Source organism: Pseudoxanthomonas sp. CCNWLY206-1 (assembly GCF_039710385.1).
Classification (GTDB): Bacteria; Pseudomonadota; Gammaproteobacteria; order Xanthomonadales; family Xanthomonadaceae; genus Pseudoxanthomonas_A.
Genome location: NZ_JBDKXI010000001.1, coordinates 812,767 through 866,885, shown reverse-complemented (window position 1 = coordinate 866,885; position 54,119 = coordinate 812,767). Strand labels below are relative to the sequence as shown.

General features: G+C 62.0%; 58 protein-coding genes, 2 tRNA genes and 1 pseudogene (1 of these 61 running past the window's edge). 46 read left to right on the top strand and 15 right to left on the bottom strand.

Features of this window, described 5'->3' with window-relative positions:
- The 13 genes and pseudogenes from AADW18_RS03680 to AADW18_RS03620 form a co-directional block, all read left to right on the top strand.
- Positions 1-615: the 3' portion of a UDP-glucuronic acid decarboxylase family protein gene (locus tag AADW18_RS03680; protein ID WP_337341984.1), read on the top strand. Its footprint begins 423 nt before the window's first position; 615 of the gene's 1,038 nt are visible here — the last part of the coding sequence; its start codon lies off the left edge, out of view; the stop codon is at positions 613-615.
- Positions 602-1,753, top strand: coding sequence for an NAD-dependent epimerase/dehydratase family protein (locus tag AADW18_RS03675; protein WP_337341983.1), 1,152 nt, complete (start codon positions 602-604; stop codon positions 1,751-1,753). The genes AADW18_RS03680 and AADW18_RS03675 overlap by 14 nt, the downstream gene beginning before the upstream one ends.
- Entirely contained in the window at positions 1,750-2,850 is a 1,101-nt protein-coding gene (locus AADW18_RS03670) for an NAD-dependent epimerase/dehydratase family protein (RefSeq protein ID WP_337341982.1), read from the top strand. The genes AADW18_RS03675 and AADW18_RS03670 overlap by 4 nt, the downstream gene beginning before the upstream one ends.
- The gene (locus tag AADW18_RS03665) at positions 2,847-3,809 is read left to right on the top strand and encodes a zinc-binding dehydrogenase (protein ID WP_337341981.1); all 963 of its coding nucleotides are present in this window, start codon (positions 2,847-2,849) and stop codon (positions 3,807-3,809) included. Before AADW18_RS03670 ends, AADW18_RS03665 begins: the two co-directional genes overlap by 4 nt.
- Positions 3,806-4,834, top strand: a complete 1,029-nt coding sequence (locus AADW18_RS03660; protein WP_337341980.1) for a Gfo/Idh/MocA family oxidoreductase — start codon at positions 3,806-3,808, stop codon at positions 4,832-4,834. The genes AADW18_RS03665 and AADW18_RS03660 overlap by 4 nt, the downstream gene beginning before the upstream one ends.
- The gene (locus tag AADW18_RS03655) at positions 4,824-6,035 is read left to right on the top strand and encodes a glycosyltransferase family 4 protein (RefSeq protein ID WP_337341979.1); all 1,212 of its coding nucleotides are present in this window, start codon (positions 4,824-4,826) and stop codon (positions 6,033-6,035) included. The genes AADW18_RS03660 and AADW18_RS03655 overlap by 11 nt, the downstream gene beginning before the upstream one ends.
- A 116-nt stretch (positions 6,036-6,151) precedes the next feature.
- Positions 6,152-7,288, top strand: coding sequence for a glycosyltransferase (locus AADW18_RS03650; RefSeq protein ID WP_337341978.1), 1,137 nt, complete (start codon positions 6,152-6,154; stop codon positions 7,286-7,288).
- Entirely contained in the window at positions 7,281-8,372 is a 1,092-nt protein-coding gene (locus AADW18_RS03645; protein ID WP_337341977.1) for a glycosyltransferase, read from the top strand. Before AADW18_RS03650 ends, AADW18_RS03645 begins: the two co-directional genes overlap by 8 nt.
- Entirely contained in the window at positions 8,369-9,511 is a 1,143-nt protein-coding gene (locus tag AADW18_RS03640; protein ID WP_337341976.1) for a glycosyltransferase, read from the top strand. Before AADW18_RS03645 ends, AADW18_RS03640 begins: the two co-directional genes overlap by 4 nt.
- Positions 9,477-9,761, top strand: a complete 285-nt coding sequence (locus AADW18_RS03635; RefSeq protein ID WP_337341975.1) for a hypothetical protein — start codon at positions 9,477-9,479, stop codon at positions 9,759-9,761. Before AADW18_RS03640 ends, AADW18_RS03635 begins: the two co-directional genes overlap by 35 nt.
- Before the next feature lie 37 nt (positions 9,762-9,798).
- Positions 9,799-10,584 (top strand): TIGR04290 family methyltransferase, encoded by a 786-nt coding sequence (locus AADW18_RS03630; RefSeq protein ID WP_337341974.1) that lies wholly within the window; start codon positions 9,799-9,801, stop codon positions 10,582-10,584.
- 245 nt (positions 10,585-10,829) lie between these two features.
- Positions 10,830-11,906 (top strand): annotated as a pseudogene (locus AADW18_RS03625) (ATP-binding protein); the annotation flags it as partial.
- Between the two features lie 9 nt (positions 11,907-11,915).
- Positions 11,916-12,305: a response regulator gene (locus tag AADW18_RS03620; RefSeq protein WP_337342115.1), complete on the top strand. Its 390-nt coding sequence runs from the start codon at positions 11,916-11,918 to the stop codon at positions 12,303-12,305.
- Positions 12,306-12,764: 459 nt separating this feature from the next.
- Here AADW18_RS03620 and AADW18_RS03615 read toward each other — a convergent pair whose 3' ends face one another.
- From AADW18_RS03615 to AADW18_RS03590, 6 genes are all read right to left on the bottom strand, one after another.
- Positions 12,765-13,226, bottom strand: a complete 462-nt coding sequence (locus AADW18_RS03615; RefSeq protein WP_337341973.1) for an RES family NAD+ phosphorylase — start codon at positions 13,224-13,226, stop codon at positions 12,765-12,767.
- Between the two features lie 233 nt (positions 13,227-13,459).
- Entirely contained in the window at positions 13,460-13,771 is a 312-nt protein-coding gene (locus AADW18_RS03610) for a hypothetical protein (RefSeq protein ID WP_337341972.1), read from the bottom strand.
- A 301-nt stretch (positions 13,772-14,072) separates the two neighbouring features.
- A complete protein-coding gene (locus AADW18_RS03605; RefSeq protein WP_337341971.1) occupies positions 14,073-14,312 on the bottom strand; it encodes a hypothetical protein in 240 nt (79 codons plus the stop codon).
- A 320-nt stretch (positions 14,313-14,632) separates the two neighbouring features.
- Positions 14,633-15,907 (bottom strand): BON domain-containing protein, encoded by a 1,275-nt coding sequence (locus AADW18_RS03600; protein WP_337341970.1) that lies wholly within the window; start codon positions 15,905-15,907, stop codon positions 14,633-14,635.
- 169 nt (positions 15,908-16,076) lie between these two features.
- Positions 16,077-16,295, bottom strand: coding sequence for a hypothetical protein (locus tag AADW18_RS03595; protein ID WP_337341969.1), 219 nt, complete (start codon positions 16,293-16,295; stop codon positions 16,077-16,079).
- Positions 16,296-16,302: 7 nt separating this feature from the next.
- Positions 16,303-17,613: a sigma-54 dependent transcriptional regulator gene (locus AADW18_RS03590; RefSeq protein WP_337341968.1), complete on the bottom strand. Its 1,311-nt coding sequence runs from the start codon at positions 17,611-17,613 to the stop codon at positions 16,303-16,305.
- Between the two features lie 140 nt (positions 17,614-17,753).
- Between AADW18_RS03590 and AADW18_RS03585 the strand changes: the two genes are divergently transcribed.
- Complete coding sequence (locus tag AADW18_RS03585) at positions 17,754-18,467, top strand: hypothetical protein (RefSeq protein ID WP_346842723.1); 714 nt, start codon at positions 17,754-17,756, stop codon at positions 18,465-18,467.
- A gap of 120 nt (positions 18,468-18,587) precedes the next feature.
- On the opposite strand, the gene AADW18_RS03580 is transcribed toward AADW18_RS03585, so the two are convergent.
- Together AADW18_RS03580 and AADW18_RS03575 are read right to left on the bottom strand one after the other, a co-directional pair.
- Entirely contained in the window at positions 18,588-19,247 is a 660-nt protein-coding gene (locus tag AADW18_RS03580) for a DUF6766 family protein (protein ID WP_337341966.1), read from the bottom strand.
- A 3-nt stretch (positions 19,248-19,250) separates the two neighbouring features.
- Positions 19,251-19,907, bottom strand: a complete 657-nt coding sequence (locus tag AADW18_RS03575; protein ID WP_337341965.1) for a DUF4142 domain-containing protein — start codon at positions 19,905-19,907, stop codon at positions 19,251-19,253.
- Positions 19,908-20,133: 226 nt separating this feature from the next.
- Between AADW18_RS03575 and AADW18_RS03570 the strand changes: the two genes are divergently transcribed.
- The 4 genes from AADW18_RS03570 (at position 20,134) to AADW18_RS03555 (ending at position 24,667) form a co-directional block, all read left to right on the top strand.
- Positions 20,134-21,120, top strand: a complete 987-nt coding sequence (locus AADW18_RS03570) for an SDR family oxidoreductase (RefSeq protein WP_337341964.1) — start codon at positions 20,134-20,136, stop codon at positions 21,118-21,120.
- A gap of 36 nt (positions 21,121-21,156) precedes the next feature.
- Entirely contained in the window at positions 21,157-22,617 is a 1,461-nt protein-coding gene (locus AADW18_RS03565; protein ID WP_337341963.1) for a cytochrome ubiquinol oxidase subunit I, read from the top strand.
- Positions 22,614-23,624, top strand: a complete 1,011-nt coding sequence (gene cydB / locus AADW18_RS03560) for a cytochrome d ubiquinol oxidase subunit II (RefSeq protein ID WP_337341962.1) — start codon at positions 22,614-22,616, stop codon at positions 23,622-23,624. Before AADW18_RS03565 ends, cydB begins: the two co-directional genes overlap by 4 nt.
- Before the next feature lie 143 nt (positions 23,625-23,767).
- On the top strand, positions 23,768-24,667 hold the full coding sequence (locus AADW18_RS03555; RefSeq protein WP_337341961.1) for an SDR family oxidoreductase: 900 nt from the start codon (positions 23,768-23,770) through the stop codon (positions 24,665-24,667).
- Between the two features lie 62 nt (positions 24,668-24,729).
- Here AADW18_RS03555 and AADW18_RS03550 read toward each other — a convergent pair whose 3' ends face one another.
- Positions 24,730-24,912, bottom strand: coding sequence for a hypothetical protein (locus tag AADW18_RS03550; protein WP_337341960.1), 183 nt, complete (start codon positions 24,910-24,912; stop codon positions 24,730-24,732).
- Positions 24,913-25,365: 453 nt separating this feature from the next.
- Here AADW18_RS03550 and AADW18_RS03545 point away from each other — a divergent pair, with 453 nt between their 5' ends.
- Together AADW18_RS03545 and AADW18_RS03540 are read left to right on the top strand one after the other, a co-directional pair.
- The gene (locus AADW18_RS03545) at positions 25,366-25,878 is read left to right on the top strand and encodes a ferritin-like domain-containing protein (protein WP_337341959.1); all 513 of its coding nucleotides are present in this window, start codon (positions 25,366-25,368) and stop codon (positions 25,876-25,878) included.
- Between the two features lie 66 nt (positions 25,879-25,944).
- Positions 25,945-26,196, top strand: a complete 252-nt coding sequence (locus tag AADW18_RS03540) for a hypothetical protein (protein WP_337341958.1) — start codon at positions 25,945-25,947, stop codon at positions 26,194-26,196.
- A gap of 144 nt (positions 26,197-26,340) precedes the next feature.
- On the opposite strand, the gene AADW18_RS03535 is transcribed toward AADW18_RS03540, so the two are convergent.
- Positions 26,341-27,078: a hypothetical protein gene (locus AADW18_RS03535; RefSeq protein WP_337341957.1), complete on the bottom strand. Its 738-nt coding sequence runs from the start codon at positions 27,076-27,078 to the stop codon at positions 26,341-26,343.
- Between the two features lie 218 nt (positions 27,079-27,296).
- Here AADW18_RS03535 and AADW18_RS03530 point away from each other — a divergent pair, with 218 nt between their 5' ends.
- The 3 genes from AADW18_RS03530 (at position 27,297) to AADW18_RS03520 (ending at position 30,601) form a co-directional block, all read left to right on the top strand.
- The gene (locus AADW18_RS03530; protein ID WP_337341956.1) at positions 27,297-28,400 is read left to right on the top strand and encodes a DUF3182 family protein; all 1,104 of its coding nucleotides are present in this window, start codon (positions 27,297-27,299) and stop codon (positions 28,398-28,400) included.
- On the top strand, positions 28,384-29,178 hold the full coding sequence (locus tag AADW18_RS03525) for an alpha/beta fold hydrolase (RefSeq protein ID WP_337341955.1): 795 nt from the start codon (positions 28,384-28,386) through the stop codon (positions 29,176-29,178). Before AADW18_RS03530 ends, AADW18_RS03525 begins: the two co-directional genes overlap by 17 nt.
- Before the next feature lie 154 nt (positions 29,179-29,332).
- The gene (locus AADW18_RS03520) at positions 29,333-30,601 is read left to right on the top strand and encodes a mechanosensitive ion channel domain-containing protein (protein WP_337341954.1); all 1,269 of its coding nucleotides are present in this window, start codon (positions 29,333-29,335) and stop codon (positions 30,599-30,601) included.
- Between the two features lie 43 nt (positions 30,602-30,644).
- Here AADW18_RS03520 and AADW18_RS03515 read toward each other — a convergent pair whose 3' ends face one another.
- The gene (locus AADW18_RS03515; RefSeq protein ID WP_337341953.1) at positions 30,645-31,538 is read right to left on the bottom strand and encodes an alpha/beta hydrolase; all 894 of its coding nucleotides are present in this window, start codon (positions 31,536-31,538) and stop codon (positions 30,645-30,647) included.
- 258 nt (positions 31,539-31,796) lie between these two features.
- A complete protein-coding gene (locus tag AADW18_RS03510; protein WP_337341952.1) occupies positions 31,797-31,928 on the bottom strand; it encodes a hypothetical protein in 132 nt (43 codons plus the stop codon).
- A 246-nt stretch (positions 31,929-32,174) separates the two neighbouring features.
- Here AADW18_RS03510 and AADW18_RS03505 point away from each other — a divergent pair, with 246 nt between their 5' ends.
- Both AADW18_RS03505 and AADW18_RS03500 read left to right on the top strand, forming a co-directional pair.
- A complete protein-coding gene (locus tag AADW18_RS03505; RefSeq protein WP_337341951.1) occupies positions 32,175-32,783 on the top strand; it encodes a GyrI-like domain-containing protein in 609 nt (202 codons plus the stop codon).
- 283 nt (positions 32,784-33,066) lie between these two features.
- Complete coding sequence (locus AADW18_RS03500; protein WP_337341950.1) at positions 33,067-33,378, top strand: hypothetical protein; 312 nt, start codon at positions 33,067-33,069, stop codon at positions 33,376-33,378.
- 1,198 nt (positions 33,379-34,576) lie between these two features.
- Here the strand turns inward: AADW18_RS03500 and AADW18_RS03495 are convergent.
- Both AADW18_RS03495 and AADW18_RS03490 read right to left on the bottom strand, forming a co-directional pair.
- A tRNA-Glu gene (locus tag AADW18_RS03495) sits at positions 34,577-34,652 on the bottom strand.
- Between the two features lie 52 nt (positions 34,653-34,704).
- Positions 34,705-34,780: transfer RNA gene (locus AADW18_RS03490), tRNA-Ala, on the bottom strand.
- A gap of 140 nt (positions 34,781-34,920) precedes the next feature.
- Between AADW18_RS03490 and AADW18_RS03485 the strand changes: the two genes are divergently transcribed.
- From AADW18_RS03485 to AADW18_RS03385, 21 genes are all read left to right on the top strand, one after another.
- A complete protein-coding gene (locus AADW18_RS03485) occupies positions 34,921-35,679 on the top strand; it encodes a beta-ketoacyl synthase chain length factor (RefSeq protein WP_337341949.1) in 759 nt (252 codons plus the stop codon).
- Positions 35,672-36,460, top strand: coding sequence for a lysophospholipid acyltransferase family protein (locus AADW18_RS03480; protein ID WP_337341948.1), 789 nt, complete (start codon positions 35,672-35,674; stop codon positions 36,458-36,460). The genes AADW18_RS03485 and AADW18_RS03480 overlap by 8 nt, the downstream gene beginning before the upstream one ends.
- Positions 36,447-36,707: a phosphopantetheine-binding protein gene (locus tag AADW18_RS03475; protein WP_337341947.1), complete on the top strand. Its 261-nt coding sequence runs from the start codon at positions 36,447-36,449 to the stop codon at positions 36,705-36,707. The genes AADW18_RS03480 and AADW18_RS03475 overlap by 14 nt, the downstream gene beginning before the upstream one ends.
- A 23-nt stretch (positions 36,708-36,730) precedes the next feature.
- A complete protein-coding gene (locus AADW18_RS03470; RefSeq protein ID WP_337341946.1) occupies positions 36,731-36,985 on the top strand; it encodes an acyl carrier protein in 255 nt (84 codons plus the stop codon).
- A 22-nt stretch (positions 36,986-37,007) separates the two neighbouring features.
- Positions 37,008-37,574, top strand: a complete 567-nt coding sequence (locus AADW18_RS03465; RefSeq protein WP_337341945.1) for a hypothetical protein — start codon at positions 37,008-37,010, stop codon at positions 37,572-37,574.
- Entirely contained in the window at positions 37,567-39,288 is a 1,722-nt protein-coding gene (locus AADW18_RS03460; RefSeq protein WP_337341944.1) for an AMP-binding protein, read from the top strand. The genes AADW18_RS03465 and AADW18_RS03460 overlap by 8 nt, the downstream gene beginning before the upstream one ends.
- Complete coding sequence (locus AADW18_RS03455) at positions 39,278-40,081, top strand: glycosyltransferase family 2 protein (protein WP_337341943.1); 804 nt, start codon at positions 39,278-39,280, stop codon at positions 40,079-40,081. The genes AADW18_RS03460 and AADW18_RS03455 overlap by 11 nt, the downstream gene beginning before the upstream one ends.
- Positions 40,078-41,025, top strand: a complete 948-nt coding sequence (locus tag AADW18_RS03450) for an acyltransferase (RefSeq protein ID WP_337341942.1) — start codon at positions 40,078-40,080, stop codon at positions 41,023-41,025. Before AADW18_RS03455 ends, AADW18_RS03450 begins: the two co-directional genes overlap by 4 nt.
- Positions 41,006-42,562, top strand: coding sequence for an aromatic amino acid ammonia-lyase (locus tag AADW18_RS03445; RefSeq protein ID WP_337341941.1), 1,557 nt, complete (start codon positions 41,006-41,008; stop codon positions 42,560-42,562). The genes AADW18_RS03450 and AADW18_RS03445 overlap by 20 nt, the downstream gene beginning before the upstream one ends.
- Positions 42,552-42,980 (top strand): acyl-CoA thioesterase, encoded by a 429-nt coding sequence (locus tag AADW18_RS03440; protein ID WP_337341940.1) that lies wholly within the window; start codon positions 42,552-42,554, stop codon positions 42,978-42,980. The genes AADW18_RS03445 and AADW18_RS03440 overlap by 11 nt, the downstream gene beginning before the upstream one ends.
- A 59-nt stretch (positions 42,981-43,039) precedes the next feature.
- A complete protein-coding gene (locus AADW18_RS03435; protein WP_337342114.1) occupies positions 43,040-43,693 on the top strand; it encodes an outer membrane lipoprotein carrier protein LolA in 654 nt (217 codons plus the stop codon).
- Positions 43,694-43,790: 97 nt separating this feature from the next.
- Positions 43,791-46,079: a hypothetical protein gene (locus tag AADW18_RS03430; RefSeq protein ID WP_337341939.1), complete on the top strand. Its 2,289-nt coding sequence runs from the start codon at positions 43,791-43,793 to the stop codon at positions 46,077-46,079.
- Complete coding sequence (locus tag AADW18_RS03425; RefSeq protein ID WP_337341938.1) at positions 46,076-47,038, top strand: class I SAM-dependent methyltransferase; 963 nt, start codon at positions 46,076-46,078, stop codon at positions 47,036-47,038. Before AADW18_RS03430 ends, AADW18_RS03425 begins: the two co-directional genes overlap by 4 nt.
- Positions 47,035-48,273, top strand: a complete 1,239-nt coding sequence (locus AADW18_RS03420; RefSeq protein ID WP_337341937.1) for an NAD(P)/FAD-dependent oxidoreductase — start codon at positions 47,035-47,037, stop codon at positions 48,271-48,273. Before AADW18_RS03425 ends, AADW18_RS03420 begins: the two co-directional genes overlap by 4 nt.
- Positions 48,261-48,812 carry a DUF3261 domain-containing protein gene (locus AADW18_RS03415; RefSeq protein WP_337341936.1) on the top strand — a complete coding sequence of 184 codons (552 nt, stop codon included), beginning with the start codon at positions 48,261-48,263 and terminating at the stop codon, positions 48,810-48,812. The genes AADW18_RS03420 and AADW18_RS03415 overlap by 13 nt, the downstream gene beginning before the upstream one ends.
- Complete coding sequence (locus AADW18_RS03410) at positions 48,809-49,999, top strand: beta-ketoacyl-ACP synthase (RefSeq protein ID WP_337341935.1); 1,191 nt, start codon at positions 48,809-48,811, stop codon at positions 49,997-49,999. Before AADW18_RS03415 ends, AADW18_RS03410 begins: the two co-directional genes overlap by 4 nt.
- Before the next feature lies 1 nt (position 50,000).
- Positions 50,001-50,456 (top strand): hotdog family protein, encoded by a 456-nt coding sequence (locus AADW18_RS03405; protein WP_337341934.1) that lies wholly within the window; start codon positions 50,001-50,003, stop codon positions 50,454-50,456.
- Entirely contained in the window at positions 50,453-51,187 is a 735-nt protein-coding gene (gene fabG / locus AADW18_RS03400) for a 3-oxoacyl-ACP reductase FabG (protein WP_337341933.1), read from the top strand. The genes AADW18_RS03405 and fabG overlap by 4 nt, the downstream gene beginning before the upstream one ends.
- Positions 51,184-52,443, top strand: a complete 1,260-nt coding sequence (locus AADW18_RS03395) for a beta-ketoacyl-ACP synthase (RefSeq protein ID WP_337341932.1) — start codon at positions 51,184-51,186, stop codon at positions 52,441-52,443. Before fabG ends, AADW18_RS03395 begins: the two co-directional genes overlap by 4 nt.
- Positions 52,444-52,473: 30 nt before the next feature.
- Positions 52,474-52,908: a hypothetical protein gene (locus AADW18_RS03390; protein ID WP_337341931.1), complete on the top strand. Its 435-nt coding sequence runs from the start codon at positions 52,474-52,476 to the stop codon at positions 52,906-52,908.
- 64 nt (positions 52,909-52,972) lie between these two features.
- Positions 52,973-53,425, top strand: coding sequence for an excinuclease ATPase subunit (locus tag AADW18_RS03385; protein WP_337341930.1), 453 nt, complete (start codon positions 52,973-52,975; stop codon positions 53,423-53,425).
- A gap of 52 nt (positions 53,426-53,477) precedes the next feature.
- Here AADW18_RS03385 and AADW18_RS03380 read toward each other — a convergent pair whose 3' ends face one another.
- On the bottom strand, positions 53,478-53,834 hold the full coding sequence (locus AADW18_RS03380) for a DUF1428 domain-containing protein (protein WP_337341929.1): 357 nt from the start codon (positions 53,832-53,834) through the stop codon (positions 53,478-53,480).
- Positions 53,835-54,119 lie beyond the last annotated feature (285 nt).

Below are 54,119 nucleotides of genomic sequence, written 5' to 3'. Positions count from 1 at the left end.
CATCCACAGAAAGAAGGCTACCGCGGCGCGGTCAACACCACGGGGCCGCGCGCCTGCTATGACGAAGGCAAGCGCTGCGCGGAAACACTGTTCTTCGATTTCCATCGTCTGCACGGCGCCGATATCAAGGTCGCGAGGATATTCAACACCTATGGTCCGTGCATGCGCGCGGATGACGGCCGCGTGGTTTCCAATCTGATCGTGCAGGCATTGCGGAACCGGCCGATGACCATCCACGGGGACGGCAGTCAAACGCGATCGTTCTGCTATGTGGACGATCTGATCGAAGGGGTGATGCGACTGATGGATTCGCCGCCCGGCTTCACCGGCCCCGTCAATCTGGGCAACCCGTATGAAGTCACCGTGCTGGAGCTGGCGGAACGGATTCTCGACATCACCGGTTCGCGGTCACGGCTGATCCGCAAACCGATGCCGATCGACGATCCCACCCGTCGCTGCCCGGATATTGGCCTCGCCCGCGAGACATTGGGGTGGTCGCCTACCGTGTCACTGGATGAAGGTCTGCAGCGCACCGTGGCCTGGTTCGAAGCCAATCTCAGCGACGTCCGTTCGAAGACCATGACAGTAGTGGAGGAAAATCGTGATTGCGCGTGAATGGCGGAACGGCCACGGCGGCCGAGAACGAGTACTGATCACTGGCGGCGCTGGCTTTGTCGGCTCGCACCTGGCCGACGAGTTGCTGGCGCACGGCTATCAAGTCCGCGTGCTCGACAATCTATCCGTGCAGGTCCATGGCGATGCGATCGCCCGGCCGGAATATTTGCATGACGACGTCGAATTGATACGCGGGGATGTGCGCGACCCGCTGGCCGTGCGTCGCGCACTGCAAGGTGCCGATGTGGTGTTCCATTTCGCCGCGGCGGTCGGCGTGGGCCAAAGCATGTATGAAATAGAGCGCTACACCGACGTCAACAATCGTGGCACGGCAGTGCTGCTCGAAGCGTTGGCGGCCTCGCCAGTGCGCCGCTTGGTGGTGGCCTCCAGCATGAGCGTCTACGGCGAGGGTATGTACCGCGACGCGGACGGCGCTACGGTATGCCCGCCCCAGCGCGCACCGGATCAATTTTCGCGCGGGGAATGGGAGCTGTACGACGACCAGCGTCGACCGCTGGCGCCGATTCCCACGCCGGAATCCAAGGCAGTGGCGCCTTCGTCGATCTATGCACTGTCCAAGCTGGATCAGGAGCGCATGTGCCTGATGATCGGCCAGACATACAGCGTGCCTACGGTGGCGTTGCGTTTCTTCAATATCTATGGCACCCGGCAAGCGTTATCCAATCCTTACACCGGGGTGCTCGCGATCTTCGCGGCGAGATTCCTCAACCGCCGTCCGCCATTGGTCTTCGAAGACGGTCTGCAGCGTCGCGACTTCGTCAATGTGCGCGACGTCGCCCGTGCTTGCCGACTGGCATTGGAAAAACCGGAAGCCGCGGGCCGGGTGATCAATATCGGCAGCGGGAAAGCGCTCACCATTGTGGAAGTCGCCGAGCAAATGGCGCAGGCGCTGGGCATCGACGACCTTCCGCCGGAGATCACCCGCAAGTTCCGCGCGGGTGATATTCGCCATTGCTTCGCCGATATTTCGCTGGCTGCCGAAGTGCTGGGCTACCGCCCGCAGGTGTCCTTGGCTCAAGGCTTGGACGAACTGGTGGAATGGATGCTGGGGCAGCAGGCTTTCGACCGGGTGGAGGTGGCCAGCGCTGAACTCGCACGGCGAGGATTGCAGTTATGAGCACCGGGAGCGTGGACGAGTTTGCATTGCCGCTATCCAGCGCAAGCCAAGCACCGGTACTGATCACCGGCGGCGCTGGATTCATAGGTACCAATCTGGCGGCACGACTATTGGAAAGCGGCCGTCAAGTATTGATTTTCGACAATCTGTCGCGGGCCGGCGTTGAGCGCAACCTTCGTTGGCTCCGCGAGCAATATCCCGACCGGGTGCAGGTGGAGATCGCGGATGTGCGCGACTATCACTTGGTTCGTGCGGCGGTTTCGCGATGCTCGCAGGTGTTCCATTTTGCTGCCCAGGTGGCGGTGACGTCGAGCCTGGAGGATCCGCGTACCGACTTCGATATAAATTTGCATGGCACCTTGAACGTACTGGAAGCAGTACGGTCGGCGCGGCGGCCGCCATCACTGGTATTTACGTCGACCAACAAGGTGTACGGCGCGTTGGACGACGTGGCGCTGGACGCGACCGGCACACGTTATCAACCCCGGGACACGCGCCTGCGTGACACCGGCATCGGCGAGGCGCGACATCTCGATTTCCACAGCCCTTATGGCTGCTCGAAAGGCGGCGCGGATCAGTACGTTCTGGACTATGCGCGCAGCTTCGGTCTTTCCGCGGTGGTGCTGCGCATGAGCTGCATATACGGGCCGCATCAGTTCGGCAATGAAGATCAGGGCTGGGTAGCGCATTTCCTGATCCATGCACTGGAAGGGCGCCCGCTGACGCTGTACGGCGACGGCAAGCAGGTGCGCGACATTCTGTTCGTCGAAGATCTGGTGGATGCATTGCTGCTGTGCCAGGCGTGCATGTCGAGGCTGAGCGGGCGCGCGTTCAACATGGGTGGCGGTCCGGCCAATACCGTCAGTCTGGTCGAGTTGCTGGAACGCATTGGCACGTTGACCGGCAGCAAGCCCGCCGTCACGCGGGCGCCGTGGCGTACTGGAGATCAGCGCTATTACGTCTCCGATACCTCCGCGTTTTCCGCCGCTACCGGCTGGTCGCCGCAGGTGCCGGCCACCGAAGGCGTGGCTCGCCTGCACGCCTGGCTGCAAACCGAGCGCGGTACCGTCATCCCAGCACGGACCCATGCTGCATGAGCACCATGCAGGCTGCGGTTTTTCAGGGAGCAGGCCGAGTCGCGTTGGAGCGGCACCCTATGCCGGTACCCGCGCGCGATCAGGTGCGTGTGCGGTTGCAGGGATGCGGCGTGTGCGCGTCCAACCTGCCGGTTTGGGCTGGCAGGCCGTGGTTCGAATATCCCTTCGCAGCCGGCGCTCCCGGACACGAGGGCTGGGGCGAAATAGATGCGGTGGGTGCCGATGTGGATGGCTGGCGGGTAGGCGACCGAGTGGCGCTGCTATCCGGTAATGCGTATGCCGAGTACGACCTGGCCGCATCCGATGCGCTCGCACGATTGCCCGCTGCATTGGAAGACTATCCGTTGCCTGGCGAACCGCTGGCGTGTGCGATGAATATCCTGCGCCGCAGCGATATTCAGGCCGGCGAAACTGTTGCGGTGGTGGGTGTGGGCTTCATCGGTGCATTGCTGGTCCAGCTCGCCAGCCGCGCCGGCGCGAAGGTCATCGCGCTGTCGCGCCGGCCATATTCCCAGCGCGTCGCGCGCGAAAACGGCGCTGTCGAAACGCTCTCCACCGACGACCCGCATGCGGCCATCGGCGCGGTACATGAGCTCACCGGCGGTGCCGGTTGCATGCGCGTCATCGAAGCGGCAGGTGAGCAGGTGACGCTGGACATCGCCAGCGGCATCAGTGCCGAAGGCGGCAGATTGATCATCGCCGGCTATCACCAGGATGGCTTGCGCCAAGTGAACATGCAGCAGTGGAACTGGCGTGGATTGGATGTGGTGAACGCGCATGAACGCGATGCGCGAGTCGCCGCCGCCGGGTTGCAGCGCGCCATCGATGCGGTCGCCTCAGGTCAGCTGGATCCGCGTCCACTGCTGACGCACACATTTACTCTGGATAGGCTGAGCGATGCCTTCAACGCCATGCAGCAGCGGCCGGAGGGTTTCCTGAAAGCAGTGGTGAGCGCATGAACGCACAGCTGAGCGGACAACGGCTGAATGCAACGCCGAAAATGCCTCGGCTGGGCTTCCTGGGCGTGGGTTGGATCGGCCGTCAGCGCATGCAGGTACTAGCCGACAACGGGGTTGCCACGGTGGCGGCCATCGCCGATGCGCAACCGGAAGCCGCACGTGCAGCGGCCAACTACGTGCCGCACGCGCGGATAGCGGAGGACTTGGCCGAGCTTCTGGCGCATGAAGACTTGGACGGATTGGTAATCGCCACGCCCAGCGGCGCGCACGCCACGCAAGCGACGATGGCGTTGGAGCGCGGCATCGCGGTGTTCTGCCAAAAGCCGTTGACCCGTACCGCTGACGAAGCAGAGCAGGTGTTGGCGGCCGCACGGCGTGCCGACCGCTTGCTGGATGTTGATTTCAGCTATCGCTGTGTGTCCGGTGTCGCTCTGCTTCGCGACTTGGTGCAGAGCGATGAGCTGGGTGATCTGTACGCCATCGATCTGACCTTCCATAACGCCTATGGGCCGGACAAGCCCTGGTTCTACGATTTATCGCAAAGCGGCGGCGGCTGTGTGATGGATCTGGGTATCCACCTGGTAGACCTGGCGATGTGGATCAGTGGTAGCGGCGGTCATCAGGAACTCGTTTCCACGCTCTATTCGCAAGGCCGTCCACTGCAACGTCCCGTGCAAGCGGTGGAGGACTACGCTACAGCGCAATGGCGCCTGGACAACGGTGCCAGCGTTCGCCTGGCTTGCTCTTGGCGGCTGCCGGCCGGCCAGGACGCCGTGATCGAAGCCGCCTTCTATGGCACGCGTGGCGGTGCCGCACTACGCAACGTCGGGGGCTCGTTCTACGACTTCACGGTCGATCGCTTCGACGGTACCACTCGGCAACGGTTGGCTGATCCGCCCGATGCCTGGGGTGGACGCATGCTGGTGCAATGGGCGCATCAACTGAGTCTGGATCCTCGTTTCGATACGCGCGCCGAGCATCTGCTCGGCGTCGCCCGCACGGTGGACGCGATCTATGGGCGCTGACGCACGCTTGCCTGAAGCGCGATTGATCGAGGCGCGCTCGATTGGCGCGCGCTCGCTGCGTATCTTGATGACGGCCGACACCGTGGGCGGTGTCTGGCAGTACGCGTTGGAGCTGAGCCGCCAACTGTGTGCGCTGGGAGACGAAGTTGCCCTGGCGACCATGGGCGGCGAGCCCAGTGGCGACCAGCGCCGTGAAGCTGCGGAAATTCCTGGCCTGACGCTATACCCCAGCGCCTATAAGTTGGCCTGGATGGAACAGCCGTGGAATGACGTGGAACGGGCTGGCGAGTGGCTGCTGAACCTGGCGGCGCAATGGCGGCCGGATGTGGTGCATCTGAACGACTACAGCCACGGTGATTTGCCGTGGTCAGTGCCGGTGCTGATGGTCGGACACTCCTGCGTGCTTTCCTGGTGGCATGCGGTGCATGGCACGGATGTGCCTGACTCATGGGCTCGGTACCGTCAACGCGTCCGTGCGGGGTTGCAGGCGGCCGATTATGTCGTGGCTCCCAGCCAGGCGATGCTGGACGTGCTGCTTCGCCATTACGGCCCGCTGCCGGAATGTCGGGTGATCGCCAACGGCCGCAGCGATGGTGAGCGCCCAGCGAAAGGCGAGCACGCACCGAAAGAAGAGCCGCTGATCTTCGCCGCAGGCCGGCTATGGGACCCGGCGAAAAACCTCGCCGCACTGGCTGAAGTAGCGGAGCGATTGCCGTGGCCGGTGTGCATCGCCGGTAGTCAACACCACCCTGATGGTGGGGAAGTGCAATTGCCCCATGTCCATCTGCTTGGATCATTGCCATCGGCAGAGGTTCGCCGCTGGCTGGAGCATGCGCCGATATACGCGTTGCCGGCGCGCTACGAGCCCTTTGGATTGTCCGTACTGGAAGCGGCGCTGGCGGGATGCGCGCTGGTGCTGGGTGATATTCCCAGCTTGCGCGAAGTCTGGGGCCGGGCCGCGCTCTATGTGCCACCCGACGATCACGATCTATTGGAGCGCACGCTGCTCAGGCTGATCGATCACCCGGAAGAGCGTATCGAGTACGCCACGCGCGCGCGCCGCCGCGCGGCACGTTACTGCCCGGAAAAGATGGCGGATCGCTATCGTCGGCTTTACCTCGCATTGGCGGGCCTGCGAGGGGAGTCCTCGCTGCCGCCGAAGCCGATCAGCCTGCCTGCGGCAGCAGGAGCGAGCCTATGAAAAGCATGCCTGACAAGAGCGCGTCCAGTAAGAGCGTGCCCAAAAAAAGCATGCCCAATAAGAGCATGCCTAACAAGAGCATGCCCGATAAGAGCATGCCGACAAAGAGCGCGCCTATGAAATTCGTGCTGTTCTACCACTCGCTGGTTTCGGACTGGAATCATGGCAACGCGCATTTCCTGCGCGGCATCGTCAGCGAACTACTGGCGCGTGGTCATCGTGTCGATGTGTATGAACCGCGCGACGGCTGGAGCCGCCAGCAACTGGAGAAGGAGCATGGCCACAAGGCCGTGGAGGAATTCCAGCGCCATTTTCCGCAGCTGCGTAGCCAGCTTTACGACCTGCACACACTGGACCTGGAAGAGGCATTGGACCAGGCCGATGTGGCGTTGGTGCACGAATGGAACGCGCCGGCGCTGGTGGCCGGCGTAGGGCGCCATGCCCCCACGGGGTGCAGGGTGCTCTTCCACGATACCCACCACCGCTCGGTCAGCGCACCCGAAGAAATGGCGCGCTACCCACTGGATCACTACGACGGCGTGCTGGCCTTTGGCGAAGCGGTGCGCCAGCAGTATTTGCGGCTCGGCTGGAGCCGCGATGCCTGGACCTGGCACGAAGCGGCCGACGCGCGCGTGTTCCGCCCGCAGCCCCCCGGAACACCGGACGGCGATCTCGTCTGGATCGGTAACTGGGGCGACGAAGAGCGCAGCCGTGAGCTGGACGAATTCCTGATCCAACCGGTACGACGATTGGGCTTGTCAGCGAGGGTCCATGGCGTGCGTTATCCGGAGCAGGCCTTGGATGCATTGGCGCGGGCCGGCATCGACTATCGTGGCTGGTTGCCCAACTATCGGGCGCCTGAAGTCTTCGCACGCTTCCGGGTGACTGCGCATGTGCCGCGGCGTCCGTATGTACGCGCGCTACCCGGTATCCCTACCATCCGCGTGTTCGAGGCGTTGGCCTGCGGCATTCCGCTGGTATGTGCACATTGGCCGGACGCGGAAGGCCTGTTCACACCCGGCCGCGACTATCTGGTCGCCGCCACTGGCGAAGAGATGCAGCGTCACCTGCACGACGTGGTGAACGATCCCGCGTTGGCCTCCCACCTCGCCGAACACGGGCTGCGCACCATCCGGAGCCGCCATACCTGTGCACACCGCGTGGACGAGCTGCTGTCCATCCTGGCTGCGTTAGGTGCGCCGGCCCTGCGTACCCCCGCCACACAAGAAGTACGGAGCATGAGTCATGTCTAGTTCGATGCATATCGCTTTTTTTGGATCCAGCCTGGTGTCCTCTTACTGGAACGGCGCCGCCACTTACTACCGCGGCATCATCCATGCGCTGCATCAGCGCGGCCATCGCGTCACTTTCTTCGAACCTGATGCGTTCGAGCGGCAGCAGCACCGCGATATGGATAACCCGGACTGGGCCGAGGTGGTCGTTTATTCCGCGGACACCGAAGTGGGTGTGCATCGCGCACTGGAACAGGCAAAGGGCGCGGATGTCGTGGTCAAGGCCAGCGGCGTCGGGATATTCGACAGGTTGCTGGAACGCGAGGTATTGGCGCTGCGCTCTTCCACCACCACGGTAGCGTTCTGGGATGTGGATGCACCGGCGACACTGGAGCGCGTCGCGGCGGACAAGGCCGATCCCTTCCGCTCGCTGATTCCACGCTATGACCTGGTGTTAACGTATGGCGGCGGCCCGCGAGTAGTGGAAGCGTACCGGGCACTGGGTGCGCGTGATTGCGTGCCGGTCTACAACGCGCTGGATCCCGCCACGCATCATCCCGCCGCGGCCGATCCGCGTTTCGCCGCCGATCTCGGTTTCCTTGGTAATCGTTTGCCGGATCGCGAGGCGAGGGTAGGGGAGTTCTTTTTTGACGCCGCGCGGAGGGCGCCTGAGCAGCAATTTCTGCTGGGTGGCAGCGGGTGGGACGATCACCTGCCGGAAAACGTGCGTCGGCTGGGGCACGTTTCCACCCGCGATCACAATGCATTCAACTGCAGCGTTCGCATGGTGCTGAACGTCAATCGCGACAGCATGGCGCGGTTCGGCTGGTCGCCGCCGACGCGGGTGTTCGAAGCGGCGGGCGCGGGCGCCTGTCTGATCGTCGACGCCTGGGAAGGCATCGAGGACTTCCTGACGCCTGGAGAAGAAGTACTGGTGGCCCAGGACGGCGCGCAGGTAGCCGATTATCTTCGCGGCATCGGCCCGGAGCAGGCCCGCGAAATAGGTGAGCGCGCACGTCAGCGGCTGTTGGCGCAACATACTTACGCACAACGCGCGGAGCAGGTGGAGCAACTGCTGGAAGCGCGGCTGCCGGTGGCAGCATGAGCGGTGCAATGGACATCGTGGTGCTTGGCCTGAGCCTGCGTTCCTCTTGGGGCAACGGCCACGCCACCACCTATCGTGCACTCATCCAGGCGCTGGAACAGCGCGGCGACCGCGTGCTGTTCCTGGAACGCGACGTGCCCTGGTATGCCGATCATCAGGACCTCAGCACCGAACTGCCCGGACAGCTGGCGTTGTATCGCGACCTGGAAGAACTGAAGCATGTCCACGCCAAGGCCGTCGCCGAAGCCGACATGGTGATCGTGGGTTCGTTCGTGCCGCAAGGCATCGGTGTAGGCGCCTGGGTGCAATTGACCGCTACCGGCATCGTCGCTTTCTACGACATCGACACTCCGGTGACGCTGGCGATGCTCGCGCGCGGCGATTGCAGCTATCTGGATCCGCTGCTGATCCCGCGCTACGACCTGTATTTGTCCTTCACCGGCGGTCCGTCGCTGCAGACACTGCAGCAATGCTATGGCGCTCCGCTGGCGGTGCCGCTGTATTGCTCGGTCGATCCGACGCGCTACTACCCGGAGCCGTTCGAGCCCGAATTCGACCTTGGCTACATGGGCACTTACAGCGACGACCGCCAGCCGGTGCTGGAACGCTTGCTGCTACAGCCTGCGCGAGAGTGGTCGTCCGGGCGTTTCATTGTGGCCGGTCCGCAATATCCGGACACCATCCGCTGGCCACCCAATGTCGCCCGCATCGATCACTTGGCACCCGCGCAACATCGCGGCTTCTACAATCGCCAGCGCTTCACGCTCAACGTGACCCGCGCGGACATGGTGGCGGCCGGCTGGTCGCCCAGCGTGCGCCTTTTCGAAGCGGCCGCGTGCGCCACGCCGATCGTCTCCGATCCGTGGGACGGGCTGGACAGCCTGTTCCGACCAGACCACGAAATCCTCATCGCCGATTCCAGTCATCAGGTACTGGAGTGGATACGTGATCTTCCCGAAGAGCGAAGGTGTTCGATCGGGAGGAACGCACAACAGCGCGTGCTGGCCGAACACACGGCCGAGCATCGCGCGCAGACGTTGCATGAGTACGTCGACCGGACTGTACAACGCCGGTTGCCATACCGATCACAAAGGAGAACAGACCATGCCTACCAAGCACGAAGCGAAGCAGACCGTTGACCACGATGAAATCAAGCGTTGGGCCGAGGCGCGCGGCGGCCGGCCGGCAACCGTGAAGGGCACCGAGGAGAGCGGCGAAGAGGCCGGCATATTGAGGATCGCCTTTCGCAACGACGAGTCGCTGGAAACGATCGAATGGGATGAGTTTTTCGAGAAATTCGAAGAGGAAGGACTCGCGTTCCTGTATCAGGAGCAGACCAGCGACGGCAGTCAGAGCCGGTTCTTCAAACTGGTGGAGCGCGAGGAATAACGTCGGCTCCGGTCCAATAGCGCAGATGGAGGACAGGGTGGAAGCGGTGAGGCATGAGAGATATCGGGACACAGTGCAGGCGCAGATCGGCGAGCTGTCGCCATGGTTCCACAATCTGCACCTGCCGGGCGGCGTGCAGACCGCGCCGGGACATCCGTTCGGGGATTTTCCCGCTTTCAAGTGGAAACAGATCGCGCCCCATGTTCCGGAGGATCTGCGTGGCTGGAGCGTGCTGGACATCGGCTGCAACGCCGGCTTCTACAGTTTCGAACTAGCCAGGCGCGGCGCGCGGGTCACCGCCATCGATGTCGACCCGCATTATCTTTGCCAGGCACGCTGGGCGGCGCGGCAGCTGGGATTATCCGACCGGGTGGAGTTCCGGCAGATGCAGATCTACGACCTGATCAGGCAGCCGGACCGCTACGATCTGGTCTGGCTGATGGGCGTGCTGTACCACCTGCGTCATCCACTGCTGGCGCTGGACATCGTGCGCCGCAAGACGCGGCGCCAGCTGATGTTCCAGACCCTGACCATGCCAGGCGAGCAAACCGACGCGGTGCCGGAAGATCTTGGTATCGATGAACGGGAACGGCTGCGCGGCGCTGGATGGCCGGCCATGGCCTTTATCGAAAAACGGTTGGCTGGCGACCCCACCAACTGGTGGGCGCCCAACCACGCCTGCGTGGAGGCCATGCTGCGCAGCGCGGGTTTCCAGGTGGAAGCTCGCATTGCGCATGAAACCTACCTCTGCCACCCCGCGGCCGACAGCTCCGGCATTCCCGCGATGATCGAAGCCGAGTTGCGCGCGGCGACGGGGATCTGAGCGGCAGACCCTGTCGCGCCTGCCGTCGGAACAGGAACGCCAAGGCGTTGAGGTCGTTTAGCCCTCCGGACGGGCGGCTATCGACACGTGCCGCCGCGTTGACTTTGTTTTTACGTCCTGGGCACCAGTCTTGGTGATCTGCAGCCAGGAGCCATCGAATGACCTATAGCAGTGAACGTAGTGCCGTGGCGGCAGCGCTCGATCCACGGCCCAGCGATCTGCTCGCCGATGAGCGCCAGTTCAAGATGCTGGTCGATGGCGTCACCGACTATGCGATCTACATGCTCGACCCAGCCGGGCATATCGCCAGCTGGAATGCCGGTGGCGAACGCATCAAAGGGTACCAAGCGCCCGAAGTGCTGGGCCAGCATCTTTCTCTGTTCTACACCGAGGAAGATCGTGATGCGGGCGAGCCCGAACGCGCCCTGTCGATAGCCACGGAAGAAGGAAGATACGAAATGGAGGGCTGGCGGGTACGCAAGGACGGCACCCGCTTCTGGGCCAACGCCGTGCTGGACGCCATCTGGGAGCAGGGCAAATTGGTGGGTTTCGCCAAGATTACCCGCGACATCACCGAACGGCGGGATGCCGAGAAGGCGCTGCTGGACGCGCACCAGGTGCTGCTGAAATCGCAAAAGATGGAAGCCGTGGGTCAACTGACCTACGGACTGGCGCACGACTTCAACAACCTGCTTACCGTCATCGTCAATAGCCTGGACAGGCTGGCTTGCGCCGATGGTCTCTCCGCCCAGCACCACCGACAGGTCGCCGCCGCCCAGCGCGCTGCCGCACGAGGCTCGCTATTGACGCGGCAAATGCTGGCTTTTTCGCGCGGACAGATGCTGCGGCCGAAGTGCTGCGACGTCAACGCGCTTATCCAGGGCTCGGAGGAGTTGTTGCGGCGGGCCTGCGACGAACACACGGACATGTCGGTAGAACTGCAGCCGCAGCTGCCGTATGTGGAGATCGACGAGGTGCAGTTCGAAAGCGCGCTACTCAACCTGATCATCAACGCCCGCGACGCCATGCCGCAGGGTGGGTGCGTTCGCATCATCACGCGTGCGGGCTATCCGGCATCGGAATCCCACGCGGGGGAACCGCCCGCTGCGCCAATGGTGAGCATTTCGGTCAGCGATGAAGGAGTAGGCATGACGCCGGAAGTCGCCAGCAAGGCGTTCGAGCCGTTCTTCACCACCAAGGAAATCGGCAAGGGCAGCGGGCTGGGTCTGAGCCAGGTATATGGATTCGTCACCCAGTCCGGCGGTAAAGTCGAAATCGACAGCGTCCCTGGCGTTGGCACCACCGTTACCTTGTGGCTACCCGTCTACGAAATGGCTAACGACAGTACTACCGATCGCAAGCTGAAGATCCTCATGGTGGATGACGACGAGAACATCCTGGAGGTGGTCGAAGAAACGCTGCGCGACCTGGGTTTCGACGTGATCGCGGCACGACACGGCACCGAAGCATTGGAGCTTCTGCAACAGCATGACGATATCGATGTGCTGTTCACCGATGTGGCGATGCCCGGCAATCTTTCCGGCGTCGAATTGGCCCGCCGCGCGCGGGAAACACATCCCCAGCTGATGATCCTGCTGGCTTCCGGCTATGCCAGCAGCTCATTGCCCGATCTGCCAACACGGTGCGAATTCGTTTCCAAACCGTATCGGGTCACCGATTTATCAAGGAAGATCGCGGAGATGATGCAGCGCGAGCTGTGAATCAACCATCCCATTCCTCGTAGAGCGGAGCTCGCTCCGCTGCCTTTGATCCGGTATTCGTGACGAAGAGCAGCCGAGCAAGCTCGGCTCTACGGAAGACGAATTCCCTGTGGGGGCGACGTAAGTAGCGACGTTGATTGCCGGCAGTAGGACAAACAGATGATGCAAGATCGCCCTCGTAGAGCGGAGCTTGCTCCGCTGCTCTTTGATCCGGTGTTCGCGACGAAGAGCAGCCGAGCAAGCTCGGCTCTACAGAAGACGAATTCCCTGTAGGAGCGACGTGAGTCGCGACGTTGATTGCCGGCAGTAGGACAAACAGATGATGCAAGATCGCCCCTCGTAGAGCGGAGCTTGCTCCGCTGCTCTTCGATCCGGGATTCGCGGCGAAGAGCAGCCGAGCAAGCTCGGCTCTACCGGAAGCAAGAGGCGGCAAGCAAGGCTCGAGGGTGATCGGCCACCCTATGCAAGCCGGGAATCCAGGCTGAAGGTTTTCACCGAGATCACCGCCAACAATGCGAAATCCTGATGCGCGGGGTTGATCAATAGGTTGTATTCGCCGGAACAAATCGCACTCGGTACCTTTAGTGCAAGCGACTGGCGCTGCTGCAGCCAGTTGTCCCCGACTGCCTGCACTTCTTTTCGATAGGGCCGCTCTTCCCAACCTGGCGGCGGGTCGGAGAGAGTCTGGATGCTGGCGGCGGGGAGTTGCGCCGTCGCCAAGCTGAGATCTTCGGTAAGGGTGCTTTCGCGGTGCGCCAGGAATTCAAGCATCGCGCCGCCGGGCGAAAGCGAGGTGTAGACCACCGGGGAAGTCTTGGAAGTCCAACGCGCGTCGCGCTGGCTGGGCGAGAAAGGCTCGTCTCGCTCGTGCGCCACCACGACGCGGTATACCCGAACGGTGTCGTTTTGCGGATCGACCATTCGATTAGGGCCTGCTAATGCTATTGGGAGCGGTCACGTTGCTTCCCGGCCATGCCAGGGGCTTGTGCGTGGCGCCGCGGCACGCCGGCAGCCAGCGCGCGCAGGCTTCTGAATGCGCACGGGAAGGCGTCGTTATTCGGGCGTGTATCGACATGCATTTCCTCATTCTTCCTTGTCCCGCGCGCCCTGGATTGCGGCGTGGCGTATCCCAACAGCATTAGCAGGCCCTCTCCTCATGAAGGGGAGCGGAGGTGCGCATGCGATGCTTGCGGCGATGCTGCGTCTCCCAATCCCCGGCTGCGCGCATTGATCCACTTCGAAGCCCAGCGCATGCCATCGGCGATGGAGCGCACTACGATCTTCGGCATCGGCTGGGACGCGCCCGCGGGCGTTGCCATCACCAGCCAGCCACCTCGCTTCGGCACGACACTGAGAACGGGTTTGCCGTCGCGTTCCAGCGCCATGCCCACCGCGGGCGGATTCTGCTGGGACAGATCGACCCAGCGGCATCCCGCCGGAAGTCTCGTCGATACCGCCTTGGTCATACGTCGTCTCCTTGACTGTCATTGCCTCGTGAGGGCGGGACCGTCGGCAGGCGATCAAGGCGAATATAAGGGCCTGATCGTCCGGGCCGACGGTGCCAGCCCTGCCAGCACGTCCGCTTGCCCTTGCAAGCGATCATCGTTCGTTCGCGTTCATCGGGCTGGCAGTAACAGCAAAGCAGATACCATGCCAACACAGGCGCATACATTCCAGGCTTTCGCGGTCAGCGAGAGAGACAGAGTTTCCAGAATGGAAAAAATTGCACTGTTCGGATTGGGGCACGCCCGGAATGTTCGGCATACGCTAGCTTTCCACCCGGTCAGTGACGCCTTTCACGCCCATTTTCCCTGCACAATGCGCACAGCAAAAAAACTGGCCCTGGCTTTCCACGCCGTGGCCAATGATCTTGCAGCCGCAGTGGTCGCATTCAGGCGCGAACACGTGAATGGCGCATTCGAAACTGTCGAACGTGCCTTGGCGCTCGCCCTGTCGCAACGTAAACGCCTTGTCGTAATCGTTTCCGCAGACATCGCACTTGCTCATCGGTTTTCTCCTTCATGGCAGACAGGGTGGTGTCGAGTCATGGCGTCAGCACGACCTTTCGGCATTCCTGTTGGCGATTGCTGAATTCCGGCTGCAGATGCCTCCACCTGTAGGAGCGGCGTCTCGCCGCGAGCTCTTCCCGTCAGTTCGCGATAAAAGCGAAAGCTCGCGGCGAGACGCCGCTCCTACAAGGGCAAGGGGCAAGCCTGGCGAGGCGGAAAGCAACCCAGAGCGTTCTGGTTCCGTCTCGCGGTCCGGCTCAAGTCCGTTCCGCCGCCGCGGGTGGCGACGGAACGGAACCGTGCATGGCCAAGTGGCCGTTAGTGGTGAGGCGTCTTCGTTGGCGTCGACTCTCCGGTCGTGCGGCCGGTGGTCCTCCCGGTACTGGACGTGTCGGATTCCGAAGTACCGCCCAGCGAACCGGCATACTCGCCACCGCGCTCATTGCGGGAGACCACCCGGATGCTGTTGGTCACATCCTTGACGCCGCTGCAGCTGTCGGCGATGTCTTCGGCGCGATGCTTCATCCAACGATCCTCAACCGTGCCTTCCAAGGTCACCATGCCGTTGCTGACGCGCACCGTGATGTCGCTGGCATCGATGTCCGAATCGTCTGTAAGACGCTCGTTGAGTTCCTCGGTGATCCGCTCGTCCGAGCGCGTGTAGTTGCGCGGGCCGCGTCCTTGATAGCGGCCTTGGGTGCCGTAGCTTCCCTGGCCAAAGCGCTCGCCGCGGTACTGTTGTTCGGCACCATAACCGCTGCGCCCATAGTTCCCGGTGGCGCTGCCCATGCCCATGGGCATCTCCTCCGAACGGGCCTGCCCGTATCCGTACCCGGACTGGCCATACTGCGCGCTCACGTCATAACCGCTGCGTTCGCCATAACGTTGCTGGCCATAGCGTTGTTGACCATAACGCTGTTGGTTGGATGCTGACCCGGATTGGCCGTAAGGCGCATTGCCATATTCGCTGTATCCACTTCTGCCGCCCGTGCGCTGACCGTAGCTGCCTTGTCCCTGTCCTCTCGTACGGAACTCTTCCTGGCCGTATCCGTATTCCTCGCCATAGGGGCCCTGATAGGCGCTGCCGGTGTAGCGGCTTCCCGTGCCCATCGCCGGCATGCCGTACGCGCCACCGCTGTAGTCGGCGGCACGCGGCGAATAGGCGTCGCCACCGGTCTGATAGCTGCGTTGCGAATACCGCCACGGCTCATCGTCATCGTCCCACTGCCTGCCGCGGCCGGAGGCACCGGTGGAGTAGTCCTCGGTATAACCATGGCCGCCTTGTTGACCGCGCATGCTGGACCCGCCGATGTCGTACCGGCGTTCGTCGCTCCGATAAGGCGATTGCCTCCCCGAAAGCCCGTAGTTTTCCTGTTCTTCGCCACCGCGTGCGGCCTGACGGCCGCGTTGCCAGTATTCCTGGCTGCGATTGTCGCCGCGGTTCCTTTCGTCTTGATCATGTTCGTAACGCTGGTTCATTTCAGTCCTCCTTTGTTGCCACCAATCGCGTCCGGTGTCAGCCAGGCGCGTGCCCAAACGTTTCAGCTCGCCGTACGCCGATTTCAGGTCGGCCTTGATGTCTTCTCGTTCCATGTTGTCCCTCGCTCTTGTGCTCTGTCGTGATTTGCACGGGTCTCGCAAGCGACGTGCCAGAAAGCATCGCGCCAGACCGCGTGCAGGTGCTCAGAAAGGATCATGGGCGCATCCACAACAGGAAGATTCTTCGCGGTGCGAACTTCTTTCATGCCTTGCGCAAGGCCAACTACGTACCTGGATTGGCGGAGTCGTCCGGCTCCTGATCCTTCAACCTCACCGAGAGACGCTCTATCAACTCGATGCAGCGTGCGCAGGCCAGGCTGGCCTCGCGCATGGGCTTTTTGTCTTCGGCGATTCCCAGCGCAAGCATCACGACGTTAAGCTCGTTCCTAAGGTCATGGATACACCGTTCTACTGATTGCGTGCTCTCCTTTTCGTCGCGCATCGCCTGCTCAGCTTCGCGACAGATGGTTATGAATGGTGCGGACGCTCACTCCCAAACTGCGCGCCGCGGCGGTCTTGTCGCCACCATGAAAAGCCAGCGTCTTGTTGAGCATCTCTTCCTGGATATGCCGCCAGGACATGCCGACGCGAAACAACACCGTCATATCGTCCTGCGCGACATGACGCCCGCCGGGCGTGGTGGGCGGACGAATGAATACGGGTTCATCGCCGCTGCGCAGATAGGAGCGCTCCACCACACCCGCCAGCTCGCGTACGTTGCCGGGCCAATCGTATGCGCGCAGCCCGTCGATGCACCGGGGATCCAGTGGCTTGTGGGTGCCGTGGTGCCGATTCAGCAGGCTCAGGAAATGCTGTGCCAGCAGTTCGATATCGCCGCCGCGTTCGCGCAACGCGGGAAGATGCAGCGGAAAACGCGCCAGCCGATAGTAAAGATCGGCCCGCAGGCCATTGCCTTCGCCACCGTCCAGGCAGCGATGGGTAGCGGCGATCACCCGCGTATTCACTGGAATTTCTTCGCTGCCGCCCAATCGAGTCACCGCGCCGGCTTCCAGGACGCGCAGCAGATAGACCTGAAGCTCGGCCGGCATGTCGCCGATTTCATCCAGGAACAATGTGCCGCCGTCAGCCTGTTCGAAATAGCCTGCATGGCGCCCGGTGGCCCCGGTGAAGCTTCCGCGTTCGTGGCCGAATAACTGGCTTCCCAGCAGTTCCGCCGGCACCGCTCCGCAGTTGATGGCAACGAATCGACCGCGCCGGCGGCTGAGTTGATGCAGCGCACGGGCCACCACCTCTTTCCCGGTACCCGTTTCGCCCAGGATCAATACCGAGGTGTCGTAACTGGCTACCGTGGCGATATCGCGAAGCACCGTGCGCAACGCGGGACTCTCGCCTACCAGCCCGAAGCGACCGGGCGTGGTGAGGTCGGCGTGAAGCCGGTGCCGATGCTTGGCATCCTCGAGCAATTCGTCCAAGCGTGCCGGTGGGAGCGGCTTGCACAGGTAAGCATCCGCTGGCGAAGCAACCGCGCGGCGGGCATGCTCGGCGCTGGTGCTGCCAGTGACGAAGACGATACGGCCCGAATGGTCCCTTGGCACGCTTTCGATAATGTCGAAGCCGTCGCCATCCGGCAGCGATATGTCCAGCAGCGTCAGATCGGGATCGTTATCGGCCAGCCAGAGGCGTGCTTCGCTGGCCGAATGAATGGACTTGGTCGCGAAGCCTTTCTTGCTGGCGTAGTCGGACGCCAGGGAAGCAAACGCAAGATCATCGTCAATGATCGCCATGCAAGGAGTGGACATCGAGTAGCCTCGAAGACTTCAGCGCGGATCTTTCACGCGCGTGGTTAATAGAGAAAATATTGCATTAATGCGCGTTATCGCGGTGCGAACTTTTGTCTCGACGGTTTTCTGTAGATATGAATTACTGGCCTGCGTGACAGATGAACGCAGTAAGCGTTGTATTGAATGTGTTTGGTTTCGGATGGGTGTTCGTGCTGCATCTGTTGCTGCGCATGTTTACTCAACCTGCTCAATGCGCGATGGCATGCGATTTGCTTCTTTCGCAGGTGCCGGAAACAACAATGGGAGCCGCCATGTCGCCTTATCTCCGCATCCTCATCATCCTGATCCTGGCCGCGGGCGCGGCAGCGTGCAGGCCCACGCCCGAGGCGCCTGGCATGAGCGACGATTCGGTACCGACGGCGGACGATCCAGCGCCGGACGATTCAAATAGCGGCGGATCGGGCGCTGAACCGGCTGCGACTCCACCGCCAGGTGCGGCTGAGGCGATCGTGAAGGCTGCCGGCGCATCCCATGGATACTTGACCGATAACGCGAACACTGCGCTGTACTTCCTGGAAGGTAATCAAAATGGAGAAAAGTGCGACGCTGCCTGTCAGGAAACCTGGCCTCCGGTGACGGCATCGGGCGGACGTACCGTGGCGGGCGAGGGCGCGCGCGCAGAGATGTTGAAGACTTCGCCGCTGAGCGGCGGCCGATATCATTTGTCATACAACGGACATCCCCTGTATCGCTATGCGGGTGATCGTGGAGCGGGAAGAACGACGGGTCATGGCGTGGAAGACAAGTGGGGAAAATGGCATTTGATGTCGATTGAAGGAAATGCGTACCAGGGTCAACTGCCGTCGCAGTGAGTCTTCACTTTTCGTAGAGCGGAGCTGCGCTCCGCGATGGCACCTTGTCGGTAGTAATGAAGCCGTCGCAACGGCAGGCAGTAGCGAATAGCCGAGACCGCTCCACAAGGAATGTCTTTCTCATGCCCCGGTCTGCGCATGCGGCGCCTTCATCGGTTTGGATTGCGGTGAACCTTCCTGCCGCAGGAAAATAGACAGCACCACGATGGCTAACACCGCGAAGAACTCACTCTGCCAGTTCTGAAACGATTCGAACCAGAATGTCGGCCCGCTGAAGTGGTTCCACAGGCTGATGGGCGGGTCACCCCGTAGCAGGCGTTCATCCAGTTCCAGCCGCCAGCTGTTGCGCAGGTGCAGAACGAACGACAGGGCGAACAGCGCGAAGAACGCCAGTGCCAGTGAATTTGCATAGATCAGCTTCCACAGGCCGCCGGCGCGGACCGGCCAAGGCGTAGGGCCTGGATCTATCTTTTCCTCGCCGGGCGAATGTTCGAAGGGGCGCGACTCCGCCGAGCCGCGCTGTCGCAGCCAAACGGTCAGCAGTACGTACATGCCCATCTGCAGGAACTCGCTTTCCCAGTTCTCGAACGTGGCGGACAGAAAATGGCCGCTGCCGAGGTACGCCGACAACGGCTCCGACATCGCACCATTCTCGATGCGTTCTTCGTTGTAGCTGGCGTGGCCGGTCAACAGCTGACCGACCAATGTGCCGAGAAAGATGGCGATAAGGACCAGGGAAAGGCCGTTGGCGCGGAAAAACCCGATGGACCTGTCGGCCATGCGTTACTTCCCGCTCGCCTGCAGTTGCTTGGCCTCTTCCAGATGCTTGGCGACCGCCGCGCGCGTATCGGTCAGGTGGGTTTTCACCGCAGGATCGACAGCCGCTGGAAGCAGGTCGTTGTCCAGCGCGGCCAACGCTTCGGTGTGTCCCTTCACCATCGCATCGACGTAAGCCTTGGCATAGGCATCGCCCGACTGCTTGCCCAGCGTATCCAGTTCGGCTTTGCCCTTGTCGCGCTGGGCAGCCGCTTTTGGATCGTCCGCATTGGGCCCGAAGCGGTTGGTCTGGTCGCGATTCTTGCTGTGTTCGTCCACCATCATCTGCGCGAATTTGGCAATGTTGTCCGGCACGTTCTTACTCAATGCCTGCTGGCCCGCGGCAACTTCATGTTCGTTGATAGCATTCAGCACACCCAGCGCGCCACGCTCGGCCTCGGAGAGATTGCCCGCAGGCGGTGCACCGGCCGCGTCCGTGCTCGGCGTAGCGCCGGTGGCTGGCGTCGTCGTGTCGGTGGGTGTTCCGGCGGGTGTCGCGGTGTCGGCGGTATCTGCTGCCGTATCCGCTGGCGTGTCGGCCGGCGTGTCATTGGGATCGTTACGGTCGCACGCGGCGATGGGTAGAACCGTAGCCAAGCAAAGGATGAGAGCTTTGGTGTTCATGGCGAGATCCTGAATGGGTAATGCAGGCAATCTGCCACCGAAGATGTCAATCCGATGCGACGGTTGCGTGAAGCGATCGTGGAGACATTTCAAGCGACGAAGTGCCTGAAAACAAGCGTTTTCATCACGCGCAACGGACTATCGTGACGAACGTTGTCGTTCGCATGCCGGGCCTGGGATCCGGCTCCGGAACAATCTTCTTTTCCCCACGATCGAGGAAGAATCGATGAAGAACTCCGTGAAGAAAAAGGCCGCGCCCGTCAAGGAGACGGTCGATAAGCAACGTACTCTCCAAGACAAGGCGGATGCGTTGGAAAGCAAAGGAAAGGCGAAGAAGAAGCCGGTACAGGCGGGAACCAGCAAACAACCCGAACCGCCGTTGCCCGCTCAACACCTTAAAAAGCCCGGCCGCGAATCCGAACTGGAGGAAGCTCCTCGCTTTCTTGCGCCGGACTATCGTGGCAGCGGCAAGCTGGAGGGCATGAAGGCTATCGTGACCGGCGGTGATTCCGGTATCGGACGCGCGGTCGCCGTGCTGTTTGCGCGGGAAGGTGCTGACGTCGCCATCCTTTATCTCAACGAAGACGAGGACGCAGAGGAAACCGCGAAATGGGTGCGCAAGGAGGGGCGGGAATGCCTATTGATATCCGGTGATGTCAAGGACTCGGGGTTTTGCGAGCGTGCCGTTGCCGCGACGGTCGAGGCATTCGGTGGCGTGGATGTGCTGGTAAACAATGCGGCCTTCCAACAGCATGTGCCTGACCTCGAGGACCTGACCGATGAACAGTTCGAGGAAACGCTGTTGACGAACGTCGGCGGCTATTTCCACATGGCCCGCGCGGTGCTGCCGCATATGCGGCGCGGTGGCTGCATCATCAACAGCGGTTCGGAGACGGGGCTGTTCGGCAGCAAGGAGCTGCTGGATTACTCCGCCACCAAAGGCGCCATCCATGCGTTCACCAAGTCGCTGGCCAGTAACCTGCTGGAGCGCGGCATACGCGTCAACGCCGTAGCGCCTGGTCCGGTGTGGACGCCGTTAAACCCCGCCGATCAGCCGGCGCAGAAGGTAGCCGAGTTCGGCAAGCAAAGCGCGATGGGACGCCCGGCGCAGCCGGAGGAATTGTCGCCAGCTTATGTTTTCCTGGCGTCGCCGGTGACAGCCTCGTACGTGAACGGTGCGATATTGCCTGTAATGGGTGGCCCGAGCGGTTAAAGTTGCGGCCACGGCCACGACTTCGGCATACCGCCCATGTCCAGTCTGGATGCATTGATCCTCGCCAGGGTGCAGTTCGGCTTCACCCTGTCGTTCCATATCATCTTCCCCGCGCTGACCATAGGTCTGGCGAGCTACCTGGCTGTGCTGCAGGCATTGGGGCTGTGGACGCGGAAGCAGGTCTATCTGGATCTGTTCCACTACTGGCTGAAAATATTCGCCGTCGCATTCGGAATGGGCGTGGTGTCGGGTCTGGTAATGGCCTATCAGTTCGGCACCAACTGGAGCGAGTTCTCGCGCTTCGCCGGCGGTGTTACCGGGCCGTTGCTCGCCTACGAGGTGCTGACCGCGTTTTTCCTGGAGGCGGGTTTCCTGGGCGTGATGCTGTTCGGCATGAACCGCGTCAGCGATCGCCTTCATCTGCTTTCCACGGTTGCCGTTGCGTTGGGCACACTGGTATCCGCCACGTGGATCATCGCGTCCAACAGCTGGATGCAGACGCCACAGGGCCATGAAATCGTCGATGGTCGCGTGGTCCCCGTCGATTGGCTGCGCGTCATCCTCAATCCATCGTTTCCGTATCGGCTGACTCATATGGTGGTCGCCGCATATCTGGCGACCGCGTTGCTGGTCGGAGCCAGCGGCGCATGGCATCTGTTGCGTGGCAACGACACGCCCGGCGTGAGGAAGATGTTGTCCATGGCAATGTGGATGGTGTTTTTCACGGCGCCAGCACAACTGCTGGTCGGCGACATGCACGGCCTGAATACGCTCAAGTACCAGCCAGCCAAGATCGCTGCGGTCGAAGGGCACTGGGAAAACACCCCAGGCGAACCGATGCCGTTCACCGTAGTCGGCTTGCCCGACATGGAAGCGGAGAAGACCCGCTACGCCGTCGAGATTCCCGCATTGGGCAGCCTGATATTGACGCACTCCAGAGATGGGCAAATTGCCGGGCTGAAGGAGTTCCCGAAGGAAGACCGCCCTAATTCCGCGATCGTTTTCTGGACCTTTCGCGTGATGGTGGGATTGGGCGTGTTGATGATCCTGTTGGGCGTATTCGCCGCCGTCCAGCGATGGCGCGGCAGGCTGTTCACATCGAAGCCGTTGCTCCGTTTCACGCTACTGATGGGCCCATCGGGTTTGATCGCCATCCTGGCGGGTTGGTTCACCGCGGAAATCGGTCGGCAACCGTGGGTTATCTACGGCGTGATGCGTACCCGCGATGCGGTATCGGGACACTCGGCGGCGGAAGTGGGCTTCACCTTGGCGACCCTGATACTGGTCTACGCCGTGGTGTTCGGCGCGGGCAGTTGGTATGCGTTGAAGATCATCGGCCGCGGACCGGTCCCGGGCGAAGGCAAAGAACAAGAAGAAGGCGGGCCAGGTTCGGTCCGGCAGCAAATGCGGCCGATCTCCGCCGCTTCGGGTGCTGCGGACGAGGATGCCGATCCGCACAGCGAGCCGCCGCACAGCCAAAGGACGCCGCCGCCATGAATATCGATCTCCCCATCCTGTGGGCACTGGTGATTCTTTTCAGCGTAATGATGTACGTCGTCATGGATGGTTTCGACCTGGGCATCGGGCTGCTCTTCCCGTGGTTTCCCGACAAGGAAGACCGCGATGTGATGATGAATACCGTGGCGCCGGTGTGGGACGGCAACGAGACCTGGCTGGTGCTGGGGGGGGCTGGATTGCTGGCGGCGTTTCCATTGGCGTACGCGGTGGTACTGAGTGCGTTTTACCTGCCGTTGATGCTGATGCTGATCGGCTTGATATTTCGTGGCGTGGCGTTCGAGTTCCGCTTCAAGGCGCCGCCTGAGCGCAGAAAGCGCTGGGACATCGCCTTCGCCGCGGGTTCCTGCGTGGCGACGTTCTTTCAAGGCGTCACGCTGGGCGGGTTCGTACAGGGCGTGGCGGTGGACGACGGCCGCTACAGCGGCGGTCCGCTGGATTGGCTGCGGCCGTTTCCTTTGTTCACGGGCATCGGTCTGATGGCCGCCTATGTGTTGTTGGGTAGCACGTGGTTGGTTCTGAAGACCGAAGGCGAGCTGCAACAGCGTGCGCGGAAGTTGGCGCAGCGTGCGGTATGGGGATTGTTGGCGGCCATCGTGCTGATCAGCCTGTGGACGCCGTTGAGCTTGCCGGACGTGGCGCGACGCTGGTTCAGTTGGCCCAACTTGTTGTGGTTGTCGCCGGTGCCGCTACTGGTGGCAATTTCTGCCTGGCAGCTGCTGCGCTCGCTGCGAACGCAGGCGCATTGGATGCCTTTCCTGTTGACGCTGCTGCTTATTTTTCTGGGCTACAGCGGGTTGGGCATCAGCCTGTGGCCGCACGTGGTGCCGCCAGGCATCACGATATGGGAAGCGTCGAGTCCCCCGGAAAGCCAGGGTTTCGCGTTGGTAGGCGCGCTACTGGTGATGCCGTTGGTGCTGATCTATACGGCGTTCTCGTATTGGGTGTTTCGCGGCAAGGTGAGGAGAGGGGAGGGTTATCACCATTGAAGTAGTTGCACGGGACGCAGCGGATTGCCGGCAAGACCGAAGCAGGAGCAGCGCAGCAAGCTACGCTCTACGAGGGGGGATTCACGCGGTAACCACCAGCGATTTCCTATGGTCGCTGGGTCCCTGTGGGCAGGAGCAAGACCATGGTCAGGCATCTCCCGATCGAACAGCAGGTCATCGCCGTTACCGGTGCTTCCAGTGGCATCGGATTGTGCACCGCGTTAATGGCCGCGGAGCGTGGCGCGAAGGTTGCGATGATTTCGCGCAGCGAAGACATCCTGCAGGAAATGGCATCCGCGATATGCACCGAAGGGGGTGATGCGCTGGGGATTGGCGCGGATGTGTCGAATCGCCAGGAAGTCGACGCGGCGGTGGAAGCGATCATGCGGCGCTTCGGCCGGATAGACACCTGGGTCAACAACGCCGGTGTGGCCATTTATGGCCGACTGACCGAAGTATCCGAACAAGACAGCCGGCGTTTGTTCGATGTCAATTTCTGGGGCGTGGTCAATGGCTCGCTGGCGGCATTGCCTCACCTGGCGCGCTCCGGCGGCGCATTGATCAATATCGGCAGCGAACTGTCGGACGCGGTGGTGCCGCTGCAAGGCATGTACGCGGCGTCCAAGCACGCCGTGAAGGGGTTTACCGACGCCTTGCGGGTGGAGATCGAACGGATCGGCCAGGTGCCGGTGTCGGTGGTGTTGATTCAGCCCACGGCGGTGGACACACCGTACCCCGAGCACGCGCGCAACTACATGGATCGGGAACCGAAACTGCCCGACCCGATGCTCGACCCGACGCGGGTGGCAAACACCATTCTCAGAGTCGCGGTCGAGGGTGGGCGCGATGTCACCGTGGGAGCCATGGCGGCGATGAATTCCACCGTTTCCAAATTGCTGCCGAGGCTCGCCGATCGCATGGCCGTGCTCCAGGGTGCACGTCAGCAACGCGATTCGGCCCCGCGGCAGCGCGAAGGAGCGCTCTACCAGCCCAGTCAGGACGGCCGGATCCATGGTTCCGGTGCAGGGGCTGATCGCGGTTAGTCGTCATCAGCGTCGCCAGGCATATACGCCCGAACGCATGCGATTCGCTCGATCCGCTCGAACTAGTCCGGCGCTTTGGCCGGTACGAATGGCGACACCGGATCGCTGGCGGGGAAGGTTTCTTCCACCGATTCGTCATGGATCTCGCTTTCGTGTTCTTTGCGCCGGCGACGTTCTTCCGGTGTTTCCTCCCGATTGCGGTTTTCGTTTGGTGCGGGTGGGTCTTTCTTGTCGCGAACGTTCATATGCCTGACTCCCAGCGCCTCGCCTGATGCGGATTTTGCGTCCGGCGGCGAAAATCCAGCGTGAAGCTCGTGCCGGCGAGTTCACCGCACCGGCAATCGATGCCGGGCCCTGCAGAAAGTTCAGGCGGTGTGTGTGAGTTCCGCAGCCGCGAACTCTCGTGCGCCGGTCCTGGTAGAGGAGATGGTGAGAACGCTTCGTCGTGCTTTTCGTCGCGGCGCCTTCACGAGCCGCGAAGATTCCCCAGCCCTCAGAGCGCACGATCGTGCGAGGCATCATTTCAACAACGAGTCGTGAAGCCGCTTTGCCGTCGCCAATGCTGGCATGGAAGTTGCGGAAGCATTGCTATTGCAATTCGAAACTGCGTGTCGAATGGGCTGCGGTGCCCCAGGCAGCGGAACTGGATCAGCGACAACCTGGCCGCGGAGAGGCGGCATGGATCGAGGTGCTAAGACATGGCGAAAGACACTCACGAACGTTTGCTGGAATGGCTGAGCGATGCGCATGCGATGGAGAAAGAGTCCGAGGCGCTGTTATCGACGTTGGCCGGTCGGATAGAGCACTACCCTGAGTTGAAGCAACGGTTGAGCGAACATGTGGCAGAGACTCACCGGCAAGCGGAATCGCTACTGGGTTGCATCGAGCGCCTAGGCGGATCCCCGCCTGCACTAAAGGGATTCATGGCCAAGGCGATGGGCAGCATTCATGCTGCCTGCAACGCATTGATGGGCGATGAAGTGGTCAAGGGGACAGCCGCGGGACTGGCGCTGGAGCACTTGGAAATATCCATGTACCGGGCGCTGGTAGCCGCCGCCGAACAGGCTGGCGACAGCATCACCCGGGAAGTCTGTGAAGGAATTCTGCAGCAAGAGCTAGCGATGGCCGATTGGCTCTCCGAGCACCTGGAGCCGACGGTCCTGCAGTTCCTGTGGCGCGAGCAGAATCCTGAACTCATGGCCAAGCGCTAAAGCAATGCCATGAAAGAACAAAAAGCGCGTTCGCCGGGATATCCAACAATGGTCACGTCTCCATCCATGGCGATCAGATACCGATTGGAAGCCTATTTCGGCGCCCTGGTACGGCAGGCTGCCGATACCGACATCGAAGGCATCATGTCGGCGGTGGGGCCTGCCGTCACCCATCTGTTCGAAGAAACCCCGCAGCCGCTGCATGGCCTGCTGGAGCGAGAACTGCGCACGGTGGGCGACGAGTATGGGATTTCAGACGCGCTCGAACAGGTCTTCGTGGAAGTACACGAGGATATCGGTGAGGCTGAAGACGAATAAAGAGACGAGTGGTGAATGGCAAGTGGAATGGCGAATAGTAAGTGGCGAGCGGCAACGGTTCGCCTTCCTTGACCAGCCATTCGGCTGTTTAGAGCGTAAAAAAAGGGGCTGAGGGTTTACTCGTGCTCTGCTATCCCGGCAGTACTAACGACGCGGCTTCACCGACGCGCCGCCACCTGTGGCCAGCCACGGAATGCCCCGCATGTTCTCGTCATCCAGCGTCGGCGACCATGTGGTTTGCGGCGGCTCCAACGCGGGCTGCGGTGCGGTTCCCAGATAGTCGGCCGCGTCGCTTCCCGCCAGGCTCAGCCACCAGCCGATCATCGCGCCCGGTATGAGCGCGGGCGCATGATCGCGGTCGTCCAGCGGCGACTGGATCAGTTGAAAATGCGTCGCGGTATGCCCGTTATGGCCCACCGTATGGCGAAGCGCGGCGGCATAGACGATGGAGTCCTCTGTGCTCCACCACAAACCGTCGGTAGAAGTGATGGTCTTGAATGCATTCATGGGAACCACGCAGCGTCGCGTTTCCCACGCGGGCTTATGCCGGTCGCAGGCGTCCCGGACACTGATGATGCCGATGGCATCGGTTCGCGTATTACTTCGGGTCGGCAAGCCAAAGCGCGCCGACTGTAGGCAGAGTCGATGGACTTGCGACACGATGACACTGGCGTCGCCCAGTAGTTCGACCTCGGGCCGGTCGGGCGCTTTTGCGGCATTGTCGAGGCGCGATACCAGGCGGTCGTCCACCGAAAGATACTGCGAGAAACACGCGATGGCGGTGTTGCCGGTGGCGGTGTCCGCGTGCTGATTGGCTGCCGCGGTAGAGTGGGGTGAACGGCGGCGCAAAATCTTCTCGGGCCTTCCAATACTGGGGAACATCCTCGTTCTCCGGTGCCTTTGTTGCTTTATGCGAAGTCAGATTGCCGCATCGCACGTCTAGTCGGCGTGACGATCAAGCCTGATAGGAACAGTAAGCTTGATGTCGAATGACTTCCGCTTACGCGGACGGACATCGCATCAACATCCGCATCAACGCTGCCTTGACCGAGGCCTAACAGGCAGTCGTTCCAGAATGAAACCGTTACCACGAGGTGGCAATGGACAAAACGCGCCGGTGCATCGTTGCCCTGTCGGGCAGAGAGCCCTTACTACCGCACGACCGGGAACCGCATGAAGCACTCTGCCGCCGCCTCTCCAGGATATTGGATTGGCCGTATGCGGGCTGGTTTTCGGCCGGGCAGGATTATCCCGATCTTCCTTACTTCATCCCGTTTGAAACCTTGTCGGTCGAAGAGGCGGCGGATTGGGGGGTGAGCAGCGCTGACAGTTTGCTGGGAGGCGTAGTGCCGCATCCCTTCGTGGCGACGAAGGTAGTGGCTCACCCGCTGGTACCTGGCGCCATTGCGTCTCCCGCTGGCTGGAATCCTGCCTTGGGGACGCACATAGCCGCATATACGTTGCCCGGGTATTCGGCATTTTCCAAACCCGATATCTATGACGCCATCGAACGGCTGCTGCCGCAGGGGCCCGCGCGGCTCAAATGCGGCGGGTCGCGCGGTGGTGTCGGTCAGGCGGTGGTCTCCGATGCGGGGCGGAATTCCGCGTTCGTTGAAGCTTTGGGGCCCGATGTCCTTGCCGCGGGTGTATCCGCGGAAGTTAATCTGGGCGAGCTGCGTACCATCAGCATCGGTGAAGTCGATCTGCCCGGCATGACGTTGGCGTATTACGGCGAGCAGCGCTTGACCCAGACCGAGGAAGGTACGTCGGTATATGGCGGTTCGCATCTTCATGTGCTGCGTGGGAACCTGGCGCAACTGGCAAAGAACCGTCTTCCCCCAGGCATCGGCGACGCTATCGCCGCCGCGCTGGGGTACGAGCGCAGCGTCATGGATGCCTTCCCCGGCGTGTTCGCATCGCGCCGCAACTACGATGTGGCTATCGGTTCGCAAGATGGCGGCAGCGAACACGTGGCCGTGTTGGAGCATTCCTGGCGTGTAGGTGGCGCCACCGCCGCCGAGATTGCGGCGTACGAAGCACTGCGTGCCTCACCATCGAAGCATTGGATCGAGGCTTTTACCTGCGAACTTTATGGAGAGGGAGATGCTCCCGCGGGTGCGCAGGTCCTATTCCAAGGCAACGTGCCGGGGAACGGCACGTTGACGAAATACTGCGGAGTATCGATGCGTGGACGTGAAACTTGAGCAGGTGGACATCAAGGTGGATCACGAGGTGCTGCAAGGCACTTTGCTGGGTCCGGATACGGCGCTGCCTGGGATCCTGTTCGTGCATGGCTGGGGCGGGAGCCAGCAGCACGATCTGAGACGGGCGCGAGAAGCGGCCGCGTTGGGCTGTATGTGCATGACGTTCGATCTGCGCGGCCATGAGCGCTTCGCATTGATGCGCGAAACGGTGACGCGCCAGCAAAACCTGGAAGATCTGTTGGCTGCCTACGATCGTTTTGTTTCGCTACCCGATGTGGACGGCCGGTCCATCATGTTGGTGGGCATCAGCTACGGCGGCTACTTGGCCGCGCTGGTCAGTGAGCTGCGCCCGGTTCGCTGGCTGGCGTTGCGTTCGCCCGCGTTATACAAGGACGAGGATTGGGACGTCCCTAAATTCGAACTGCGTAACCGTTGGGATCTTCCTGCGTATCGCAGCACCGTGGTGACGGCCGAACACAACCGTGCCATGAAGGCGTGCACCCGCTTTCAAGGTGACGTACTGCTGGTGGAAGCCGAACACGACGAGATCGTGCCGCATCAGGTCGCAGAGAACTATCGCAAGGCCTTCACCAAGGCCAAGTCGCTGACTTCCCGCGTCATCGGCGGCGCCGATCACGGCCTGGTCCGCAAGGAAGACCAACAGGCCTACACCAAGATGCTGATCGGTTGGATCACCGAAATGGTCATTGGCGAACGCCAGACCGTCGCCCGCACCAAGATCGCGGAGAAAACCGCGGCAGGCGCGATCAAGGGATGAGTGGCGAGGGTGTCCTGCAGGAGCGACGTGAGTCGCGATGAAGCTTTACCGGGAAAGCCTCATCGCGACTCACGTCGCTCCTACATCAAATACAACACATTTCATTCCGGCATTTTGCATGGCGACGACTCCCACAAACACCAAGAAGCCGCGAATGCAGATTATCCACCGATGGGCCATGGCTTGTTTTCTGCTGGTGCTGATGCAATTAGCATCAGCAACGTCGAGTGCCACTCCGGCGCCCGCACCTCTCGCGCCTGCGCCACCAACCGAAGCGCAAGCCGACCGCGAGCTCAGCCGCCAGGTCGGTGAGCGGCTGCGCGATGTCGATGGACTGCAGGACGTCACCGCGACCGTGCACGGCCAAGTGGCGCGGCTCGACGGCGAAGTAGTCGAACCCGAACAACGCGAAGTCGCCGAACAAGTCGCTACCCAGCAGCCCGGCATCGAGGCGGTCGAGAATCGGGTACGGATCAGCACCCGCCTCAGCGATCGGTTGCAGGTGGCGGTACGCCAGATTGGCGACAAGCTGCTGCGCCTGGTCGCCGCCGCACCGCTGCTGGTCGTCGCCGTGGTGATCCTTTTGATAGCGTTGTGGCTCGGCCGCTTCGTGGCAGGCCGAATTCATCTGCGCCGGCTTCACCAGCGCAACCCCTATATCGACAGCCTGATCGGTCGGGTGTTGCAGTGGCTGATCGTATTCGGTGGATTGTTGATGGCGCTCGACCTGCTGGGCGCTACCACGTTGGTCGGCGCGGCCTTGGGCTCGGCCGGCGTGGTCGGCTTGGTGATGGGTTTCGCCTTCAAGGACATCGCCGAAAACTACGTCGCCGGCATCTTGTTGAGCCTTCGCAAACCGTTCGCCCCCGGAGACCACATCTTGGTCGAGAACCGCGAGGGCAAGGTGGTTGCGCTGACCTCACGCGCGACCATGCTGATGACCCTGGACGGCAATCAGCTGACGCTGCCCAATGCCTTGGTGTTCAAGTCCGTGATGCTGAACTACACGCAGAACCCGATGCGTCGTTTCGACTTCACCGTGGTCCTGGGCATCAACGAGTCGATCCGGCAGTCGCAGGAACTCGCGTTGGACGAGATTGCCGGCGTGGCGGGCGTACTGACCGACCCGCCCCCGTCCTGGCAGATAGAAGAATACGCCGCCGACAAAATCGTGCTGCGCTTCTACGGCTGGGTGGATCAGCGCCAGAACGATCTCGTCAAGGTGCGCACCGAATCGATCCGCGCCGTGAAAGCGGCCTACCAACGCCGTGCTGCGCAAGCCGCGGCCGCACCGCCCACCGAGCGGCCGGGCAGTGGCGACACCTCGGTCAACCATGACATCGACGCTCAACTCGCCGCCGAACGCCGTGCGCATGGCGAACGTGATTTGCTGCAGTCGAAAGACCCTGCCGGTAAGCAATGAGTTGGCGCGCGCCGGTCTGGAGTGATGCGGTCTCGTCGCAAAACTACCCGGATTGCACTTTCGTTCCGCGGGCTGCCCTATGCGCGCACTTGATGAAATCGAGCATGATCCGGACAGCCGCGGCCGAGTGCGTCTCGAGCAATTTGTGGCCGCCATCGAGGATGTGGGCTTCCATCCTGGGCAGTGCCTGCATCCAGGACAGAACTTCGGCGAGATCAAAGAACGGATCGTGCCTCCCCCAGATCATCACCGCAGGCGGCTGCCGACGCGCAAGGTAGTCTGCGATGGCATCGAACCGTTCGACGTATTTTCCGTAGTCCCTGATAAGCGCCCGCTGTGTATCCATGCGGCCCGGCAAGTTCATCACCCGCCAGTCCTCTTCCCAGATTTCGGGCGACATGCGCGCGACGACGTCCGGCGGGGCACCGGAGGTGTAGGTACCGCGTGTCCCCTCAAGCGTGAGGTGTGCGGTCGCGGCCGCCTCGGTTTCCGGGGTCGCCTGCGACCAATAGGGAACCTGTGTCTCATCCCATTGCGGCCCCAGCCCCGTCCGATGAGCGTTGGCGTTCTGGATGATGAGGCCCAGCACCCGTTCGGGTGCCTGCATGGCGATATGGAACCCCACCGGGGCGCCGTAGTCATGCAGATAGATATAGCGGGACCCGACAGATAAGTGGTCCAGCAGCTCCAATATGGCTTGCCCCAATGCTGGAAACGAGGGCGAGGGCAGCACGTCCGACTCGCCAGAGCCCGGCAGATCGGGCGCGATCACGTAACAGGCCTGCGACAGTTCGGGTATGACGTCGCGAAACATCCGCAAGGAACTCGGAGATCCGTGCAGGAGCAGCACGGCAGGCTTGTCCGGCTCACCTGCGGTGACGAAGGACAATTCAGTGCCACCGGATAGGCGAAACAACTGCCGGGTCGTCGGGCTCATGTCCGGACTCCTCGAACGTGTGATCGCAATAGCTACGTCGAGGCAATCCTACCGGCGGGTGGCGTGAATAGCAGGTAGACGCGCCAGCCACCGTCGGCGCATTCCGCCAGGTTTAACGACCGATATTTGCGCGTATGGCCAAGGCGGGCGATTGATCAGGATCGCAGTCCGCAAGTGGAATCGTTGTCCCACGGCCGATAGGCGACCAGCGATTCAAAACGCTGGGAAACCGGGCGCCAGGTTTCTCCTGTAATCGCGCTAGCTGCGGTCAATCAGATAATTCGCGGGAATCGCGGTATCGATCTCCGAGGAGAACCACATGCCGACCAATATGGCGGTAGTGACGCCTAGCGCCAGGAACAGCACCGATCTGAAGAGTAGGGATTTCATAACCACGTCCTTGTTTACGCGGTGGTTCCACAATACGCCTTTCGGGACAGCCATGCGGCCTTGGGAGCCGCCGTTGGTCTGAATGACAGGCGGTTTTCGTTCCTTGGTCGGAGCCACCCCGAACACTCGACTGCCAACTATCGGCTTGTCGCCAATCGAGTACAGACTCAGCCGGCTTGCCGAGTGGAGGTCGCTGGTCGAGAATGTGGAATAGAGCTGACTTGAGCGCCAGGGCAGTGGGGATAAATGAAGAAGATCGACGTCAAGAGGGAACTGAACCCGTTCTACCGAGCACCTGCCACAGACGTTGCGCAGATTGATGTCCCTGCCTTCAGATTCCTCATGGTTGACGGACAAGGCGATCCGAACAATTCCCAGGAATATGCGCAAGCGGTGGAAGCATTGTTTTCCGTGTCCTACACCGCCAAGTTCATGGTCAAGAAAGGCCCACAGGAGCTCGATTATTCCGTGATGCCGCTTGAAGGGCTTTGGTGGGCGGAAGACATGTCGGCCTTCATTTCCAACGATAGAAAAAAATGGAAATGGACGATGATGATCATGCAACCCGACTTTGTTGGCGACGAAATCATCAAGGCGGCTACTTCAGCAGTTCGAAGCAAGAAGAAGCTTCCCGCCATCGACAAACTTCGCCTGGAGGAATTTACCGAAGGTCGCTGCGCCCAAGTACTGCACGTTGGCCCGTTCTCTGCAGAGGGGCCGACGATTGAGCGCTTGCACGCTTTCATCAATGCTCGATCAGGCCTCGCCGGAAAGCACCATGAGATTTACTTGAGCGATGTTCGGCGCGCAGATCCAAGCAAGTGGAAGACGATCATTCGCCAACCGATGCAGTGACGCTAACCAGTTGGTAGCAGGGAGAAAGTCCGACTCCATGGGAGGTCTGTTACTTTGTCGCAATCACGGCCACCAGACGCCGGCCAGGACATCCACTCGGGTGGAAACCGCACTGAGGGGCGGAGAGTCGATTGATCATGAAAGTGATTCCGTCGAACCTGAAGGGCCCAAGCGTGCACAGGCTATGTCTTGCCGCCGCCGTTGTGCCCCAGGAAACCGAGCGTCTTCGCCTGCCTGCGGAGTCGGCGGGCAGTGAATTCTTAGAGAAAAGCTGAGGAACGCAATGGAATCGATCGTGGCGAAGGTGGCCGCCGATATTTTCGGAAGCAGGAATAGTTGGGGTCTTGAGCCCGCCGATGGTGCACGCGGGAGCGAGGCAGTAGCGACCCGATGCGAAGTGCTCTTGGAAATTCAAGGCACCAAGAAGCATGGTTATCACCTCGTCATGTCGCCCGCCGGTTTTTTTACCGCGGACAGCTGGTTCAAAACCAAGCAAGAGGCGCTCGAGAACGCGGAAGAGCTGTTTGGCGTGGTTGGCGATAACTGGACATCAAATCACCATTTCACTGATCGGCGTAGCTCCGGCGACATCTGACTTTTCCAGACTATGGAAGCCGCCCATCTCTATGACTACCTGCTTCGGGCCAAGGCTCGTCGTGGCGCTTGGGTTCTGACGTTTGACGACGGCGACAGTTACCCGCTCGATAGTATCGATCTGTGCTACAGCTTTGGCCGAGATGGCACTCGTGAAAACGAGCCTCTCCAAGTCACGTTCGATTCCTGTACCCGCGTTTCTCAAAAGCGAACACATGCGCATCGGGAGGGCTACCTCAGAACCACTGGCGTGTTTTGGACATCAACTGATCCGATTGAACCGGTTGCTATGGAGTATGGAGTTGAGAATGTAGTCGCCGTATGGGATGAGGATAAGAGCTACCTCGTGTATGACCTAACTCGCGATTCGAAAGACGGCTTAAACGCCGGGTGACAAGTCGTTGCACTATCGGAGCAGATGATAGCCAGGCCCTGGGTCTGTCTACTAAGAGTTGGGCAGCCTGGGACAAACCAGCTTAATCGGAGAGGGTAAATGATCAAGCTTCCCGTAAGAGACCCGTGCGATCTTTGCGAAGGGATGGCAGGTCGCGAAGAAAGATGGGCGGTCATAGACGAAAGCGAACATACGTTGACCGTGATCAATCCGTGGCAATTCGAAGTGGGCCAGTGCTGCGTTATCACGCGTCGGCACGTCGCGACGTTGCTCGATCTCTCCGACCAAGAGTGCAGGGCTGTATTGGTCTCGGCTAAGAGAGTCGCAGAGGCGCTCGTCAAGACTTATCGGCCCCTCGGAATACTTACGTTCCAGAACAACGGGGTCTTTAGTGGACAGGAAACACCGCACTTCCATTTCCATGTCGTGCCTCGGCAGAAGGGCAGTGATTGGGGTGTAGGTCCGCCTCAACTCGCAACATTCGATGGCGCCGGGCGCAAAAGGGGCGTATCACACGACCCAAGCGGAGACGCACAGCGTCGAGAGCGAGTTCGAGTTTCCGCCAAGCAACTTACCGAAACCGCGGATCTGATTCGTTCGAATCTGCCGGAGTAGCTAGGTTGTTGCAGGGTAGCGGCTCAGGCGTTCGCCCCTGGGAGCAGAGCAGCGGAGCAAGCTCCGCTCTACGTGCCTACGCCTGGATTGAATTCGTGAACGTTTTCGTTGGGGCGCCGTGTCATTTGATCTTCAATACGCCAGAAACAATTAGGGCCCGGTTTCCCGAGCCCTAAGTGTTTTTCTAAATTGGCGTCCCCACGGGGATTCGAACCCCGGTCGCCACCGTGAAAGGGTGATGTCCTAGGCCTCTAGACGATGGGGACGCGGTAAAGCTTTTCCAAATTTTCAACTCCAGACAGGCCTAATGCCGGGAGATGGTGGAGCCAGCCGGGATCGAACCGGCGACCTCTTGCATGCCATGCAAGCGCTCTCCCAGCTGAGCTATGGCCCCACGTGTGCTGGAAGGAGCGGAATAATAGCTAGCGATTCACGGATGCGCAAGCTTCGGGTTCAATTTTTTTCACGGCTGGCGGAATCGACCCCGTTGCGGTTGAAATAGCGGACCGCTCCGGCAAGGCAGTACCGCAGGGAATGATTGAATTCACCGTAATCGATTGGTCGGCATGGGCGCCGGGCCTGCAGACGCGCCAGGAGTGGTTGGATTGGGCAAAACAGCCTTTTCTGCCGCAGGGGGAGCAAACGCCGGCGCTCAGCGAAGTACCCGCCATGCAGCGCCGCCGCATCGAGCGGCTCGGACGGATGGCGATTCAGACGGCGTACTGGTGCCAGGAAGCGGAAGCGCAATCGGTGCCATTGGTGTTCGCATCGCGGCATGGGGATGTGGAGCGCTCGATGGAGCTGTTGCGGGCGTTGGCGAATAATGAACCGCTTTCGCCGACGGGGTTTGGCCTATCCGTGCATAACGCCATCGCGGCGTTGTATTCGATCATCCGCGGCATGCGCGGCAACTATCTGGCGCTGGCGGCGGGGAAGACCACCGCGGAAGCGGCCTGCGTGGAAGCGGCCGGGCTGTTGGCCGATGGCGCGCCGGAGGTGCTGGTGGTCGGCTATGAGGCCCCGTTGCCCGACGTCTATAAGGATTTCGCCGACGAGGCGGACCCGTTCTATGCCTGGAGCTGGCGGATCACGCGCTCCAACGCAGGCCGGCAGGGCGTACCGCTGGAACTGAGTTGGGGTGACGGCGCCAGCTCCGTTTCGACGCCAATCCCGGCTTCAGCGGCATCGGATCTGCCGCATGGCCTGGACGTGCAGCGCTTTTTTCTGGCGCAGGACAGGACGTTGGAATTCAGTGCCGACAACGTGAGTTGGACCTGGCGACGGCATGCGTGAACGACTGAACCATGCCTGGCGGGTGTTTGGGACCGGTCTGAGCTTCCTGGCGTTCGGCGTGGGCGGGCTTGTCCTGCGGCTGTTCGTGATTCCGCCGCTGCAATGGTCTGTGCGGGATCCCTTGCGCCGAAAGCAGCGTATACGTCGGCTGGTACAGCGCAGTTTCGCCGCCCATGTGGAGCTGATGCGTCGATTGGGCGTGTTGACGTACGAAATCCGTGGTCAGGAGCGCTTGCAGCGGGACGGCCTGCTGATCCTGGCTAATCATCCGACGTTGATCGATGTGGTGTTCCTGATTTCCCTTCTGCCCAATGCCGACTGCGTGGTCAAGTCGGCGGTAGCGCGCAATCCGTTCATGCGAGGGCCGGTCCGGGCGGCTGGTTACGTTTCCAATGAGGACGGGGCCGGATTGGTGGACGACTGTATCGCCGCGGTGCGGGCGGGGGGCAACCTGGTGATCTTTCCGGAAGGTACCCGCACCACGCCGGGCCAGCCGCTGCGATTGCAGCGCGGTGCGGCGAATATCGCGGTACGCGGCAAGCTGAACATTACGCCGGTACGGTTGACGTGTTCGCCACTCACCCTGGGAAAAGGGGAGAAATGGTATCGTGTGCCGTCGAGGCGGTTCCATGTAACGGTCGACGTTCAGGAAGACCTGCCGATTGCGCGGTTCCTGGACGGCATTGATCCTGTTACAGGGGGGGAAGCTGTCGCGGCGAGACGACTTACCGATTTTCTGGCTCACTATTTTGCAGGGGAACAAACGCGTGCAGGCACTTGAGCACGAGATCAAGGAACTGATCATTTCGTCGTTGTCACTGGAAGACATCGCGCCCGCGGACATCGACACGGCCGCGCCGCTGTTCGTCGAGGGTCTGGGGCTGGATTCGATCGATGCGCTGGAATTGGGCTTAGCGCTGCAGAAGCGTTATGGCGTCAGCCTTTCCGCGGATTCGCAGGAAACGCGCCGCCATTTTTCCAGCGTGCACGCTTTGGCTGAATTTGTCGCTTCGCAGAGACAGCAGTAGTCTCTGGGGCGAGGGGTAGCAAGATGACCAAGAACGAACTTTTCGACCGGATCGTCGCGATCCTTCACGAGTCCTTCGAGATCGAACCGTCGCGGATCAAACCGGAAGCGCGCCTTTACGATGATCTGGATATCGACAGCATCGATGCGGTGGACCTGATTGTGCAGCTCAAGCCCTTGTTGGGACGGGGCCTGCAGCCTGATGCGTTCAAATCCGTGCGCACGGTGCAGGACATCGTTGATGTGCTGTTCGGGCTGATCCGCGAAGAAGCCGCCTGAGACCGGCCGTAGGCGTATTCCTTTGGCCCGCGCTCCTTTGGCTCGTGTCCGCGCGGTGGTATTTCTTGCGCTTTCGCTGGCGTACCCGCTAGTGGTCTATTTCGCGCTGGGTCGTTTCGAGCCGCGTTGGATGGCATTGCTGCTGTTCGCGTTGGCGCTGCTGCGTGCCGTCGCGACGCGCCAGGCGGTCTGGTTGGTGGCCGCGGGCAGCGCGGGGCTGCTGGCCGCGATGGCGACCATATTCAACGATGCCTTGCCTTTGAAACTTTATCCCGCACTGGTCAATGCCGCGATGTTGGCGGTCTTTGCCGTCAGCTTGCGCTTTCCGCCTTCGGCCGTCGAACGCATCGCCCGTCTCAGCGATCCGGATCTGCCGCCGCGGGGCGTTGTCTATACCCGCCGCGTGACGCAGGTGTGGTGCGTTTTCTTCGTGTTCAACGGCGTCGTCGCGCTGGCGACGGCGTTGTGGGCGACCGATCGGGTTTGGGCGTTCTACAACGGCCTGCTGGCGTATGTGCTGATGGGCGTGCTGTTCGGCGGCGAATGGTTGGTCCGGCAGCGGGTGATGGCGGCGCACCGGCATGGCTGATTGGATTTCGCTTAACCGAGTGGCGGTCTTGCCACAGCGCGGCCGGCCGGTCGCGTGTACCGGAGCGGAAGCGAGCGAAAGCGATGCTGCCGACCATGAGGCGTTCCGTCGGCGCGCCTCGGAATGGCGTGCTGCGTTTTCCGCTCAAAGCGGCCAGGACTGGGCGCTGTATTTCGAAGACACCGCGGAGTTTGCGGCGGCGCTGTTCGGTGCCTGGCACGCCGGCAAGCGTGTCTATCTGGGCGGCGACAACCTGCCGGCTACCTTGGCGAGGCTGCAGCCGCACGTAGCGGGTTTTGCCGGCGATGTTCCCGCCGAACTCTCACCGCTTTTTGCTGAAGCGGGCAACATCACCAGACACGGCGGTGATTCGTCCGAAGAATGGATGCCGCTGGACGAGGAATCGACCCGGCTGATGGTGTTCACTTCGGGCAGTACCGGCGAGCCGGTCGCCATCGAAAAACGGCTGAGCCAGTTGGCACGCGAAGTCGAAGCGTTGCAGGCGGCATTCGGCGCCGATCTGGGCGAGGCCGCCGTGCATGGCACGGTGTCGCATCAACATATTTATGGCTTGCTGTTCCGCGTGCTGTGGCCGTTGGCGGCCGGTCGCGCCATCGTGCCGCGGACGTTCTTTCCCGAAGACATGGCGATGGCGTTGGCGCGACGGGATTCGGTGCTGGTCGCCAGCCCCGCGCACTTGAAGCGCATGCCGGAACAGCTGGATTGGGCGTCGCTGCATGGGCGCGTGCGGGCGGTGTTTTCATCCGGCGGTGCGCTGCCGGCTGAATCGGCGCTGGCGGCGAAGCGCCTGCTGGGCGTGGCGCCCACCGAGATTTTCGGCAGCAGCGAAACCGGTGGCATCGCATGGCGGCGCTGGAACGGCGAACAACCGGCGTGGCAGGCATTACCCGGCGTGCACTGGCGGGTGGAGCAGGACGTCTTGGAAGTTCGATCGCCCCACTTGCTGCAGGACGAGTGGTGGCGCGGCCAGGACCGCGCCATAGCCGACAGCAACGGTGGGTTCCGGCTGCTGGGTCGCGCCGACCGCATCGTCAAGATCGAAGAACGCCGCGTCTCATTGGATGCGCTGGAACGGCAACTGGCCGAACACGACCACGTGCAGGAAGCCAAAGTTCTTTCACTGACCGGCGCTCGAAATACGTTGGCCGCCGTGATCGTGCCCAGCGAAGCGGGTTGGAGCTGCCTGCATGAGATCGGACGGCGCGGCTTCTCCCTCCAACTCGGCCAGCATCTTGCGACCAGTCAGGACGCAGTAACGCGGCCACGTCGCTGGCGATTCGTCGAAGCGCTACCCGTCAACGCGCAGGGCAAGTCCACCGAAGCGATGCTGACCGCATTATTCCGGCCTGAGCGTCCGCAACCGCGCTGGTTAAAGCGCGACGATTCGGCGGCCGAGCTGGAGTTGGATCTGGATCCTTCGCTGGCGGCTTTCGATGGACACTTCCCTCAGGCGGCCATCCTGCCGGGCGTGGCGCAGCTGGATTGGGCGATCCGATTCGGCCGCGAGGCCTTCGCGCTGCCGCCGCTCTTCTTGCGCATGGAAGCACTGAAATTCCAGCGCGTGGCGCGTCCCGGCGATCGCTTGACGCTGAGCCTGGAGTGGCAGGCGAACAAACACACGCTGACGTTTCGCTACGTCTCGGTGCATGGACCACACGCCAGCGGCCGGGTAGTTTTCGGTCATGACGACTGAGATGGCGGCCGCGCGGCAATCTGTCGAGGCAGCGGACGGCGATTTCCGTCCGTGGGTGCTGATCCCGGTATTCGATCATGAGCATGCCATCGGTGCCATGGTGCAAGGCGTGGTGGCGACCGGCCAGCAATGCTTGCTGGTGGATGATGGTTCCAGGAACTCATGCGCGCGCGTGCTGGACGCGCTGGCGCGGGAACACGCCCCGCAGGTGACCCTGCTGCGGCTGCCGCAAAACCAGGGAAAGGGCGGCGCGGTGCTGGCCGGATTCCGGGAAGCCGCGCGGTTGGGTGCGACCCACGTACTGCAAATCGATGCCGATGGTCAGCACGACCCGCGCGACATACCGCGCTTTCTGGAACACGCCCGCCGAGCGCCCGCGAAGATCATCTGCGGTACTCCCGAATATGACGCCAGCGTGCCCAAGGGCCGCTTGTACGGGCGTTACCTGACCCACGTTTGGGTCTGGATCAATACGTTGTCGTTCGGCATTCGCGATTCGATGTGCGGATTCCGCGTGTACCCGTTGCCGCCGGTGCTGCGCCTGATGGAACAGGAAACCATTGGCAAACGCATGGATTTCGATATCGAGGTAATCGTCCGTCTCTACTGGCGGGGCGTGGAAGTCGAGAACCTGCCGACGCGCGTGACCTATCCCAGCGACGGCGTTTCCCACTTCGACGTATGGCACGACAACGTGCGGATCAGTCGCATGCATGCGCGCCTGTTCTTCGGCATGCTGCGGCGGCTGCCGCGATTGTTGCGGATGCGCATGGCTCGGCCGGTTCGCGCATGACCGCGGCACGTGGCCAGCATTGGGCGGATATCGGCGAATCCACCTCCGCCGCAGGGATCCTGTTCCTGTGCGGTATCCATCGCTGGCTGGGGCGCTGGCCGTTCCGGATATGCGTCTACCCGGTCGTGCTGTTCCACTGGCTGACCAACGCCACGGCGCGCCGGGCATCGCTGCAGTATCTGCAGCGCCTGCATGCGCATGGCGGCGTGTTCGAAGCGACGCCGGGTTGGCGGCAAAGCCTGCGTCATTTCGCCGGGTTCGCCGAAACCCTGTTGGACAAGATCCTGGCGCTGGGCCATCGCTATCCGACGCAGCAGGTGCGAATGCATCGTGAACAGATGCTCACGGCCATCGCCAGCGGGCAGGGAGGCGTGATCATTACCGCGCACATCGGCTGCCTGGAACTGTGCCAGGCATTGGCGGATCGCGTGCCCGGGTTCCGCCTGACCGCGCTGGTGCACACGGCGCACGCACAACGTTTCAACCGGCTGATCCGCCGGTTGGACCCGCACGGCAAGGTGGAGTTGCTGCAAGTCACCGACCTGGGACCCGCTACCGCGGTGATGCTGGCTGAACGCGTGGCGCGTGGCGAATTCATCGCCATTGCCGGCGACCGCGTTCCTTTACGCGGCGGCCGCAGCGTGCGAGTGCCTTTCCTGGGGCATCCGGCGCCATTTCCCATCGGTGCCTACGTACTGGCTTCGGCGTTGGCGTGCCCGGTCTTCACGATGGCCTGCACCCACGCGGGGCAGGGCTACGACATACGTTTCGAACGCATCGCCGATCGCATCGTCCTGCCTCGCGGTTCGCGTGATGCCGCACTGGCCGAACAGGCCACGCGTTTTGCACAATGGTTGGAAGCGCAGGTTCGCGGCGCTCCTTACGACTGGTTCAATTTCTTTCCCTTCTGGGATCAGGTTCCGCATGACGCCTCCACCGAATGAAACCCCGTCGCCGCGCTTTGGCGACGCTCCGTTGCGTATCGAAGACGTGGTGGCGCTGTCGCGCCGTCGCGCGACAGCGGAGTTGTCGGAAGACCCCGCGTTCCGTGCGCGCATTACCCGTGGCGCCGACTTCCTGGATCGGCTGCTGAAAGAAGACGGCGTGATCTACGGCGTGACCACCGGCTACGGCGATTCGTGCACCGTCAATATTCCGCCGGAACTGGTCGCCGAGCTGCCGCATCATCTGTTCGCCTACCACGGCTGTGGCCTGGGCCGCTTCCTGGATGAAGCGGAAACACGCGCCGTCTTGGCCGCGCGGTTGGCGTCGCTGGCACGCGGGATGTCCGGAGTGAGCCTGCCGCTGCTGGAAGGATTGGTGCTGTTGCTGAAGCACGACGTGCTGCCATTGATCCCTGCGGAAGGCTCGGTAGGCGCCAGCGGCGATCTGACGCCGCTGTCCTACGTTGCCGCGGTGCTGTGCGGCGAGCGCGAGGTGATGTACCAGGGCCAGCGCCGGGCTGCGAAAGAAGTATTGGCCGAGATCGGCATGGTGCCGCTGCAGCTGCGGCCGAAAGAAGGTCTCGCGATCATGAACGGCACCGCGGTTATGACCGCGCTGGCCTGCCTGGCGTTCCATCGCGCGGAGTATCTGTGCCGGCTGGCGACACGGCTGACCGCGTTCAATGTACTGGCCAGCGCCGGCAACGCCCATCATTTCGATGCGGTGTTGTTCGCTGCCAAGCCGCACCCCGGACAATCGCGAACGGCGCAGCGCTTGCGCGAAGACCTGCATAGCGACCGGCCCCCGCGCAACGAGCAGCGGCTCCAGGATCGCTATTCGCTGCGCTGCGCACCTCACGTGATCGGCGTGCTGGAAGACGCATTGCCGTTCCTGCGCCAGTTGATCGAAACCGAACTCAACAGCGCCAACGACAATCCCCTGATCGATCCCGACCGCGAGCAGATTCTGCACGGCGGCCATTTTTACGGTGGCCACATCGCCTTCGCGATGGATTCCATGAAGAACGCCGTGGCCAACATCGCCGATCTTCTGGATCGGCAGTTGGCGCTGCTGGTCGACACTCGCTTCAATCACGGCCTGCCGTCCAACCTGTCCGCCGCCAGCGGCCCGCGTGCCGCGATCAACCACGGCCTGAAGGCACTGCAGATCAGCGTGTCGGCATGGACCGCCGAAGCCCTGAAACTGACCATGCCGGCGTCGGTGTTCTCGCGTTCCACCGAATGCCACAACCAGGACAAAGTCAGCATGGGCACGATTTCCGCCCGCGACTGCCTGCGCATCGTCGAGCTGACCGAACAAGTCGTCGCGGCGATGCTGATCGCCGCGCGCCAGGGCATCGAACTGCGGCAACGCGTGGCGGGACCGCAATCCGAACTGCGCGATGAACCCGCATCGATGTACGAAGATCTTCGCCAGCGCATCTCGCTGATCGAAGAAGACCGTGCCTTGGACGGCGAGTTGCGTGCATTGCTGGATGACATCCGCGGCGAACGCTGGGCGCTGTATGCCGACTGATAAACCGTCCCATCTCCGCCATGCGGTGTCGCTAAGTCCGGCCTTCCATGATTGCGATCCGATGCAGGTGGTCTGGCATGGCAACTACTTCAAGTATCTGGAGATTGCTCGCTGCGCATTGCTGCAGAGTTTCAACTACGACTATCCGCAAATGTCCGAGTCCGGTTATCTATGGCCGGTAGTGGATGCGCGTATCAAATACATCCGGCCATTGCGCTATGCGCAGCCGCTGCGTGTGCACGCGGAAATCAGCGAATGGGAAAACCGGCTGAAGATTGATTACCGCATCGAGGACGCTGAAACGGAACAGATCCTGACCCGTGCCCACACCATTCAGGTGGCAGTCGATGCGGTTTCCGGCGAGATGCTTTATGTCTGTCCTCCTGTGCTTTGGGAAAAGCTGAGAGTAAAGATATGAAGTCGAGCAACGGCGATTCGCACAGCCAAGGGCGCAGTGTCTACGTGCCAGCAAAAAACATGCGTCCGACACGGCGCGGCGCCCGGGGTTTGGGACGCGTGCTGATCTGGTTGGTGTTGCTATTGCTGGCGATCGCTGTGCTGCCGTGTGTGCAGGCGGCTGACGATCTGAACCTGGTGCGCCAGCGCGTGGCTCAGGTGCCGGTGCTGCGAGGCGATTTCGAACAGGAAAAGCAGATCAGTGGATTCAAGAATCCACTGCGCTCGCAAGGACATTTTCTGCTGGCGCGCGATAAAGGGGTGGTGTGGACCACCGTCAAGCCATTTCCTTCGGAAGTGGTATTGACTCGCGACCGGATACTCAGTCGTCAGCGTGATGGCAGTACCCGCACCGAAATGGATGCCCGCCAGCAACCCGCTTTACGCTCAGTCAATCTGATGATGTTTGCGCTGATGAGTGGCGACGTGGAATCGCTCTCGTCGCGCTTCAATATTCAAGTCCAGGCGCAGGCCAAGGACGGTTGGCGGATCACCCTGAAGCCGAAGCCCGGCGCACTGGCGCGTTCGTTCGAATCGATCGTGCTGAATGGCGATCGCTATGTGCGCCAGGTCGAGATAGCCGAAGCCAACGGCGATCGCACGCAACTGAAATTCCTCAATCTCCGCGAAACACCGGCGAGCTTGGGCGTGGACGAGGCGAAGCGCTTTGACTGAGCCGGCGCGCTCTAATGAGGCGAGCTCTAATGAGGCGAGCGCCGGTAGTGAGCGTTTCGCGCGAGCGTGGCGTTGGCTGGCGCTGGCCTGGTTGTTGGTGGTCGTCGCCGTTGGATTCCATCAATGGCATTTCTGGCAGCAGTCGCGCATCGACAGCGACGTGCTGGCGCTGCTGCCGCAGGACGCCGACGACCGCGTAGTGGCCGATGCCACTCGCCACATTGCCGATGCCAGCGCGCGCCAGATGGTGGTGTTGTTGGGGGCGGAAACACCGGAGCAGGCGAAAGCGGCCGAAGCGGCGTTTCGTGGCCACCTGCAAGCGCTTCAGAAAGCGCACCAGCTTCCGTTCCGGGAAAGCGAGTCGGCCGAGGACTGGTTCGACACAGCGCGAGCGTTTTATGCACCGTATCGTGATCGTGTACTGACCGCGGAACAGCGAATCCGGTTATCCAGGACGCCTGCCGATGCGCTGGCCGAAGAAGCCTTGGCGGCGCTGTACGGCCCCATGGGCGCGCCGCGCCTGACGGAATGGCGCTCCGACCCGTTGGGGCTCTGGCCGCAGTGGTGGAGCGCACGCGCGGCCGCGTCGGGTCTGCGTATCGGCGACGACGGTCTGCTACAGGCTGACGATGGCTACTGGGCGGTTTTGCGATTCCAGACTCGCGCCTCGGCGTTTGCATTGAATGGTGAGCGCGTCATCCAGGACGCGCTGGATTCGGCTACCGGTGCGGCACGGGAACAAGTGCCTGGAGTACGCGACCTGCGCGCCGGCGTGCCGCTACACGCGGAAGCCGCGGCGGTGCAGGCCCACCGTGAGATCAACACCATCGGCTGGGGATCGTTGGCGGCAGTGCTGTTGCTGACGTGGCTGGCATTCCGTTCGTTGCGGCCGATCCTGCTGGTGGCGGTGTCCTTGCTGATCGGCTGCGCCGCGGCATTGTCGGTGACTGCGCTGGTATTTGGAGAAGTGCATCTGTTGACTCTGATCTTCGGTGCGAGCCTGGTGGGCGTAGCCGAGGATTACGGTATCCATTGGTTCGCAGCCCGCCAGGGCGAAGACAGGAAAAACAGCTGGTCGCTGCTTCGTCACTTGTTGCCAGGATTGGCGTTAGCGCTGGTGACCAGCGCGTTGGCGTACCTCGCGCTGGGCTTGGCGCCGTTTCCTGGTCTTCGCCAAATGGCGTTGTTCTCGGTGGTCGGGTTGGCCGCGGCGTTTCTCACCGTGGTGTGCTGGTTTCCGTTTATCGGTGGCCGCCGTCCTCCCGTCACCAAGTTTTCGCAGCGGCTAGGCGGCGGTTTGCAGCGTTGGCCTAGCGCACGCGTCAACCGTGCGTGGATGATGGTCGGCGTGCTGACGCTGTCATTCATCGCGGCGGGTATGTGGCAGCTGGATACCGATGACGATCTGCGCAGCCTGCAATCGTCGCCGCGGACGCTGATCGAACAGCAGGCGAAGATCGGTCGCCTGCTGGGCATGCCCAGTCCGGCGCAGTTTTACCTGGTGCGCGGCGCCGATGCCGAGCAGACGCTGCAGCGGGAAGAAGCGCTGATCGAAAAGCTCGACCGCTTGAAGGCCGAGCACAAGATCGGCGGCTACCGCGCGATCAGCGATTGGCTGCCTTCGCAAAAGCGGCAGACAGCCGATGCTGTACTGACCACCCGTGCCGAAACCCAGGTCATGTCGCGGGTCTCCGCGCAATTGGGCGAAGACCTGCAGCGGCAGCCGCCTTCCACGGGAAACATCGAAACGAGCGCGTTTTTGCGATCGCCAGCCTCGGAGCCGTTTCGCCATCTCTGGCTGGGGCCGCTGGGCGATGGCGTGGCCACGGTGGTGCTGGTGGACGACCTTTCCCAAGCCGGTGCCTTGGATCTGTTGCGTGCGCAGGCCGAGAACCTGGAAGGGGTGCGTTGGGTCAATCGCACCGCCGACTTTTCGCGGCTGTTGGGGCATTACCGGCAGATGATGACCTGGCTGCTGCTGGTCGGCGTGCTGCTGGTCTTCGCGGTGCTGTACTGGCGCTATCGCGGCCTCGCTTGGCGCGCGCTGTTGCCGACGCTGTTGGCGGGCCTGTTGACGGTAGCGCTATTGGGTTGGCTGGGGCAGCCGCTGCAACTGTTCAATGTGTTGGCGCTGATGCTGCTGCTTGGCATGGGCATCGACTACGGCGTGTTCCTGGTGGAGCATCAAGGCGACCCGAGCGCATGGCTGGCGGTTTCGGTGGGTGCGGCCAGTACCTGGTTGTCGTTCGGCTTGCTGGGGTTGTCGTCCACGCCGGCATTGCGAGCGTTCGGGCTGACGTTGTTGTTCGGCATCGGATTGGTGTGGTTGATCTCGCCGTTATTCCGGCCGACCGCGAGCACAGTCGTGGGAGAGCCAACACCATGAGTGCAGCGAATCCATTCGATAACGACGCTTCCATGGCGGACATGACAAGGCGCCATACACCCGCCATGCCAGCGCCGTCGGCAGCCGCGCCGGAGTCGATGGATTGGGCGACGGTGTCGCTGCCGAAAACATGGCCTGACATCACGCCATGGTGGCAGCCTGCGATGGCACGCAAGCTGTTCAGCAAGTTCCGAGGCAAGCAGCGCAGCCGTGTCGAACTGCCGCAGAATCTGCCTGGCGCGCAATGCCTTCCAAAATATCTCCTGCAAGAGTTCCACAACCTGCCCAACGGCAACTATTCGCATCGGGTAACCCGCGGTTATGTGCGTGGCTTCGAGCGCGCCATGCTGGGCCACATGCGGCGGGGCCGCGCACAAGTCGCTGCTAGCCTGCGGAAAGCAGAACGCGCGGTGGATATCGGCTGTGGTGCGGGATACCTGGCGGCGGCTCTGCATCAGGCGGGTGTCGACGAAGTCTGGGCGCTGGAGCCATCGCCATACCTGCTCAGTCTCGCGGCACGCCAGCATTCGGGCATCCATTGGCGGCAGGGCGTGGCGGAAGACAGCGGTTTGCCGGATGGCTACTTCGATGCGGTCGGCATCAGCTTCGTGCTGCACGAAATCCCACCGCATTACCTGCGTGGTTTCTGCGCCGAGCTCCGGCGCATTACTCGTCCGGGTGCACGCTTGGCCTTGCTTGAACCTTCGCCGCTGCAATGGCGCGAGAGCGCTGGAACGCTGTTCCGGCGCCATGGCTGGCGCGGCGTGTACTTCTGGTGGATGGCGCGTCGCGTATTCGAGCCGTTCGCGGACGCCTGGCACAAACTCGATTTTCCGGCGCTGCTGGCCGAGCACGGCTTTGTCGTCACCCGCGACGACGTCGGCTGCCCCTTTCGTTTTCTCGTCGCCGAACGTATCGACGAAGTCTCTCAAATAAACTCAACAGGTAAACAGGCATGACGGCTGTCAAGGAAAAAACCGACGTTCTCATCATCGGCGCGGGTCCAGCAGGCTCGGTGGCGGCCGCGTTGCTGCGACAGCAAGGACGCAAGGTGCTGATCGTGGAACGGGAACAGTTCCCGCGTTTTTCCATTGGCGAAAGCTTGTTGCCGCAAAGCATGGAATACATCGAAGCCGCGGGCCTGCTGCAGGACGTGGTGGAAGCCGGCTTCCAGTACAAGAATGGCGCCGCCTTCGTACGTGGCGAGCGCACCACCGAGTTCGATTTCCGTAACAAGTTTTCTGCGGGATGGGGCACGACCTACCAGGTGCAGCGCGGCGACTTCGATCATGTGCTGGCCAAGGGCGCCGAACGGATGGGTGCGGAGGTGCGCTACCGCCATGAGGTGCTGGCAGTGGAGCCAGGAGAAACGCCTCGAGTGACCGTCCGCTCGCCGGAAGGCGAGGAGTACGTCATTGAAGCCGACTTCCTGCTGGATGCCAGCGGCTTTGGCCGGTTGCTGCCGCGCTTGCTGAAGTTGGAGACGCCGTCCAATTTCCCGGTGCGCGGCGCCATCTTTACCCATGTTCGCGATCACATTCCGGCAAACGCCGGCTTCGACCGCAACAAGATCCTGATCACCACGCATCCGGAACACGTCGACGTCTGGTACTGGACCATTCCGTTTTCCAACGGCTGCTGTTCGTTGGGCGTGGTGGCGGAACTCGAGTTCCTCAATCGTTACCAGGGCACCGAACTGGAACGCCTGCAAGCGATCGTCGGCGAAGATCCCAACCTGACGCGGCTGCTCAAGAACGCGGAATGGGCCGTGCTGCCGGTACGGCAGATCACCGGTTATTCGGCCAATGTCCAGTCGCTCTGGGGGCCGGGCTACGCGCTGCTGGGCAATGCAGGTGAATTCCTCGACCCGGTGTTCTCGTCCGGCGTGACCATCGCGTTCAAGTCGGCGCAGCTGGCCGCCGAGTGCCTGCGCCGCAAGTACGCGGGCGAGCAGGTCGATTGGGAGAAGGATTTCTCCGTTCCCTTGCGCGATGGCGTGCAGACGTTCCGCCGCTTCGTCGAATCCTGGTACGAAGGCGGCTTCCAGAAGATCATTTTTCACCCCAATCAGCAGCCGGAAATCCGCGGGATGATTTGTTCGATCCTGGCCGGCTACGCGTGGGACAAGAAGAATCCATACGTCGCCGAAACGCAGCGCCGCCTGCGCGTGCTGGAGCAGCTGTGCGGCGCCTGATCGCCCTGGCGTTGCTTTGCCTGTCGCTGGCAGCGTGCCCACAGCGGCAGGCACCTGCGCCATTGGTGGAGCTGCCGCCGCTGCGCCTGGCGCCAGCGGCACTGGGCCATGAGCTGTCGGTGCAGCAGAAATTGCATTTCCGTTTCGGCACCCAGCAGCGCGAGTTGGATGCGTTGTTGGAAGTGGACGCGTCCGAAGTCCGGCTGGCCGTACAAGCGCTGGGACAAACGGGCGTGAGCCTGCATTGGGACGGCGTCGAACTGACTCAGCAGCGCGCCTCCTGGCTGCCGGAAGCCGTGCGCAGCGAACGCGTATTGGACGACCTGCAGTTCGTCCTTTGGCCGGCCGATGCCATCCGCGCGGCGCTGCCGCCGGATTGGCGGTTGGAGGAGCAAGCCGGTACGCGCCGGCTGTTGCGCGGCGAGACGGTATGGCTTTCCGCCACGCCGCTGGATGCGCGGCGCGTGCAGCTTGAGAACCTTGCCGAGCGCTATAGTCTGGAGATCGAGTCGGCGGACATCGGAGCGCCCGCACCATGAGCGGCGCCCGCATCTATCTCAATGACCTTGGCATCATCTGCGCGCTCGGCGAAGGCAAGGCGCAGGTGCGCGGGGCATTGCTCGCCGCCGATACGCCCCGGGGCGTCGCTATTTCCGATGCGATGACGCCCGGCAGGCCGATAGCGATCGGACACATCCGACAGCCTTTGCCCGACGTCTCCGACCGGCCCTTGCCGCTGCACGGGCGCAACAATGCGCTGCTGTCGGCCGCGTTCGCGCAGATACGGAACGCCGTCGACCAGGCGATCGGGCGATATGGCGCCGAGCGGGTGGCGGTGATCCTTGGCACCAGCACCTCGGGCATCGGCGAAGCCGAGCAGGCGCTGCCGCTATGGCAGGACAACGGCCAATGGCCAGCGGACTTCCACTATTCGCAACAGGAAATCGGCGCGCCTTCGCGCTTCCTGGTCCATGAATCCGGTGCGCGGGGCCCAGCCTGGACGATTTCCACCGCGTGCTCATCCAGCGCCAAGGCACTGGCGTCTGCAGCCCGATTGCTGCGCGCCGGCATCGTCGATGCGGTGATCGCCGGCGGTGCGGACTCGCTGTGCCGTTTCACCATCGAGGGCTTCACTGCGCTGGAGTCGGTGTCGTCCGCGCGATGCAATCCCTTTTCCGCCAACCGCAATGGCATCAACATCGGCGAAGGTGCCGCGTTGTTCCTGATGACGCGCGAACCCGGACCGGTGCATCTGGCCGGCTGGGGCGAAACTTCGGATGCCCACCATATTTCCGCGCCGGAGCCTCAAGGCATCGGCGCCATCACCGCCATCCAGCAGGCGCTGTCGCGGGCTGGGATCGCGGGAAAGCAGCTGGATTACGTCAATCTGCACGGCACCGCGACCCGCCAGAACGACGCCATGGAAAGCCTGGCGGTCATGACCGTATGCGGCGGCGAAGTGCCGGTCAGTTCCACCAAGCCACTCACGGGCCATACGCTGGGCGCGGCCGGCGCCATCGAGGCAGGCTTGTGCTGGTTGAGCATGGTCGACAACCCCGATGCGTTGTTGCCTCCTCATTGGTGGGACGGCGAAAGCGATCCGGAATTGCCCCCGCTGTATTTGGTACGGGCTGGTGAGCGCGCGGCCAAGCCGCTGCGGCATGTGCTGAGCCAATCGTTCGCGTTCGGCGGCAGCAATGCGGCCTTGTTGTTCGGAGTGGAGTGAGATGGGAGCGCTATACGACATCGAACGGGTAGTGCCGCACCGCGGCACGATGCGGTTGATCGATCGCCTGCTGGAGTGGGACGAAGACCATGTGGTGGTCGAACTGCGCGTACCGGTGGAAAGTCCGTTCAGTACCGATGCCGGCATGCCAGCCTGGGTGGGCGTGGAGTACATGGCGCAAGCCATCGCCGCCTGGGCAGGTTGCCGTGCGCGTACGGCGGACAAGGAGCCCAGCATTGGCTTTTTGCTGGGCACGCGTCGCTACACCGCAACGGATTCGTATTTTCGCGCGGGTGCCTTGTTGCGGGTGGAAGCAACCCGGGAGTTGATGGGCGACAATGGCCTGGGGATGTTCGGCTGCCGGATCCTGGAGGACGGCAGGGAAGTGGCGACAGCCAATGTATCGGTGTTCGAACCACCGGATGCGATGGCCTACTTGGAGAGTGGAACGTTATGAGTGGTGACTCGACCGTCCTGGTGACGGGAGCCAGCCGTGGTATCGGTCGCGCAATCGCGCTTCGCGCCGCGCAAGATGGTTTCGACGTGGTGGTCCATTGTCGTAACCGCGTGGATCAAGCCGAGGCAGTGGCGGCCGATATCAGAAATCTGGGAAGGAACGCGCGCGTGCTGAGCTTCGACATCGCCGATCGCGCCGTCACCGCACAGACGCTTGAGGCGGACATTGCCGAACACGGCACCTACTACGGCGTCGTATGCAACGCTGGCATTGCCCGCGACAACGCCTTTCCGGCGATGAGCGGAGAGGATTGGGACGCGGTGATCCACACCAACCTGGGTGCGTTCTACAACGTACTCAATCCGTTGGTGATGCCGCTGGTGCGCCGACGCAAACCGGGACGCATCGTTACGTTGTCATCGGTGTCGGGCCTGGTCGGCAATCGCGGGCAAACCAACTACAGCGCTGCGAAAGCGGGCATCATCGGGGCCAGCAAAGCGCTGGCGTTGGAACTGGCCAGCCGCGGCATCACCGTCAACTGCGTGGCGCCGGGCCTGATCGACACCGAGATGGTCAGCGGCGAAGTCGCCGATGAAGCCTTGAAGATGATTCCCATGCGTCGCATGGGCAAGCCGGAAGAAGTGGCTTCGGTCGTGTCTTTCCTGCTGTCCGAGCAGGCGAGCTACGTCACCCGCCAAGTCATTTCAGTCAACGGAGGACTGATCGGATGAGCGCACCTGTTGCGAAAAACCATGCGCCTCGTCGCGTCGTTGTCACCGGCGCCGGTACCATCAGTCCGCTGGGGCACGATTGGCCCAGCGTGCACCTGCGCCTGCGCGAGTGCCGCAATGCCGTGCGCCACATGCCGGACTGGGATATCTACGAAGGGCTGAACACCAAGCTGGCCGCGCCCGCCGAAGATTTCGAACTGCCCGCCCATTACAACCGCAAGACCACCCGCAGCATGGGTCGTGTGGCGCTGATGTCGGTGCGTGCCACTGAACTGGCATTGGAACAAGCCGGCCTGCTGGGCCACCCGGTACTCAAGAGCGGGCAGGTGGGCGTGTCGTATGGTTCGTCGGCCGGCAGCCATAACGCCATCGGCGAGTTCGGCCGCATGCTCAACGAGCACACTACCGACGGCATCAACGCCACTACCTATCTGAAGATGATGAGCCACACCGCGCCGGTGAACATCGGCGTGTTCTTCGGCCTGACCGGCCGTGTCATCACCACGTCCAGCGCCTGCACGTCGGGCAGCCAGGGCGTGGGTTCGGCGTATGAGGCCATTCGCACCGGCAAGCAGGTCGCCATGATCGCGGGCGGCGCGGAGCAACTGGACGCCACCGCCGCGGCGGTCTTCGATACTTTGTTCGCCACCAGCGTGCGCAACGACGCACCGGAAACCACGCCGCGGCCATTCGATGCCAACCGCGATGGCCTGGTGCTGGGCGAGGGCGCCTGCACCTTGATCCTGGAAGAACTGGAACACGCCCGCGCGCGCGGCGCCGATATCCTGGCGGAAGTCGTCGGCTACGGCACCAACAGCGACGGCCAGCACGTCACTCAACCCAGCGCCGAAACCATGGCCCAAGCCATGCGCTTGGCCTTGGAAGACGCCGAGCTGGCGCCCGAGGACATCGGCTACGTCAATGCTCACGGTACGGCGACCGATCATGGGGACATCGCCGAAACCGCCGCCACCGCGCAGGTGTTCGGCCCGCGTATGCCCATCAGTTCGCTGAAAAGCTATGTCGGCCACACGCTTGGCGCCTGCGGTGCCTACGAAGCCTGGATCACCATCGAGATGATGCGCGAAGGCTGGTTCGCGCCCACGCTCAATCTGGAATCCCGCGATCCGCGTTGCGCGGAGTTGGACTACGTGACCGGGGAGGGCAGGGAACTGCGCACCCACTACGTGATGAGCAATAACTTTGCCTTTGGCGGTATCAATACGTCGTTGATCTTCAAGCGTTGGCACCAGTAAATAACAAACCGTTCTCAAAGGGGGGAACCTATGACCAGACACTTCATCAACACCTTTCTTCTTGCTCTGTTGCTGGCTATTGCCGCGCCGGCGTTCGCCAAGCAACACGAGATGATTACGCCGGAATACGAAGCCTTCGCGCCGGCGATTACCCGGCCGCTGACCCGGCAGGAAGTGCGTGCCGCTGTTATCGACGCCGCGCAGGCACGCGGTTGGGTAGTAACCGGCGACGAGCCTGGCAAGCTGACCTTGCGCTATGCGCCGCGCACGCATCTGGCGGTGATCGCCGTCAGCTACGACGACAAAGGTTTCAAGATCGGCTACGTGACCAGCGAGGACCTGGATTACGAGGTCAAGCGCGGGAAGACCTATATTCATGGAAACTACAATTTGTGGCTGGAGCGGCTTTCGCACGACATCAAGAACTCCAAGGTGTTGTGGAGTGTTGTCGACATCGCCAAGTAGACGTGGGCCGATCCGTCAAGAAGCGTTTAGCCAAGTCAGTTCAAACCCAAAAGGAGCAAACCGCATGAATCGCATCGTATTGACCGCAGCCGCTACAGTGATCGCCCTGGCATCGGCCATTCCTCAAGCTTCCGCCCGCGAGACACGGGTGGAGCTGCCATTGCAGGAACTGCTTGATTCGCCGCAAGCCAAAGAGGCCGGTATCGATGGTAGCGTCCGCTTCTACCTGGCCGGGCAGAAACACCCGGCGGTCGTTTCGAAGATGGGTGAAGACGTCGCAAACCGTAAAACCAACGCGGCCAATAAGTCGGATGAGGAAGCTTGCCGCTGGGTGACGCTGTCGGTGCTGAAGGCCTTCCAGGACAGCGCCAAGTCGAAGGGTGCCAATGCGGTCATCGACGTGGTGAGCTACTACAAGAAGAAAGAGTTCAGCAGCCCGACCAACTACGAATGCTATGCCGGCGCCATCATGGCGGGTACGGCGCTCAAGGGCACCTACGCGAAAGTAGGCAAGTAAGAGGACGGGCGCTGGCTTTTTCCAAGCTGGCGCCCGTTTTCCATGCTGTGCCTCAGAGCTTCACCAGCGCCTTAAAACCGCCAAAAATCATCCGCTTCGAATCGAACGGCATCGTTTTGGGATCCATCGCCGCGATGCGTGGATCCGCCATCGCCAGCTTGTTGATCTTGTCGCGGTGCGCGCGCGATTTGTAGCAGATCCACGAGAACACCACGGTCTCGTCCGGTTTCAGCTTGACGCTCTTCGGGAATGACGTGGTTTTTCCCTCTGGCACATCATCGCCGACGCATTCCCAATACTGCAGCGCGCCGTGCTCCATCCAGACCTTGCCGGCCTTGCGCGCGAGCTTTCTGTAGGCGTCCACGTTGCTTTTAGGGACCGGCAGTACGAAACCATCCACGTAGCTCATTGTTTACTCCTGTTGGGTGCCGACGGCCATCGTCAGCGCAAGCACGTTAAGACGGAGCAAAGCCCCGGCAGCCTTATCGTAGAGCGGAGCCGCGCCCCGCGATAGCACCGAGTCAGTAGCCATGAGGCCGTCGCAACGGCAGGCGATAGCGAATAGCCGTCTGCAAGCGTTTCTTGTAGAGCGGAGCTGCGCCCCGCGATAGCGCCGAGTCAGTAGCCATGAGGCCGTCGCAACGGCATGCGATAGCGAATAGCCGTCTACAGGCGTTTCTTGTAGAGCGGAGCT

Excerpts from the sequence above, each read along its gene's own strand:
- AADW18_RS03670 (WP_337341982.1), top strand. The coding sequence starts at position 1,750 with ATGAGCACCGGGAGCGTGGACGAGTTTGCATTGCCGCTATCCAGCGCA.
- AADW18_RS03665 (WP_337341981.1), top strand. The coding sequence starts at position 2,847 with ATGAGCACCATGCAGGCTGCGGTTTTTCAGGGAGCAGGCCGAGTCGCG.
- AADW18_RS03660 (WP_337341980.1), top strand. The coding sequence starts at position 3,806 with ATGAACGCACAGCTGAGCGGACAACGGCTGAATGCAACGCCGAAAATG.
- AADW18_RS03655 (WP_337341979.1), top strand. The coding sequence starts at position 4,824 with ATGGGCGCTGACGCACGCTTGCCTGAAGCGCGATTGATCGAGGCGCGC.
- AADW18_RS03650 (WP_337341978.1), top strand. The coding sequence starts at position 6,152 with ATGAAATTCGTGCTGTTCTACCACTCGCTGGTTTCGGACTGGAATCAT.
- AADW18_RS03645 (WP_337341977.1), top strand. The coding sequence starts at position 7,281 with ATGTCTAGTTCGATGCATATCGCTTTTTTTGGATCCAGCCTGGTGTCC.
- AADW18_RS03640 (WP_337341976.1), top strand. The coding sequence starts at position 8,369 with ATGAGCGGTGCAATGGACATCGTGGTGCTTGGCCTGAGCCTGCGTTCC.
- AADW18_RS03635 (WP_337341975.1), top strand. The coding sequence starts at position 9,477 with ATGCCTACCAAGCACGAAGCGAAGCAGACCGTTGACCACGATGAAATC.
- AADW18_RS03620 (WP_337342115.1), top strand. The coding sequence starts at position 11,916 with ATGGCTAACGACAGTACTACCGATCGCAAGCTGAAGATCCTCATGGTG.
- AADW18_RS03615 (WP_337341973.1), bottom strand. The coding sequence starts at position 13,226 with ATGGTCGATCCGCAAAACGACACCGTTCGGGTATACCGCGTCGTGGTG.
- AADW18_RS03610 (WP_337341972.1), bottom strand. The coding sequence starts at position 13,771 with ATGACCAAGGCGGTATCGACGAGACTTCCGGCGGGATGCCGCTGGGTC.
- AADW18_RS03605 (WP_337341971.1), bottom strand. The coding sequence starts at position 14,312 with ATGAGCAAGTGCGATGTCTGCGGAAACGATTACGACAAGGCGTTTACG.
- AADW18_RS03600 (WP_337341970.1), bottom strand. The coding sequence starts at position 15,907 with ATGGAACGAGAAGACATCAAGGCCGACCTGAAATCGGCGTACGGCGAG.
- AADW18_RS03595 (WP_337341969.1), bottom strand. The coding sequence starts at position 16,295 with ATGCGCGACGAAAAGGAGAGCACGCAATCAGTAGAACGGTGTATCCAT.
- AADW18_RS03590 (WP_337341968.1), bottom strand. The coding sequence starts at position 17,613 with ATGTCCACTCCTTGCATGGCGATCATTGACGATGATCTTGCGTTTGCT.
- AADW18_RS03585 (WP_346842723.1), top strand. The coding sequence starts at position 17,754 with ATGAACGCAGTAAGCGTTGTATTGAATGTGTTTGGTTTCGGATGGGTG.
- AADW18_RS03580 (WP_337341966.1), bottom strand. The coding sequence starts at position 19,247 with ATGGCCGACAGGTCCATCGGGTTTTTCCGCGCCAACGGCCTTTCCCTG.
- AADW18_RS03575 (WP_337341965.1), bottom strand. The coding sequence starts at position 19,907 with ATGAACACCAAAGCTCTCATCCTTTGCTTGGCTACGGTTCTACCCATC.
- AADW18_RS03570 (WP_337341964.1), top strand. The coding sequence starts at position 20,134 with ATGAAGAACTCCGTGAAGAAAAAGGCCGCGCCCGTCAAGGAGACGGTC.
- AADW18_RS03565 (WP_337341963.1), top strand. The coding sequence starts at position 21,157 with ATGTCCAGTCTGGATGCATTGATCCTCGCCAGGGTGCAGTTCGGCTTC.
- cydB (WP_337341962.1), top strand. The coding sequence starts at position 22,614 with ATGAATATCGATCTCCCCATCCTGTGGGCACTGGTGATTCTTTTCAGC.
- AADW18_RS03555 (WP_337341961.1), top strand. The coding sequence starts at position 23,768 with ATGGTCAGGCATCTCCCGATCGAACAGCAGGTCATCGCCGTTACCGGT.
- AADW18_RS03550 (WP_337341960.1), bottom strand. The coding sequence starts at position 24,912 with ATGAACGTTCGCGACAAGAAAGACCCACCCGCACCAAACGAAAACCGC.
- AADW18_RS03545 (WP_337341959.1), top strand. The coding sequence starts at position 25,366 with ATGGCGAAAGACACTCACGAACGTTTGCTGGAATGGCTGAGCGATGCG.
- AADW18_RS03540 (WP_337341958.1), top strand. The coding sequence starts at position 25,945 with ATGGCGATCAGATACCGATTGGAAGCCTATTTCGGCGCCCTGGTACGG.
- AADW18_RS03535 (WP_337341957.1), bottom strand. The coding sequence starts at position 27,078 with ATGTTCCCCAGTATTGGAAGGCCCGAGAAGATTTTGCGCCGCCGTTCA.
- AADW18_RS03530 (WP_337341956.1), top strand. The coding sequence starts at position 27,297 with ATGGACAAAACGCGCCGGTGCATCGTTGCCCTGTCGGGCAGAGAGCCC.
- AADW18_RS03520 (WP_337341954.1), top strand. The coding sequence starts at position 29,333 with ATGCAGATTATCCACCGATGGGCCATGGCTTGTTTTCTGCTGGTGCTG.
- AADW18_RS03515 (WP_337341953.1), bottom strand. The coding sequence starts at position 31,538 with ATGAGCCCGACGACCCGGCAGTTGTTTCGCCTATCCGGTGGCACTGAA.
- AADW18_RS03510 (WP_337341952.1), bottom strand. The coding sequence starts at position 31,928 with ATGAAATCCCTACTCTTCAGATCGGTGCTGTTCCTGGCGCTAGGCGTC.
- AADW18_RS03505 (WP_337341951.1), top strand. The coding sequence starts at position 32,175 with ATGAAGAAGATCGACGTCAAGAGGGAACTGAACCCGTTCTACCGAGCA.
- AADW18_RS03500 (WP_337341950.1), top strand. The coding sequence starts at position 33,067 with ATGGAATCGATCGTGGCGAAGGTGGCCGCCGATATTTTCGGAAGCAGG.
- AADW18_RS03485 (WP_337341949.1), top strand. The coding sequence starts at position 34,921 with ATGATTGAATTCACCGTAATCGATTGGTCGGCATGGGCGCCGGGCCTG.
- AADW18_RS03480 (WP_337341948.1), top strand. The coding sequence starts at position 35,672 with ATGCGTGAACGACTGAACCATGCCTGGCGGGTGTTTGGGACCGGTCTG.
- AADW18_RS03470 (WP_337341946.1), top strand. The coding sequence starts at position 36,731 with ATGACCAAGAACGAACTTTTCGACCGGATCGTCGCGATCCTTCACGAG.
- AADW18_RS03460 (WP_337341944.1), top strand. The coding sequence starts at position 37,567 with ATGGCTGATTGGATTTCGCTTAACCGAGTGGCGGTCTTGCCACAGCGC.
- AADW18_RS03455 (WP_337341943.1), top strand. The coding sequence starts at position 39,278 with ATGACGACTGAGATGGCGGCCGCGCGGCAATCTGTCGAGGCAGCGGAC.
- AADW18_RS03450 (WP_337341942.1), top strand. The coding sequence starts at position 40,078 with ATGACCGCGGCACGTGGCCAGCATTGGGCGGATATCGGCGAATCCACC.
- AADW18_RS03445 (WP_337341941.1), top strand. The coding sequence starts at position 41,006 with ATGACGCCTCCACCGAATGAAACCCCGTCGCCGCGCTTTGGCGACGCT.
- AADW18_RS03440 (WP_337341940.1), top strand. The coding sequence starts at position 42,552 with ATGCCGACTGATAAACCGTCCCATCTCCGCCATGCGGTGTCGCTAAGT.
- AADW18_RS03435 (WP_337342114.1), top strand. The coding sequence starts at position 43,040 with ATGCGTCCGACACGGCGCGGCGCCCGGGGTTTGGGACGCGTGCTGATC.
- AADW18_RS03425 (WP_337341938.1), top strand. The coding sequence starts at position 46,076 with ATGAGTGCAGCGAATCCATTCGATAACGACGCTTCCATGGCGGACATG.
- AADW18_RS03420 (WP_337341937.1), top strand. The coding sequence starts at position 47,035 with ATGACGGCTGTCAAGGAAAAAACCGACGTTCTCATCATCGGCGCGGGT.
- AADW18_RS03410 (WP_337341935.1), top strand. The coding sequence starts at position 48,809 with ATGAGCGGCGCCCGCATCTATCTCAATGACCTTGGCATCATCTGCGCG.
- AADW18_RS03405 (WP_337341934.1), top strand. The coding sequence starts at position 50,001 with ATGGGAGCGCTATACGACATCGAACGGGTAGTGCCGCACCGCGGCACG.
- fabG (WP_337341933.1), top strand. The coding sequence starts at position 50,453 with ATGAGTGGTGACTCGACCGTCCTGGTGACGGGAGCCAGCCGTGGTATC.
- AADW18_RS03395 (WP_337341932.1), top strand. The coding sequence starts at position 51,184 with ATGAGCGCACCTGTTGCGAAAAACCATGCGCCTCGTCGCGTCGTTGTC.
- AADW18_RS03390 (WP_337341931.1), top strand. The coding sequence starts at position 52,474 with ATGACCAGACACTTCATCAACACCTTTCTTCTTGCTCTGTTGCTGGCT.
- AADW18_RS03385 (WP_337341930.1), top strand. The coding sequence starts at position 52,973 with ATGAATCGCATCGTATTGACCGCAGCCGCTACAGTGATCGCCCTGGCA.
- AADW18_RS03380 (WP_337341929.1), bottom strand. The coding sequence starts at position 53,834 with ATGAGCTACGTGGATGGTTTCGTACTGCCGGTCCCTAAAAGCAACGTG.